The 57,671-nt window shown below is 37.1% G+C and carries 44 protein-coding genes and 1 tRNA gene (2 of these 45 only partly in view); 13 read left to right on the top strand and 32 right to left on the bottom strand.

Features of this window, described 5'->3' with window-relative positions; translation table 11 throughout:
* On the top strand, positions 1-114 hold the end of the coding sequence (locus tag V8G61_RS01830) for a DUF4407 domain-containing protein (protein WP_394873721.1). 987 nt of this gene lie to the left of the window's left edge; the window shows 114 of its 1,101 coding nt (coding positions 988-1,101); its start codon lies off the left edge, out of view; its stop codon occupies positions 112-114.
* A 4-nt stretch (positions 115-118) separates the two neighbouring features.
* On the opposite strand, the gene V8G61_RS01825 is transcribed toward V8G61_RS01830, so the two are convergent.
* A complete protein-coding gene (locus V8G61_RS01825; protein ID WP_394873720.1) occupies positions 119-397 on the bottom strand; it encodes a hypothetical protein in 279 nt (92 codons plus the stop codon).
* A 218-nt stretch (positions 398-615) separates the two neighbouring features.
* On the opposite strand from V8G61_RS01825, the gene V8G61_RS01820 reads away from it, so the two are divergent.
* The 3 genes from V8G61_RS01820 to V8G61_RS01810 are packed head-to-tail and all read left to right on the top strand — an operon-like array spanning position 616 to position 4,568.
* Positions 616-3,657 carry an aminotransferase class III-fold pyridoxal phosphate-dependent enzyme gene (locus V8G61_RS01820; RefSeq protein ID WP_394873719.1) on the top strand — a complete coding sequence of 1,014 codons (3,042 nt, stop codon included), beginning with the start codon at positions 616-618 and terminating at the stop codon, positions 3,655-3,657.
* A gap of 5 nt (positions 3,658-3,662) precedes the next feature.
* Positions 3,663-4,091 carry a YybH family protein gene (locus tag V8G61_RS01815; RefSeq protein WP_394873718.1) on the top strand — a complete coding sequence of 143 codons (429 nt, stop codon included), beginning with the start codon at positions 3,663-3,665 and terminating at the stop codon, positions 4,089-4,091.
* A gap of 3 nt (positions 4,092-4,094) precedes the next feature.
* Complete coding sequence (locus V8G61_RS01810) at positions 4,095-4,568, top strand: GNAT family N-acetyltransferase (RefSeq protein WP_394873717.1); 474 nt, start codon at positions 4,095-4,097, stop codon at positions 4,566-4,568.
* 1 nt (position 4,569) lies between these two features.
* Here V8G61_RS01810 and V8G61_RS01805 read toward each other — a convergent pair whose 3' ends face one another.
* The 10 genes from V8G61_RS01805 to V8G61_RS01760 all read right to left on the bottom strand — a co-directional run bounded on the left by V8G61_RS01805 (position 4,570) and on the right by V8G61_RS01760 (position 12,621).
* On the bottom strand, positions 4,570-5,796 hold the full coding sequence (locus V8G61_RS01805; RefSeq protein WP_394873716.1) for a M24 family metallopeptidase: 1,227 nt from the start codon (positions 5,794-5,796) through the stop codon (positions 4,570-4,572).
* Positions 5,797-5,806: 10 nt separating this feature from the next.
* Positions 5,807-7,054 carry an NAD(P)/FAD-dependent oxidoreductase gene (locus V8G61_RS01800; RefSeq protein WP_394873715.1) on the bottom strand — a complete coding sequence of 416 codons (1,248 nt, stop codon included), beginning with the start codon at positions 7,052-7,054 and terminating at the stop codon, positions 5,807-5,809.
* A gap of 5 nt (positions 7,055-7,059) precedes the next feature.
* Positions 7,060-8,070, bottom strand: coding sequence for a 4-hydroxyproline epimerase (locus V8G61_RS01795; RefSeq protein ID WP_394873714.1), 1,011 nt, complete (start codon positions 8,068-8,070; stop codon positions 7,060-7,062).
* 3 nt (positions 8,071-8,073) lie between these two features.
* On the bottom strand, positions 8,074-8,610 hold the full coding sequence (locus V8G61_RS01790; RefSeq protein WP_394873713.1) for a hypothetical protein: 537 nt from the start codon (positions 8,608-8,610) through the stop codon (positions 8,074-8,076).
* Positions 8,611-8,631: 21 nt separating this feature from the next.
* Positions 8,632-8,994, bottom strand: coding sequence for an MmcQ/YjbR family DNA-binding protein (locus V8G61_RS01785; RefSeq protein ID WP_394873712.1), 363 nt, complete (start codon positions 8,992-8,994; stop codon positions 8,632-8,634).
* A gap of 23 nt (positions 8,995-9,017) precedes the next feature.
* Positions 9,018-9,767 carry a cyclase family protein gene (locus tag V8G61_RS01780; protein ID WP_394873711.1) on the bottom strand — a complete coding sequence of 250 codons (750 nt, stop codon included), beginning with the start codon at positions 9,765-9,767 and terminating at the stop codon, positions 9,018-9,020.
* Positions 9,767-10,897, bottom strand: coding sequence for a radical SAM family heme chaperone HemW (gene hemW, locus V8G61_RS01775; protein ID WP_394873710.1), 1,131 nt, complete (start codon positions 10,895-10,897; stop codon positions 9,767-9,769). The genes V8G61_RS01780 and hemW overlap by 1 nt, the downstream gene beginning before the upstream one ends.
* A gap of 11 nt (positions 10,898-10,908) precedes the next feature.
* Entirely contained in the window at positions 10,909-11,460 is a 552-nt protein-coding gene (gene ruvC / locus V8G61_RS01770) for a crossover junction endodeoxyribonuclease RuvC (protein WP_394873709.1), read from the bottom strand.
* On the bottom strand, positions 11,457-12,095 hold the full coding sequence (locus tag V8G61_RS01765; RefSeq protein WP_394873708.1) for an outer membrane beta-barrel protein: 639 nt from the start codon (positions 12,093-12,095) through the stop codon (positions 11,457-11,459). The genes ruvC and V8G61_RS01765 overlap by 4 nt, the downstream gene beginning before the upstream one ends.
* 109 nt (positions 12,096-12,204) lie before the next feature.
* The gene (locus V8G61_RS01760; RefSeq protein WP_394873707.1) at positions 12,205-12,621 is read right to left on the bottom strand and encodes a hypothetical protein; all 417 of its coding nucleotides are present in this window, start codon (positions 12,619-12,621) and stop codon (positions 12,205-12,207) included.
* Between the two features lie 213 nt (positions 12,622-12,834).
* Here V8G61_RS01760 and V8G61_RS01755 point away from each other — a divergent pair, with 213 nt between their 5' ends.
* Entirely contained in the window at positions 12,835-13,338 is a 504-nt protein-coding gene (locus V8G61_RS01755; protein ID WP_394873706.1) for a DUF456 domain-containing protein, read from the top strand.
* A gap of 266 nt (positions 13,339-13,604) precedes the next feature.
* Here V8G61_RS01755 and V8G61_RS01750 read toward each other — a convergent pair whose 3' ends face one another.
* The 4 genes from V8G61_RS01750 to V8G61_RS01735 all read right to left on the bottom strand — a co-directional run bounded on the left by V8G61_RS01750 (position 13,605) and on the right by V8G61_RS01735 (position 17,755).
* Complete coding sequence (locus V8G61_RS01750) at positions 13,605-14,279, bottom strand: response regulator (protein ID WP_394873705.1); 675 nt, start codon at positions 14,277-14,279, stop codon at positions 13,605-13,607.
* 9 nt (positions 14,280-14,288) lie between these two features.
* Positions 14,289-16,124 carry a sensor histidine kinase gene (locus V8G61_RS01745; RefSeq protein WP_394873704.1) on the bottom strand — a complete coding sequence of 612 codons (1,836 nt, stop codon included), beginning with the start codon at positions 16,122-16,124 and terminating at the stop codon, positions 14,289-14,291.
* 113 nt (positions 16,125-16,237) lie between these two features.
* On the bottom strand, positions 16,238-16,384 hold the full coding sequence (locus V8G61_RS01740; protein ID WP_394873703.1) for a hypothetical protein: 147 nt from the start codon (positions 16,382-16,384) through the stop codon (positions 16,238-16,240).
* A gap of 336 nt (positions 16,385-16,720) precedes the next feature.
* Positions 16,721-17,755 (bottom strand): LacI family DNA-binding transcriptional regulator, encoded by a 1,035-nt coding sequence (locus V8G61_RS01735; RefSeq protein ID WP_394873702.1) that lies wholly within the window; start codon positions 17,753-17,755, stop codon positions 16,721-16,723.
* Between the two features lie 149 nt (positions 17,756-17,904).
* On the opposite strand from V8G61_RS01735, the gene V8G61_RS01730 reads away from it, so the two are divergent.
* From V8G61_RS01730 to V8G61_RS01715, 4 genes are all read left to right on the top strand, one after another.
* Positions 17,905-18,705, top strand: a complete 801-nt coding sequence (locus V8G61_RS01730) for an HAD family hydrolase (RefSeq protein WP_394873701.1) — start codon at positions 17,905-17,907, stop codon at positions 18,703-18,705.
* Between the two features lie 571 nt (positions 18,706-19,276).
* Positions 19,277-21,976 carry a PAS domain S-box protein gene (locus V8G61_RS01725; RefSeq protein WP_394873700.1) on the top strand — a complete coding sequence of 900 codons (2,700 nt, stop codon included), beginning with the start codon at positions 19,277-19,279 and terminating at the stop codon, positions 21,974-21,976.
* Positions 21,977-22,192: 216 nt separating this feature from the next.
* The gene (locus tag V8G61_RS01720) at positions 22,193-22,606 is read left to right on the top strand and encodes a response regulator (RefSeq protein ID WP_394873699.1); all 414 of its coding nucleotides are present in this window, start codon (positions 22,193-22,195) and stop codon (positions 22,604-22,606) included.
* A 459-nt stretch (positions 22,607-23,065) separates the two neighbouring features.
* Positions 23,066-23,455: a hypothetical protein gene (locus tag V8G61_RS01715; RefSeq protein ID WP_394873698.1), complete on the top strand. Its 390-nt coding sequence runs from the start codon at positions 23,066-23,068 to the stop codon at positions 23,453-23,455.
* A 147-nt stretch (positions 23,456-23,602) separates the two neighbouring features.
* Here the strand turns inward: V8G61_RS01715 and V8G61_RS01710 are convergent, their stop codons facing one another.
* The 6 genes from V8G61_RS01710 to V8G61_RS01685 are packed head-to-tail and all read right to left on the bottom strand — an operon-like array spanning position 23,603 to position 33,881.
* Entirely contained in the window at positions 23,603-24,985 is a 1,383-nt protein-coding gene (locus tag V8G61_RS01710; protein WP_394873697.1) for an Ig-like domain-containing protein, read from the bottom strand.
* 46 nt (positions 24,986-25,031) lie between these two features.
* Positions 25,032-26,810 carry an Ig-like domain-containing protein gene (locus tag V8G61_RS01705; protein ID WP_394873696.1) on the bottom strand — a complete coding sequence of 593 codons (1,779 nt, stop codon included), beginning with the start codon at positions 26,808-26,810 and terminating at the stop codon, positions 25,032-25,034.
* Between the two features lie 42 nt (positions 26,811-26,852).
* Positions 26,853-28,331: an SLC13 family permease gene (locus V8G61_RS01700; RefSeq protein ID WP_394873695.1), complete on the bottom strand. Its 1,479-nt coding sequence runs from the start codon at positions 28,329-28,331 to the stop codon at positions 26,853-26,855.
* A 4-nt stretch (positions 28,332-28,335) separates the two neighbouring features.
* Complete coding sequence (locus V8G61_RS01695; protein ID WP_394873694.1) at positions 28,336-29,103, bottom strand: DUF4886 domain-containing protein; 768 nt, start codon at positions 29,101-29,103, stop codon at positions 28,336-28,338.
* 22 nt (positions 29,104-29,125) lie between these two features.
* Entirely contained in the window at positions 29,126-30,613 is a 1,488-nt protein-coding gene (locus V8G61_RS01690; RefSeq protein ID WP_394873693.1) for a SusD/RagB family nutrient-binding outer membrane lipoprotein, read from the bottom strand.
* A gap of 19 nt (positions 30,614-30,632) precedes the next feature.
* Positions 30,633-33,881: a SusC/RagA family TonB-linked outer membrane protein gene (locus tag V8G61_RS01685; protein ID WP_394873692.1), complete on the bottom strand. Its 3,249-nt coding sequence runs from the start codon at positions 33,879-33,881 to the stop codon at positions 30,633-30,635.
* A gap of 202 nt (positions 33,882-34,083) precedes the next feature.
* Between V8G61_RS01685 and V8G61_RS01680 the strand changes: the two genes are divergently transcribed.
* Both V8G61_RS01680 and V8G61_RS01675 read left to right on the top strand, forming a co-directional pair.
* Positions 34,084-35,232, top strand: a complete 1,149-nt coding sequence (locus tag V8G61_RS01680) for a hypothetical protein (RefSeq protein ID WP_394873691.1) — start codon at positions 34,084-34,086, stop codon at positions 35,230-35,232.
* 146 nt (positions 35,233-35,378) lie between these two features.
* Positions 35,379-36,512: a transporter gene (locus V8G61_RS01675; RefSeq protein WP_394873690.1), complete on the top strand. Its 1,134-nt coding sequence runs from the start codon at positions 35,379-35,381 to the stop codon at positions 36,510-36,512.
* A gap of 22 nt (positions 36,513-36,534) precedes the next feature.
* Here V8G61_RS01675 and V8G61_RS01670 read toward each other — a convergent pair whose 3' ends face one another.
* Together V8G61_RS01670 and V8G61_RS01665 are read right to left on the bottom strand one after the other, a co-directional pair.
* Complete coding sequence (locus V8G61_RS01670; protein WP_394873689.1) at positions 36,535-37,350, bottom strand: hypothetical protein; 816 nt, start codon at positions 37,348-37,350, stop codon at positions 36,535-36,537.
* A 284-nt stretch (positions 37,351-37,634) separates the two neighbouring features.
* Positions 37,635-37,997, bottom strand: coding sequence for a YybH family protein (locus tag V8G61_RS01665; protein ID WP_394874479.1), 363 nt, complete (start codon positions 37,995-37,997; stop codon positions 37,635-37,637).
* A gap of 406 nt (positions 37,998-38,403) precedes the next feature.
* On the opposite strand from V8G61_RS01665, the gene V8G61_RS01660 reads away from it, so the two are divergent.
* Positions 38,404-40,326, top strand: coding sequence for a hypothetical protein (locus V8G61_RS01660; RefSeq protein ID WP_394873688.1), 1,923 nt, complete (start codon positions 38,404-38,406; stop codon positions 40,324-40,326).
* 289 nt (positions 40,327-40,615) lie between these two features.
* Here V8G61_RS01660 and V8G61_RS01655 read toward each other — a convergent pair whose 3' ends face one another.
* The 4 genes from V8G61_RS01655 to V8G61_RS01640 form a co-directional block, all read right to left on the bottom strand.
* On the bottom strand, positions 40,616-42,133 hold the full coding sequence (locus V8G61_RS01655; RefSeq protein ID WP_394873687.1) for a RagB/SusD family nutrient uptake outer membrane protein: 1,518 nt from the start codon (positions 42,131-42,133) through the stop codon (positions 40,616-40,618).
* Positions 42,134-42,150: 17 nt separating this feature from the next.
* Positions 42,151-45,150, bottom strand: coding sequence for a SusC/RagA family TonB-linked outer membrane protein (locus V8G61_RS01650; RefSeq protein WP_394873686.1), 3,000 nt, complete (start codon positions 45,148-45,150; stop codon positions 42,151-42,153).
* A 1,022-nt stretch (positions 45,151-46,172) separates the two neighbouring features.
* On the bottom strand, positions 46,173-46,442 hold the full coding sequence (locus V8G61_RS01645) for a hypothetical protein (RefSeq protein ID WP_394873685.1): 270 nt from the start codon (positions 46,440-46,442) through the stop codon (positions 46,173-46,175).
* 288 nt (positions 46,443-46,730) lie between these two features.
* Positions 46,731-50,168 carry a T9SS type B sorting domain-containing protein gene (locus V8G61_RS01640; protein WP_394873684.1) on the bottom strand — a complete coding sequence of 1,146 codons (3,438 nt, stop codon included), beginning with the start codon at positions 50,166-50,168 and terminating at the stop codon, positions 46,731-46,733.
* A gap of 480 nt (positions 50,169-50,648) precedes the next feature.
* On the opposite strand from V8G61_RS01640, the gene V8G61_RS01635 reads away from it, so the two are divergent.
* Positions 50,649-51,464, top strand: coding sequence for a YybH family protein (locus V8G61_RS01635; protein ID WP_394873683.1), 816 nt, complete (start codon positions 50,649-50,651; stop codon positions 51,462-51,464).
* 164 nt (positions 51,465-51,628) lie between these two features.
* Here the strand turns inward: V8G61_RS01635 and V8G61_RS01630 are convergent.
* From V8G61_RS01630 to dnaE, 5 genes are all read right to left on the bottom strand, one after another.
* Positions 51,629-51,702 (bottom strand) — tRNA-Asp (locus V8G61_RS01630).
* An 82-nt stretch (positions 51,703-51,784) separates the two neighbouring features.
* The gene (locus V8G61_RS01625; RefSeq protein WP_394873682.1) at positions 51,785-52,714 is read right to left on the bottom strand and encodes a DUF58 domain-containing protein; all 930 of its coding nucleotides are present in this window, start codon (positions 52,712-52,714) and stop codon (positions 51,785-51,787) included.
* Positions 52,715-52,775: 61 nt separating this feature from the next.
* Positions 52,776-53,315 carry a ClpP family protease gene (locus V8G61_RS01620; RefSeq protein WP_394873681.1) on the bottom strand — a complete coding sequence of 180 codons (540 nt, stop codon included), beginning with the start codon at positions 53,313-53,315 and terminating at the stop codon, positions 52,776-52,778.
* Between the two features lie 127 nt (positions 53,316-53,442).
* Positions 53,443-53,760, bottom strand: a complete 318-nt coding sequence (gene trxA / locus V8G61_RS01615; RefSeq protein ID WP_394873680.1) for a thioredoxin — start codon at positions 53,758-53,760, stop codon at positions 53,443-53,445.
* A 147-nt stretch (positions 53,761-53,907) separates the two neighbouring features.
* Positions 53,908-57,671, bottom strand: the 3' portion of a protein-coding gene (gene dnaE, locus V8G61_RS01610; protein ID WP_394873679.1) for a DNA polymerase III subunit alpha. The gene runs 625 nt beyond the window's last position; the window shows 3,764 of its 4,389 coding nt (coding positions 626-4,389); the start codon falls outside the window, past its right edge; it ends in the stop codon at positions 53,908-53,910.

The following is a 57,671-nucleotide window of genomic DNA, read 5'->3' as shown; positions in this document are numbered from 1 at the left end:
TATACAGACCTCGAATCGGATGTTGAAGTTTACGATTATAAGCATAAAAAGGCCAAGGAGATATTAAAACTCCAGGCTGATGCCTTTTATAATAAGCAAAAATCGGTATTTTAAAAATTTAAGCGGCTACCTCCGATTTAAAATGATCGTAAAGATCCTTACTGCCGAATCCAATGATCGACATAGATTTGTGCTGAGCAACAGCTTCGTTATGCAACGCTGCAATAGCTTCCACACCATAGCGATCCATAGCTTCAAGGTCTTCAATACTAATAGTGAAGGCATTGAAACGTTCCAGAACATGATCAAACTCAGCTTGAAAAACGGCTAGTGTTTCACGATTCAGATGGCCTTTAATTTTAAAGAAGTTGTTACAATTGGTAATTCTCAAATTCATTTTTTTTATTTTAATGGGTTAAAAAAATAAAATCTTAGGAAGGCTAATAATCTGATTCTGAACTAAAATTACCACAATTTGAACGATTTCTTAGATGTTTTCGATAAATCGAAACCTAAATTGGTTGAAAAAAATTTCGATGTCAATATTATCGATAAACAGCCTTTTTGAAATCACTTTTATTTATTTTTACCACAATCAATCTGTTCTAATTAGACATGCATATCCCAACCCAAGTTCAGTTTACACAAGAGGAAGTTAAAAACCTGCTTTTTAAATTTTATAACATACAAGCCACTTTATCCCCTCTGGTAAGTTACCAGGATATTAATTTTAAAGTAAGTACAGAAGATGGCGAACTTTACGTCCTTAAAATTGGAGGCACAACCGAATCTCAAACTACTTTAGAGTATCAAAATGCCGTATTACAGCATTTGGAAGGTCAACAAAAAGATTTTAAAATTCCAGAATGCATCCTGAATACCGAGGGTAAAGCCTTAAGTGTTTTTAAAGATGACGCTGGAAATGATCGCTACATGCGTTTATTAAGCTGGGTACCTGGTAGAATGTGGCATTCCATGAATCCGCAATCGAAAGACTTACGCTATGGATTGGGCCTTGCCGCAGGTCGCATTACTGAAATGCTTCAAACTTTTGAACACCCAAAAGCGCGTTACGAATTCGCATGGGATATTGCTCAAGCCTTATGGACCAAAGAATACCTTAATTTATTTTCCAAGGAAGAACAAGAGCTGATCATTCATTTTCAAAATTCTTTTGAGTTGCTTCAAAACGATTATTCAAAATTGCGGAAAAGTGTGGTACATAATGATCTGAACGACCATAATATCGTCGTGACCTCTAATCTTATTCAACCAAAGGTTAGCGGGATCATTGATTTTGGGGATACCATTTACTCGCAGATCATCAATGATGTCGCCATTACCTGTACTTATGCTATAATGGATCATCCGGATCCGCTTGAAGCTGCTCTACCAGTTATTAAAGGATATCACGAGGCTTTTCCTTTAAAAGATGAAGAATTACAACACTTGTATAATTGTATCGCCATGCGTTTGGTGGTTTCGGTAACTAATTCGGCTATAGCCAAAGAAAAAGATCCTGAAAATGATTATTTGCTTGTCAGTGAATCTGACGCCTGGAACCTTCTAAAAATTTGGAGATCGGTTATTCCGGATTTTGCTTATTACAGTTTTCGTGCAGCGTGTGGTATCCATCCACATCCGCAAGAAACAGCCTTCAAAACCTGGGCTGAAACACAAAAATTCGATCTAGAGCAACTCTTTCCAGAAACCCCAAATTCGGGCGCCTGTCTTCTCGATTTGAGTGTATCGAGCACCTGGGTCGGTCACGAATCCAATTTCAACGATCTGGACTTTTTTCAATATAAAATAGACACACTTCAAAAAGAAAACCCTGAAAAAATCATCGTAGGTGGCTACTTAGAACCACGTCCGCTTTACACGTCAACTTCCTATGATAAAATAGGTAATTACGGTCGTGAAAGTCGCACCATCCACCTGGGTATCGATTATTGGCTCCCCGAGCAAACGCCGGTTAATGCCTTATTTGATGGCGTTGTAGTCATCGCCAAAAACGATGCAGGATACAAGGAATATGGCGGATTGATCGTTTTGAAACACATAGAGAAAGGTTTCGAATTCTATACATTATATGGTCATTTATCTATAGCCAGCGTTGAAAATTTGAATATTGGTGATACGATCAAAGCAGGTTCAAAAATTGGTGCCTTGGGAAATCCTGAGGAGAACGGCTGTTGGGCGCCTCATTTGCATTTTCAGATCATGTTATCCCTACTGGAATACACCATTGATTTTCCGGGTGTAGCCTATGCTAATCAAATCAACATTTGGAAAAGTATTTGTCCGGATCCTAATTTACTTTTTAAAGACAAAGCCCTTCAACCTAAATCGGTTCCTTCTGATGATGACCTCATGGCGTTCAGAAAAAAGCATTTAGGTAAAAGCTTAAGCCTGTCTTACCGTAAGCCGCTAAAGATCGTTCGTGGCTCCGGAGCATTTTTAATGGACCCTTCAGGCCGAAAATATTTAGATACCATAAATAATGTCGCTCATGTAGGGCACGAGCATCCTGCCGTAGTTAAAGCAGGGCAGCAACAAATGGCTGTTCTTAATACTAACACCCGTTATTTACACGATATTATAAATCAATATGCTGAAGCACTTTTAGAAACTTTGCCGCCAGAACTCAGTGTGATCCATTTTGTGAATTCCGGTAGTGAAGCTAATGAACTCGCTATTCGCATGGCAAAAGCTTTTACCAACCAAAAAGATGTTATTGCCTCAGAAGTGGGGTATCACGGCAATACCAATTTATGTGTGGATATTAGCTCCTATAAATTTGATGGTAAAGGTGGACACGGGAAACCCGAACATACTCATATTTTTCCTTTACCGGATTCCTTTAGAGGAAAATATAGGGATACGAATGCCGGAAAATCTTATGTCAGCGAGGTGAAAAAATGCCTAGAGACCATTAAAGAAAAAGGCCGTAAGCCCGCAGCCTTTATTGTTGAACCCATTATTAGCTGTGGGGGGCAAATTGAACTTCCGGAAGGGTTTTTAAATATAACATATCAAGAGATTCGAAATGCAGGTGCTTTATGTATTTCAGACGAAGTCCAAACCGGTTGTGGAAGAATGGGAAGTACCTTTTGGGGTTTCGAGTTATATGATGTTGTTCCTGATATTGTAACCATGGGGAAACCACTGGGTAACGGTCACCCGGTAGGCGCTGTAGCCTGCACGCAAAAGGTAGCTGAAGCATTCGCTAATGGCATGGAATATTTTAACACATTCGGTGGAAACCCGGTTTCCGGCGCCATTGGATTAGAGGTATTAAAAACTATAAAACGTGAAAATCTGCAGGTAAATGCTTTGCAGATAGGTTCATTCCTAAAAGGAGAACTTATGAAGTTAGCGAAGGACTTTCCTATTATCGGAGATGTGCGTGGGCAAGGCTTGTTCCTCGGAATCGAGTTAACAAACGACCGGTTAAACCCACTACCGGAACACACAGATTACCTTATCAATCGTATGAAAGATTTCGGTATTTTAATGAGTTCAGACGGTCCCGATCACAATGTTTTAAAGATCAAACCACCTCTGGTTTTCAATCAAAACAATGCGGAGGAACTCATTTTTTATCTACGAAAAATACTGAATGAAGATTTTATGTTATCTTTCCAAACAAAATAATTTAAATGAAAAAACTTATTATTATCCTTTGCCTCATGATAGCTTTTGGAAGCTCCGCCCAAAATGAGGAGGCTGATAAAAAAGCCATTCAAAAAGTATTGAAAGAACAGCGATTAGCCTGGTCTAAAAATAATATCGAAGAATTTATGGAAGGGTACTGGAAAAGCGACTCTTTAAAATTCTATGGTGCCAATGGGGTAACCACAGGTTGGAATGCTACTCTGGAACGTTATAAAAAAGCCTATCCCACTGAAGATCACACAGGCACCCTAAGTTTCAGGATCAATGATATTTCGAAGATCTCAGTCGACGCTTATTTTGTTTTAGGCGAATATCATTTGAAACGGGAAGTCGGTAACGCCGATGGTATTTTTATGCTGGTCTTCAAAAAAATCGATGGCGATTGGAAAATTATCGCTGACACTTCCAGTTAAGGTATGACACTACAAATTCGACAAGCGACCTTAGAGGATATCCCCACGCTGTTGGACTTTGAGCAAGGTGTTATTAAAGCCGAGCGTCCTTTCAATCCAACCATTCAGGAAGGTGATATTCATTACTACAATTTAAAAAGCCTGATTACCGATGACAATTCCGTGCTTTTGGTAGGTGAATTGAATGGCGAACTAGTGGCTTCAGGTTACGCCAGAATTCTACCCGACCGACATTATTTAAAACATCAATACCAAGGTTATTTAGGTTTTATGTTCGTTCCCGAAGAACATCGTGGGCAAGGCTTCAACAAGACTATTATTGACGCCTTAATTGCGTGGTGTAAGGAACGTGAGGTTTATGAAATTCGGCTGGATGTCTATCCGGAAAATATTCCTGCAATAAATGCTTACGTAAAGGCTGGTTTTAAAAAGTATATGCTGGCTATGCGTTTAGATAGCCGCGAGTTGAACAACTAGTTTATTTCAAACTCAATCTAAAGGGATCTTCGATACTGTGGGCTGGTTTGGTGAACCATTTCGGTCCTTGTTCGGTCATGTAAATATGATCCTCCAGACGAATACCGAATTTATCCGCAACACAAATCATTGGTTCGTTGCTTATACACATCCCGGGTTCTAATTTAGTCTTTTCACTTTTTACTAAATACGGCCATTCGTGTATATCCAAACCAATACCATGACCTGTACGATGCGGAAGACCTGGTAATTTATAGTCAGGACCTAATCCCTGAGATTCAAGGTATTTTCTAACTGCAATGTCAATACTACCGCATTCGGCACCTAAAGTCGCCGCTTGAAAAGCCACTTGTTGTGCTTCTTTTTCAATGTTCCAAATCCGTTTTTGAAGCTCGTTAGCCTGACCGTAAACATAAGTCCTGGTAATATCTGAAATATAATCGTGGATCTGACAACCGGTATCGACTAGGACTACCTCATTCTCCTCGAGTGCTTTTGGTTTTTTCACGCCATGCGGAAAAGAGAAATCAACGCCAAAAAGGACGATACAAAAATAAGAGCCCTCCTCTTTGGCACCATAGCGTTTATGAGCCTCATGAATGAACTGCGTTACTGTTTCACTTGTAATCCCGGGTTGCATAATGCGAGCCGCTGCTTGTTGTACTTCTAGCGTAATATCCATAGCCAATTGCATTATAGCCAGCTCTGCTTCAGATTTATTCATCCTGCATCCCGCTGTAATAGGTTTAGCATCAATAAACTTTAGACCGTTATTCAATTCTAAAATGCCATTCGAAATAAAGAACGGTGTGGCTTCATCCATATAGATTTTGCCTCCTTCAATACCCCGCGCATTTAAAACTTTAGAAAATAAAGCATACGGACTTTCGTGTTCTTCCCAGCCATGAACAGGTCCCTCTACTAACATGAAATCCAGAACAGTACCAATTTCGAAATAAGGCGCTATATATTCCACGGACCCATCCTCAAAAAGTAATGCACCTACCATGCGCTCAGAAGTCTTCCAGCGCGTACCTGTGAAATAATACAAATTGGTACCGGCATGCAAATACATAGCGGGAACTTTATTATCCCGTAACAGTTTAGCCGCTTTTTGGATACGCGATTGAAATTCTGATTTCTGAATAGGCTCTACAAGGTGGGCTTTAGGCTGAATAGCTCCCAATTCAGCTTCGGGTGTAGAACCACCAATGCCGTACGTTTTCATATTGTGTATTTTAAAAAGTTCTGTCCGGATGGAACGGAGACAAATCTAAGGATGATTTTTTGTTTGCTATAATTTCTGAAACCAATTTCCCAGTAGCCGGACCTAAACTCCACCCCATCATAGCATGACCCGTAGCGATTATCATATTATCGCAAACCTTGCTTTTTCCAATATAAGGCAAACCATCGGGAGATAGCGGTCGCAATCCACAAGCAGCCTGAGCCTTTTCTTCAGCGGTTATTTTAAGGTCCGGGAAATAATTTTCTGCTGCCATAGCTATCGCATTTACCCTTACAGGATTGAGATTTTGATTAATCCCTCCTATTTCCATAGTGCCGGCAAAACGAGTAAAACCTTCCATAGGCGTTACAGCAACCTTAGCTTCACAGAGTACAGACGGAATACTAATGCCGGTCTGGCGCTCCACATTGATCCGATAGCCTTTTCCAGCTTCAACTTTCAGACTAAGTCCTAGTTTTTTAGAAAGCATGGGGCTCCAAGTACCAGCCGCCAACACCACACTATCCGCAGTGAGTTCACGTGTATTTGTTTTCACTTTCTTGATGGTCTTATTAGAGACTTCAAGGTCCGTCACTGTCTCATTAGCCAGAATGGTCACATTGTTTGCTTTTAAATAGTGAACCATTTGGGGCATAAAATTGGTTGGTGTGGTATGGGCATCGTCATAATAATACACCGCACCTTTAACGTCCAATGTTACATGGGGTTCAATAGCTTTCAAGGCTTCGCCCGAAAGATGTTCCACCTGCAAACCTTCGTCAATACCGCGCTGTCCCACCTGCCATTCCTTTTCACCCGCTTTATCAGTTTTATAATACATTAGAAGCCCTTTACATTCGTAATGAAAACTAAAATCACCCGAAGCTTTCATGGCCTCATACAGTTCACGACTTAACAGATTGATGTCTTTTAAAGGCACAATGCCTTTTTCAACATTTTTTTTGGTGGCCGAATTCTTGAAGGCCCAAACCCATTTTAAAAAATCAGCATTCAGGCGTGGTTTCATATAAAACGGACTTGCCGGATTCATCATCCATTTCAACCCTTTACTCATAATACCCGGTGATGCCAAAGGGATAAAATGACTCGGTGTTATATATCCTGCGTTTACATAAGACGCTCCGGAACTAAAATTGGATTTGTCGACCACCGTAACCTGATGCCCTTCTTTTTGAAGAAAGTAAGCCGTGCTTAAACCAATGATACCTCCGCCTATTATTACAATGTTTTTTTCCATAAAAACTAAATTACCTGAAAGCCGTGTGCATATGGATCGTCCTCAGAATCTATAATTATGGTGTTATAACCATAGATTTTTGCCCAACCCTGAATACTCGGAATGATAGCAGGTTTGCCACCGAATTCCGTCTCCGCCTCAATACACCCTATAAATTTACTACCTATAAAGCTTTCGTGTATAAAAGGCTCCCCTTTTTTTAAGGTTCCCTTGGCATGACGCTGCGCCATGACTGCGGAGGTTCCCGTACCACACGGACTACGGTCTATTGCTTTATCTCCGTAGAACACTGCATTACGCCCGGACGACGTCGGGTCTATAGGCATTCCTGTCCAAAGCAAATGCGTCACATTTCTGATCGTAGGATCCTCCGGATGAATAAAATAATCCGGGTATTTCTCATTAATCCGCTGTCTAACGACCTGAGAATATTGAATAATTGTTCCGGCTGAGAAGTTGTGAACTCCCGAAAAATTCTTTTGAGGATCAACAATGGCATAAAAATTTCCGCCGTAGGCGACATCAAAATAGAGTTCCCCTAACTCGGGACAGTCTATGGTTAAATTTTCAGCAGCGAGATAACTTTTTACATTGGTAAGTTTTACCCAATCTACTTTTTTACCGGTTTGTTGATAGGTTATATGTACCAAACCGGCAGGAGTTTCCATTTTTATTTTTCCAGGAATTTTAGGTGTAACAAGACCTTCTTCAATAGCAATGGTGATGGTACCGATCGTCCCGTGACCGCACATGGGTAAACAACCCGAGGTTTCAATAAACAATATCGAAAAGTCATTTTCAGGATCGTGTGGCGGATATAAAATGCTTCCGCTCATCATATCATGCCCGCGAGGTTCGAACATCAACCCTTTTCGGATCCAGTCGAATTCTTTTAAAAAATGTTGCCGCTTTTCGCTCATGGAGTTTCCCATAAGCTTCGGACCACCACTTTTTATAACCCGAACAGGATTGCCACAGGTATGGGCATCAATACAAACAAAAGTGTTTCTGCTCATGTATTACGCATTTGTTTTAAGTGTCTCAGGCAATAATTCCTGAGGAAATGACTGATAGCTCACCGGGCGCACCCAACGCTTGATCGCATTGGTACCAACAGCCGTAAATCTGGAATCGGTAGACGCCGGATACGGTCCACCATGCTGCATCGAAGGGCTAACCTCAACCCCTGTAGGGACGCCATTCTCCTGACCTTCACCTATGGCTTTAGCAAAACTTAACAGGTTATCTTCTAAATACATCATATCTAGAAGGTCTTGGGACCAACCTTCTTTTTTGAGTCGGGAAAGCATCCGCCAGGCCACTACTTTAACAGCCCCATATTCACTCCACATACTGTCATTTAAACAACCCCAATGGTGTGGATCTGTTTTTTCAGGATCATTAATCTGATCGATACAGGTTTGGCAAGCCAACAAACTACCATCAACGCCTCCCGTAGATACAGGAGGAACCTGATATATTTCTAACTTATTTTGGGCTCCGCAAAGCTCACAACTATTATTACTTATTTCTTTTAATGCTTCTAATAAACTCATTTTAATATTTTAAAGCTGTTATTACAGTACTTTTTGTTGTTGCTTTTTAGGAAGACTTTTTACCACCATGTCATAAGAATGATCGATAAGTGACCTTATAAAATCAGCAGATAATTCTCCCTGATGTATATAAACACTGTTCCACTGCTGCTTATTCATATGCCAACCCGGTTTAATGCTCTCATAGCGTTCACGAAGTTCGACAGCATACTCAGGATCGCACTTTAAATTAATAAAACCGGTGCCGGCTTCCCATTCTTTTAAAGAAGCCAATGCAAACATTTTATTAAGGACTTTAAAAACTAGTGTATCATTATCAAAAGGAAAGTGTTCGGTAACCTCCTTTTTACCCAGGCAATAATTGCGATAATCTTCGATATTCATACTTATTCAAAAAAGCCTACTGTTTAGGATTCAATTTTATACAACACGGGTTTACTTGGAGTGGCATCATTTTCAAACGGCGCAATTTGAAGATTCAAAAAATAGGTGCCGTCCTTTACGGTATTCGGTACAAAAATCATTTCAGTTATGGTGGCATCCATACGCAATTTCCCGGAGGTGTTCCAAAAGGCATTATGGCCCACCAATTCACCACCATCTTCTTCACGATCTATGCTAGGTAAATCAACCAGTAAATGCTTAACGCCCTTTTTTACGAGATAATCAATGGTGTCTTTCAAGAAATAAGGCCAGTTGGTGTGCGAATATTGTCGCGATAATTTATCATTCGTATTTGGAATGGTTCTGATAATAACAGCATCGCGCTTTTTATTGCCCAGGGCTAATTTTAATTGTTTCGGCGAAATGGCACGGTCTTTCATATACTTTTCTGGTGCCACAGTGATGACTTCCGCCAAAAAAAAGAACTGTTTTAAATTTTGATTGATAGAGTGAACTTCATCAACAATATGTCCGACACATTCGGTATGGGTGCCATGTCCGTGTGGGTTAAAATGGATATCATTAAAATTCACGCTCGCACCTTCAGAAACCTTCGCTACCCATTCACCATCAACCACAGCTTCAATACGCGGGGGATCAATATACCACGCATTAACATTGGTTTTTGAAGCCCGTAATGGTATAGAAATATCCAAGGGCTTTGCCAGGTCGATGGTATATTGTTTTGAATTGTACTGTATTTTAGCTTGCATTATAAATTGAGTTTAAACAGATCTGCAGCGATGCCGTCGGTTAAAAATTTTCCTTCATTAGTGGCCAGTAACGTATCTTCTTTTACATATATCAAACCCTGATCTATGTATTTTTCTGCCTGGTTTAAAAGATACGTTTTATACATGGGTCCAAAATCAGTAAGTACTTTTTCCAAAGAGACTCCCCAAATGGTGCGTAGGCCCGTCATAATATACTCATTATAGGTATCTGTTTTTGTTAAGGTTTCCACCTCCATCGGCAAAACGCCTTCCTCTAAACTGTTTATATATTTCGAATTATTCCGAACATTCCAGGTACGTTGATTATCGTAAAAAGAATGCGCCGAAGGTCCAATTCCTAAAAAAGACTTTCCTTGCCAATAGGCGGTGTTATTCCGACTAAAAAAATTCGGTTTACCAAAGTTTGAGGTTTCATAATGCACAAAACCGGCTGACTCTAATAGTGCTATTAAGATATGAAATTGTTCCTGACTTTGGGCATCATCCACATTTTTTATAAGGCCTTTTTTAATGAAGGAAGCCAATGCCGTATTTGGTTCCACCGTTAATGCATAGCTGGAAATATGAGGAATATTGAAAGCCAAAGCCGTTTCAATGTTTTGTTCCCATTGCGCATTGGAAGCATCAGGAATACCATAGATGAGATCTAATGAAATATTCTCGAAATACTTAGTAGCTTCTTCTAAACATTGCTTCGCCTCTGTAGTATTGTGCGCGCGATTCATAAGCTTTAGATCGTGCTCAAAAAAGGATTGTACACCAATGCTCAAACGATTCACAGGACTTTTAGAAAGATCTTTTAATTTTGAAGTAGTAAGATCGTCCGGGTTGGCTTCCAGCGTTATTTCCGGGTTGATTGAAACCTGATAGTTTTGGTAAACGGTATTGATAAGATGTTCTATTTCCCTTTGCGATAATAAAGAAGGAGTTCCTCCACCAAAATAAATGGTCTCTATCGGAACGTTTTCGAAAATATCACGTCGTAATTCTAATTCTTTCACCAAGGCCCCGAGCAAGGCCTCTTTCTTCTTTAATGAGGTTGAGAAGTGAAAATCACAATAAAAGCAAGCTTGCTTACAGAACGGAATATGAATATAAATGCCGGCCATACGCGATCAGGTTATCCTATTTTTTTAGGATTTTGCTTCACAAAAGCATCCCAGCCGGAATAACTTTTTCCAATTTCAGGCTTTCCGGCATTGTAAAAATGACACACTGCAGCTGCTAAACCATCAGTGGCATCCAGGTTCTTGGGTAAGGTTTTTAAGTTCAATAAACTTTGTAGCATTTTAGCTACCTGCTCCTTACTGGCATTACCATTCCCGGTAATTGCCATTTTTATTTTTTTTGGTAAATATTCGGTAATGGGTACTTCCCTGCTTAATCCGGCAGCCATAGCCACTCCTTGCGCCCTTCCTAACTTGAGCATACTTTGTACGTTTTTACCAAAAAATGGTGCTTCGATGGCAATTTCATCGGGGTTGAAAGTATCGATGAGTTCCACAGTACGCTCGAAAATAAGTTTTAATTTGAGATAATGATCCTTATATTTTCTGAGGTCGAGTTCATTTAATTGAAGAAATGTCATGGATTTATTTTCCACCTTGATCAGGCCAAAACCCATAATAGTCGTCCCGGGATCGATCCCTAATATGATCTTTTCTTTACTCATCGTTGTTCACAAAAATAACAGCCACTTAATGAAAATGACAGTCCGATAGAAACCGTAGTTAAATTACCATTGAACGACCCATATCCTGAAGTGATGGGATCGAAATCCTTAGCAAATCCCGCGATGTAGGACGCGTCTAAAAACACAGACATGGTATCTGACAAGCCATAATGAAACTCCGCACCTCCTATGATATTAAAATAGGATGTTTTATTCTCCGGGAAATTTCCCAAGGGTTTAATCATAGTGATTCCCGGTCCGGCATGCAAGAACAGCCCAAATCGATTTTGGTTAAACACCTGTGAGGCGTCGTAAACCAGTTGTAAATTGAGGCGTGTGGCATTCACTTTAAAATCACGAGTATTCTCTTTATTAGAAAAGCGGTTATAACCCAGATCGAATTTAGCGCCCAACATCGAACTGAACTGATATTGCAAGCCTAAATTTATGGTTGGAAAATTTACGGGTTTCGCCTCAAAACCAGAAACAAATCCTGAGACCGATGGCTGGTTCAGTCCAACAGCAATTTGCGCTTTCAAGGTACTTTTATCAGTTTGCGCTTCCGGGGAAGCGAAAAAAATTATAGTAAACAATATAAAAGCAGGAATTCGAATATCAAAAATTTTAAATGTCATAATCGTTTAAGATTTGCAGGTATATTGGGGTTTAGGTTCTAACAAAACTAAGCAATTCTTTTTGGTTTGTCAGGCTATGCTTGTTAGCATAAACTATTTGAAATCGCATTTATTCTACATGGATAACCAAAGGCAGCTCAAACTTTGTTTTTACCTGCTGGCCTTGTTTGGTAGCCGGATATATTTTGGGTAAAGCCCCAATACTCTTTTGGATCAGGGATTTGATCTCTGGAATTTCTTGAGCCGTGACAGAATCAACATCAAAATCTGAGAGGACTATTTCACCTGTATCTGATATTTGAAAATTCAGAGCGATGGTATCATTAACATCTCTGGTAACCACTAATTTCTCGTTCTCTAAAAAGTTCAAAATATTTTTAGTGATATAATTTTCAAAACAGCTTTTAACGGCTTGTTTTTCAATTAAAGAATCGCAAAATGAAAAGGACGGATATTCATCGACATCATTCCAGTTAAAAGTTTCTAATTTTTCTTTTAAAATGGCTTCTGAAGATGTTTTTTTCACATCGAAATATTTACACGATGTTAGGGATAAAACTAAAATACCTAAGTAAAGTTGCTTCATAAAACGTTCCAATACCGAAAAGTACAATTTTTTTAGTTTCTATACGGCCATAAAAAATAAAACCGAACTTAAAATTTAATATTTAAACGGATTATAAGTTTGTATTGATAATTGATTTATTTTAGTCTTATAAGTAACTTTAAACCCTTACCTGTGGATATCTTCCTTGTTTGTATTGCCGCCTTATTTATGATATTAGGTTTAATTGGCAGTTTGGCACCTATTTTACCGGGGCCTCCGTTAAGTTGGATCGGTCTGTTAATATTGCACTTAACAAAAGCTGTTCCCATGAACCTAACGTTTATCATCATCACCTTCATCATTGCTATAGCGATTTTCATTCTGGATTATATCATCCCAGCCGTGGGTTCTAAACGGTTTGGCGGCACGCGTGCAGGTATGATTGCTACATCCATTGGCCTAGTTATTGGCCTTCTGGCTCCAATTCCCGGAGGCATTATAATAGGGCCTTTTATTGGCGCCTTCGTCGGGGAAATGATGCACGCTCCGAACTCCAGGATCGCCTTTAAATCGGCCGTGGGTTCCTTAATAGGATTTCTGGCTTCTACCTTTATAAAATTAGTAGTTGCGGTTATTTATTTAGGCTTGTTCCTAAGTAAAATCTGGGATTATAAAGACACTTTATTTTCGGTATAAAAAGAAGAAATCCCGGGGTTCTCTCACCTCCCCGGGATTTTATGTAAATTGCTATTATCAACAAAAAAAATTGAGGGATTAATTAATTTTGAAGTGTTGATACATCAAATATAAACATTACCTATCTTTTTGAACTGTGGAAAAACCGCAACAGTATTACGGTTAAGCTGTAGAACTCTACTATAATGGGAGCTCCGCACTCATAAAAAAATGTATTTTATCCATTTTTTAACATAAACCCCCACTTCTCGGTAAAAATCTTAATATTATACAAACCCTTTTTTACGAGCTTCTTCAAGTAGCGTTTCGTCTTGGCCATCCTGAATATCGAAGAGTTCTTTAAGTTGTTTTTTTCGTTTTTCAACGGCACTTAAAGAAATATCCAAATGCGAGGCCAGGTTTTTAGTTTTAATACCCTGCGATAAGAGGTAAAGTATTTTTCTATTCTTGTCATCAATGACAACATCGCTTACGATGGTTTTACGAATATGGCTATTCACCGTTCCACTGTAAAAAGGAGGATTATGCAATACGGCCTGAAACGCACTGGCGAGTTCATTTGAAGTAAGATCACTCTTAATCAGAAACCCTTCGGGGTCGATATTTTTAATGATATTATGAATTCGAAACGATTCACTAAACATAGTAAGAATAATAATTTTTGCCTTTGGTAAATACTGACGTGCATACTCTGCAAGATCTTCCCCTGAGCTCATAGACCCATCACTTGACGGGGGCAAGCTTATATCTACAAAAAGCATGTCATAAGGATAGTCTAAATCAACAGATTTATTCATAAACCTAATAGCCTCATCACAATTATTAGCAATATCAATTTTTAATTCTTGATGGGCTTTTTTTGTGTATAGTAAGGTATTTTGATACCCTTCAATAATCATGGGATGATCATCGATCATCAGAATTTTTATGGTTTCTGTCATGTACTAATCTTAGTTTTTTGGAGCTTCAATAGTTACTGAGGTTCCTTCACCCAACTGAGACGCTAAGGTTATGGATCCCTCTATTTCCTTTATTCTGGATTTCATATTTTTCAGACCAATGCCTGATTTCGCTTTATTCACATCAAAACCGTCACCATTATCGCTTAAAATTAGTAAAATTTTATCACTCTCACGGGTTATTTGGAGTTTCACCTCAGTGGCATTGGCATGCTTATAAATATTTTGAAGGGATTCCTGAATGATCCGGTAAAAATGTATTTTCGTTTTATTTGGAACACCATCCCAATCAATGTCATCATCGTGCACAAAGGAATATTTTAAACCATATGCGAGACATTGAGTTTCTAACAGTGTTTTAATAATATCTTTAAACCCTCCGCCGGATACAAAATCGGCATTCAACTCGTGCGATACTTTCCGGATATCTTGTTCGATTGTTTTTAGCGATTCAATATATTGCCCCCGTGTTTTTATAGCTTCCGGTGAGTTGTTCATATTTAGGCTATCCAGACTCAGCCGCGCACCAAACAAACGGCCCAAAACCCCATCGTGCAATTCTTCTGATATACGTTTCTTTTCCATAACACGAGCCTCTTCAATATTATCACTTTGGTTAAGCATGAGGTTGTAGATCTCTTCATTGGCCTCTTGTTGTTCCTGAATGAATTTGAGTTCTTTATTTTTATTGCGTTGTGTGATCACAATATAAATTAAAATAGAGGTCAGCATCACCCCGATCGAAATAAAGATTAACCATCTTCGTTCTTTAGAAACCTCGGCCAATTGCTGTTCCTTTTCTTTAGTTTCATAACGTATTCGTGCGGTTTTATTTCGTACAAGACGTTCAGTTTTTTGTATACTGTCATTTAATTTAACATATTGCTGCAAATAATAAAAGGCTCTATCTCCAGATTCAATTTCAGATAAAAGACGTAAAGATGTTAAAACCTCATCTGCATGAAATTTTTCAGCAATCATTTTTGCCTGAAGTGCATAATGAATCGTGGAGTCCTTTTTTCCCTTTTTTTGATAGTACTCTGCAATATGCTGATTGACTATAATTGCCTTATAGCCACCAGTAGGGTTAATACTATCACTTATCGACAAAGCTTTAAAAAATAGTTCAGGAATCTCTGTTGTATCTCCAGACAAAAATTTGGTATAAGCATAGTTGTCTAGTAAAGTTACATATTGCAGGTTATCTTTTCCGACAACGTCAGAATTCAAAATATCCGTAAATATTTTTAAAGCTTCCTGATAATCCCCTGCTTTTTGATAGGTTAAACCTAAATTATTTTGGGTTATTGCAACACTTTTTGGATCGTAACCATCAATAGAACGCTCCAATGCTATTGATTTTTCGAAGTATGTAATGGCTTGACTGTATTGCTCAAGGAATTGAAAAACCTGACCCAAACTATTATAAGTATTGGACTTTAACTGAATAACCTCATTTGTTTCCTTTAGGCCATCAAGAATTTTTAAAGTCTCTACGCTTGATAACTCACTCGCTGTAAAATCATTTTCATTTTTTTGAAGAACGGCATACGCATAGAGAACCTCAGCTAAGTTAAATTGGGCATTTCTATTTCGGTAAATCTTTTCGGCTTTTTTATAGTGATAATATGCACTGTCTCCCATTTGAATAGACCGATACAGGTATCCTATTGTAGTTTGAGCGTTAGCATAATAAACTGAATCTATACTTTTTTCTAGAAGAATATTTTTTTTAATGGAATCTATGAGCCGTAGGTTTTGGTCAATCTGAGCCGACAAATTATTTGTAACAAATAAAAGTACCAGAAAGTATAACAGCTTTTTCAAGAGGGAATAACAATTTGTTTGCCTCTCAAATGTATTTATAATTTTTTAAATAGAATAAAAAAACTCCCTACATTATGATAAGGAGTTTAAATCGTTATTTTAATAAAACAAGATTACTTGTCACCATTGCCACCTGTATCAAATACAGTAATAGTTTGGTTATCTTGTAAAATATCATTCTCATTAAGATCTTGTTTGGTACATGAGCTAAATAAAGCAGCTATAACAAGTGCAGATAAGGTAATTTTTAAGGCTTTCATAATCGGTTCAATTTTAAGGTTATTATAAATTTTCTAGTTTGTTAAACGTCTGGCCTCAGGTTCTTTCGAACCGAGGCATGAGGGAAAATGGATAATTAACTTTAAAATCGAATACACGACTAAGTGTACAGATTTCTTTTAAAATTTGTATTGAGGGAGTTGACCTTTTTAGGGTCTAAAATTGAATGGATTAATTTTCCTAAATGAGCTGAGGGGAATTTGCGCCCATTAGGATTAGCTAATGTAGCTTACAATTGAGACAAAGATATAAAAACTCGTTGAAATACACAAATCGACGATGAAATGCATAATATTATTAACAATTTGTTGAAAACTTTACTTTTTAACAGATTTTGTTTGAACCAAACTTGTTTTAACAATTTTCGTTTTAACGTCCTCATCAGGTGCCATTTGCATACGATGGATTAATAACTGTGCAGCACTAGCTCCAATCTCTTTGGCATGCTGCCGTATGGTCGTTAACTTTGGAATCGAATGATTAGCTACTGATTTACTTGAAAAACCAATGACTGATATATCCTTTGGAACCTTTAAACCTAGGTTAATAGCCATATTAATAGCTATAACTCCGGAAGAACTATCTGCGGAGATAACGCCATCAATACCTTTATACTTTTTGTAAAACTGTTTTATCTTTTTTTGCTGGTCGTCCTTTTTCTTTAAGTTCAATACCAAAGGTTCTTGCACACCAACTTCTTCTAAAGCTTTGCGATAGCCTCGTTCACGAAGTTTTCCAACACTAAGATCATCAATATCACTAAAAAAGGCTATATGCTTTCGTTTTTCATTGATCAAGCGTTTTGTAGCATTATAGGTCGCTTCAAAATCATCAACAATAACCTTGTCACAAAGCACATCGTGCGCCACTCTATCGAACATTACAATAGGCAAACCACTACTTAAGGTCTTTTTAAAATGTTCAACTTCGTTCTTAACTTGGGTTTCTTTGGCTACCGATAAAATAAACCCATCAACACTACCATTTGCAAGGAGCTGCAAACTTTCCTTTTCTTTATCTAAGGATTCGTTTGAAATACAAGTTATAATATTATACCCATGCTTTGTAGCCTCACGTTCGATACTGAAAAGCACCTTTGACAAAAAATGATTTAGAATATCAGGAATGATAACCCCAATGGTTTTGGTTTTGTTCTGTTTTAAACTTAGTGCAATCTTATTGGGTTTATAATTGTACAAGGCCGCCAATTCTTTGACGCGCTTCACTGTTTCTTCCCCAATTTCTTCGCTGTTATTTAAAGCTTTAGAAACCGTTGATATTGAAACATTTAACTCTTTTGCCAGTTGTTTTAAAGTCACCATACCGTTCAATTCATGATACACTGAGAACATTATATATTCTTACCAAGTACCTTTGTGCTAAAATAAGATATTTTAATTCAACAAAACAATAACTAAATGAAGTTGCTCTATTATTTCTGATAAAATTTGTCTGTACCTATTTTTAATTAGCATCTTTGCAATTCAAATATAAGATGATAATGAATTTCTCGAATATTAAGCTTATTGTATCGGATATGGATGGAACCTTACTGAATGATAATCATGAAGTAAGCAACCGCTTTTTTAATCAATTTGAAAGATTGAAACAGCAAAATATTCATTTTATTGCGGCAAGTGGCCGTCAGATGCAAAGCATTCAAACGAAACTCCACCCTATTCTAAAAGATATTTCAATAATTGCCGAAAACGGCAGTATTATTACGCACCAAAACAAAACTGAAGTATTATTGGAACTCACCCAAAATGATATGGTTAAGGCTATTCGTTCCCTGCGTCAAGTAGACAACTGTTATCCGGTATTGTGTGGAAAAACCACGGCTTATGTTGAAAATGATGAGCCTGAGTTTATTTCAAAAATATCAGAATATTATACGGAATTTACTATTGTAGACGACCTATCAGCCGTTTCTCAGGATGCCTTTTTAAAAATTGCCGCCTACCATTTTGAATCATCAGAAAAATACATTTATCCCAAGGTAGAACATTTGAACGACCACCTACAAGTTGTTGTTTCCGGCGCGAATTGGGTAGATATTTCCCATCCTGAAGCAAATAAAGGCTACGCTTTAAAAAGGCTACAAGAAAATTTAGGTGTTACTAAAGCACAAACCCTTGTTTTTGGAGATTACAATAATGATCTTGATATGCTAAAATTGGCAGACTATAGTTTCGCCATGGGTAATGCTCATCCTAAAGTTAAGGCCACAGCAAACTACATGACGAAAACCAATACAGAACAGGGTGTGGAACACATTCTGGAACAGATCATTTCAAGTTAAAAAAAACGCACACAAGATTCCCTGAGTGCGTCAAATTGCTATTAACTTAAATTCTTAATGAGAATTTTGAATGGTGCATAGATACCTCTTATAAAATAACTTTAATGTAACTTATGTTACATAAGGTACTCAAATCCAAAAACTTTAAGTTTTATTTATAATATCCTAAACTACAATAATTTACTTGAGGCATTCGAAATGAAGAATGCTACCGTAATGGACTAATTCGTAAAGGAAAAAGAACCATCCCTCATTCATTTTAGAAAGACTAGGAATTCACAAAAAGTATGGTCATTTTAAAATTAATACCGCAAACTCTAATATGTTGATTTACCCAAAATATTATCAGTATCGTCTTGTAACCAAAAATGTAACTCCTTGCTAATAAATTTTTTAAAGCAACTTAAGTTACATAACGATTATTACAGTTCTTATATTTTTGGTCGGGTTTTGATTTTAAATATTTACTTCTTATTCGGATGTCTAATTTATTTTCAGACTAAAAGGTATCCGATATTAAAATATTTAATACCTTACAGATACCTAATAGCATAACACCCTCTCCCTCTCCATGACAGATCTAGCACCCACCATCACAGATACTTTAAATATCCTAAAGTCTGTTTTAAACGTACCAAAAAATACTGTTTTTTATAAGGGATACGCCGATACGAATTCACTTGACCCTAAAGCATGTGATAATCAGCCTCTCTTAAACAAATTATTAACCACAGTTGAAAAAAACAAAAAACTCATCCTTCGGAACGATTTGGGTCAGGACAAAGACTTCCAGAAAGTTTACACACAAAAAGACTCCTTAAAGGCCTTTATTGGCATGCCTCTTTTAGGTTTAAAGGAAAGCCTAGTAGGGGTTTTTTATATTTACTTTGATTCTGTTCAGAACTATTCAAAGCGAACTGAAACGCTTTTAAAAGCTGTTTTAAAGCAAGCCGGTGTGAGTTACACTAATGAACTTCGAATTGAAAAATTAAAGCGCGAAAAGAAACATATATTTAATGAAAACCTGAAACGCAAAAAAATAATAGAATCTACTCAGGCTGCTAGCTGGTTTTGGAACATAGAACATGAGGCATTAGAGATCTCACCCCAATGGGCTGCCATGGTTGGTTATACTATAAAAGAACTAGAACCCATAAATTACGATATGTGGGCAAACCTCGTGCACCCCGATGACATAAAGCTCGCGGAAAATGCTATTCAGGAATGTTTTTCACAAATAAAAGAGTTTTACAACATCAACTTCAGAATGTTTCATAAAGCCGGTCATTATGTATGGATCAACTCTTCAGGGTTTATTACCGAGTGGTCGTTAGATGACAAGCCCTTATTCATGGTAGGGGCGCATATTGATATTTCATCTCAGAAAAAAACTGAAGAAATATTAAAACGCAATAAGTGGCACTTGGAAGAAGTGCAACGCATCTCTAATATTGGCAGTTGGAGTTATGATGTCCTTGCAAAGGAATTTTTATTTTCTAAAGGATTTTCTGATCTTTTAAAAAAACCAACACATCAGTCCTTTGAAGAGGTGATGGAAAATGTTTTTGAGGAGGATAAAGCGATGGTTCGAAAAGCAAAAAGTGAATGTGTTAAATTAGGTAAACCTTTTGAAATTAATTACCGGACTCTAAACCCCGAAGGTAACACCGTACATATTGAGGAACACGGATTCGCTATAAAAAATGAAGAAAATAAGATAATAAACATTTACGGTACATTGCACGATGTCACTGAAAAGAAGAAAGAGCAGCAACACCTTAAACTTTTAGAAAGTGTTATCACAAATACCAAGGACGCGGTTCTAATTACAGAGGCCGAACCATTCGAAGACCCCGGTCCGAAAATAATTTATGTCAATGAAGCCTTTACAACGATGACCGGGTATACCCCGGAAGATGTGATAGGAAAATCCCCAAGAATTCTTCAAGGTCCGAAATCAGACTTTAAAGCTTTATCAAAACTTGGTGAAGCTTTACGCAAATGGGAGTCTCACGAAGTTACTACGATAAACTACAAAAAAAATGGTGAAGAATTCTGGTGTAATTTTACTGTTGTACCTGTACCTGACGAAACCGGTTGGTATACCCATTGGATCGCTATTGAACGTGATATAACTGAACAGGTGAATAAATTAAATGCACAAAAACTTTTTAACGAGATCGGTTCTTTTTTTACTGAATATGAAATACTTGGAAAAGCTTTGGACGCTTCTTTGAGTAGTATCCTTGGGATGACGGAATTTTCATGCGGAGAAATTTGGATAACTAATGATAGTCGCAAAAATTTTGAGCTAATATCCAGTGCTTTTCTGGATCAGAAAGGGGAAAATTTCGCACTACAAAATTCAATTTTTGAAATTGAACTCCATAAGACTTTTCAAGGGGAGATTTTAAAGAAAAAAAAACCATATTATTTGAACGATATTCAAAATAACCCTTTGTTCGTAAGAAAGGAAATTGCAAAACAAACCAAGCTTCAAGATGCCTTGGGGATCCCACTGATGGCCAACGATGAAATACAGGGTGTCTTATTACTCCTTTCGGATAAAAAACTTCAGCCATCAAAGTATAAAAGACCTCTTTTTAAAGACCTTATAGATTTTTTGGGGAAAGAAATTAAGCGTAAAAATTTGGAGATCGAATTTAATGATGCTTTTAATATAACTCCGAACATGCTCACCATTAGTGATGGAAGAAATTACTTCAAACGAGTAAATCCCGCAACCATTAAAATCTTAGGCTACTCAGAAGAGGAATTGCTGTCGCAGAGTTTTATGAATTTTATACATCCAGAGGACCGAAATTCTACGATGGATCAAGCCGGAATATTAAGTTCCGGACATCCCGTTTACAATTTTGAAAACCGTTACATTACTAAATCGGGTGATATTGTTTGGTTAAGCTGGGCTGCTACACCGTCATTCAGTAATGGATTAACCTATTCGGTAGCAAAAGATGTTACAGAAAGGAAAAAAACCCAGGCCAAACTAAACGAGTTAAACCTGAATTTAAAAAAGCACGCTTACGAATTGGAACAAAAGAATAAAATGCTACAAAATATTGCCTGGACACAATCTCATAAAATAAGAGCTCCTCTTGCTCGCATTCTAGGTATTCTTGAATCTATAGACCTCCTTACAAATGGAAGAGAATTAACTGAAGATGAGGTGACACTATTTAATGGTTTAAAAGAGTCTGGGTTAGAACTTGATACCATGATTAAAAAGGTGGTCAAAAAAACTGATTTCTAGAACACCTGTGGGATTCGAAATAAATTATTTTAATCTAATTTCTACTTTTAAATTCAAAAATATATTAAATTTACAAAAAAAATTCTTGCTGAAATCCTGCAACCTACACTTCATATTCATGTAAGAAAATATAAAACTAATAGGGTTATTGTGTTTTAGAAATCCACTAGAATTTTATAAACTCTCAGCCTCTATTTTTTAATAGTAAAAGAGTACATGAAGATTGAAAATAAAAACAGGGGTATCCTTCTGGTTGATGATGATGCCATTTGCAACATTATTTGCAAGAAACTTATTGAGGAGCTCGGCTTTAAAAACCCTGTAGAGATCGCTACAAATGGCAGATCGGCTTTACATTATCTTGAATTGGCTGTTAATGAAAAATCTAAACCATTACCGGGCCTGATCCTCTTGGATATAAATATGCCTGTTATGAATGGCTGGGAATTCCTTGAGACTTTAGAAGAATTATCGGAAAATTTACTTCCTGATATAAAAGTCGTTATGGTAACCTCAAGTATTAGTCCTTTCGATATTAAAAAAGCTAAGAACACGAAAATGATATCCGAATTTATTACAAAGCCTGTTAATCTAAAAACTATGGCCGAAGTATTAGAAAGGTATATTTAAAAACTCCTTTTTTTTACCTTTCTCCGAGAAAAATTTCAATAACATCATTTGCCCATTTTTATCGGTTATTACATTATTTATCAGAAATCCAACATAGATATAAACCACCACGAATCGGCCTAATATTGAAATTAGAAATAGTACCTATAATAACGATTTTACCCAAGTCTTCTTCCTGAGAAATTGCACTAAAATGAATAGAAAGAATAAAAATTTTAGCCCATAAAATAAACTTTGGACTAAATTGATAATTAAACATCGCTTCTTTTTGAACTTAAATATTAGAAAAGTTAATATTTACATAATTCCTATGATCCACCGCAATACATGAGAATAGAATTAGGGCTGTAGTGAAATTTTAACTTAATAATTGAAGGCGTCCAAATTCATCTAATTTCCGTAAATACCAAGAAATGTTTATATTTTGACCCCGTTAATAACGATTAAAACCCCAAATCTATGAAACTCCAAAAAACCATTACAACTCTCAGTTTATTTCTGATGCTTTTATTTTTACTTCCTCTGGAATCGGTTGCTCAAAAAAAGCAAGGCCCGCCATCCTGGGCACCGGCACATGGCTATCGAGCTAAAGTGCATCAAATCTATTTTCCGGATCATAACATGTACTACGACCTTCAAAAGGGTGTGTATATCTATTTAAATAGAGATAACTGGCAAATTAGTGTAAATCTTCCCAGTATTTTTGGACGTATTGATCTAAATAACTCCCCTAAAGTGGAACTAGAATTGGATACCGATAGTCCACAGCGCTATAATGCACAGCATATTTTAAAATATAAAGGTAGAGGAAATAGCAAGGCTAAAGCTAAGGGACCAAAAAATAAATAGGTACGCTTATATTTTTTGCCTGGATAAAACCCGATCCATTCATAAACAGGTGAGACACCTTTAAAAGGTAAAATGTGATATTAATTACGTTTTACAATTCCAATGATAATAACTTCTATTTTGTAGAAGATACCTAATCCCTTTTGCTTATTTGTGGTCTTCTAAAAACTGTTTAAACTCCAGAGATTGATACATTGCCTGGCCGTCATGCCCTACATTATTGACTATTATTTTACTATGGTTATTCGTGTTGGCATGATACGTTTGCATGTATAATAACATATGCTCTCCGCGCTTCACTCTGTTCGACCCTAATAATGTGGCCTGACAATCTGTAGTATTCAAAGTTCCTGTGGTAGAGGTATCGTTGCTTCCAATTAAATACGTTGTATTTCTGGTAACCTGTTGCTCTGTGATCGCAGATTGTGCCATGCCGTCAAGATAAGGGACAGCAAAATCAAAACCATAAGGCCAATACGTATATCCTGAGCAATCTGTTGGTGTTTCAAATTGCTGGGTGCTTTCATTGTAACGCAAACCATCAGGATAATAAAAATATTGATTATTCGCCACAATATATTCAAAAGAGAGGTCGGTGTATGTATTTTCAGAGGTATTGGCTAAAGCATAGTGTTGTGTAAATGCACCTCCAGAGGAATGTCCCGTTACAAATACCTTTGATAGGTTTGAGAATTGACCGGATGCCTTAACGGATTCTATAAGTTTATCTATTACGGTAAAAGAACTTACCGCGCTATTGGTGTTTCCTGAATCTGCACCCTCACGCCAGCGAGCATCCCAAAATAAATCATTATTGGTTGCTACACTATTTTCCTTAAAGTTCGGGGCTATCAGCAAGGTACTTTCTTCCAGACCTGCGCTTTGTAATGCCGTTGACAAATAGGTAAAATAATCATCGGCATTTCGATTAGCACCATGAACAACAACAATGAGCCGTTCGATATTTTCAAAGTTAAATTCTGAATCGTCAATAAAATCATAATTACTGTACATGTCAAATTGAAATGTAGCTCCGGAACCTGCAGTGATATCCATGGTTTGAACACAAGATGCTGAACCGGTTAAACAAGGTGTTTTTCCTAAAGCAGTAACGAATCCTAACGTCAACCCACTATTATAAACAGCGCCATTTGCGCCTAATTCACCAGCCGATATCGATAACTCGTAAGGTGTATCGGATTCTAATAGATTCGGCGCAACAATCGCTTTGGAGGCGGCATTAGTATAGGTTACCGAATAGGACACCGGAGTACCTCCCTGAGAAATTCTTGTTAAACTTTCAAACTTTGAAGGTATAATTTCTGAAGAAAAAGTTATTTCGATGGTCGCGTCTATTGGAATATTCGTTGCACCGTCTTGAAGAGGTGATCCATTGGCTGTAACCGATAGGACTGAAATAGCCAATATTTCAGCCGGATCACCATTTTTTCCACAAGACCCTAATAATATTAGGATTAGAATCGCTATTAATACATTGCTCTTACTTTGAGTGTTTATCATTCCTGTCATTAAGTCTACCTTTCCTTCTTTTTATTTAATCTAAAATTTATATCTATTAATTACATGCAGGATAAACGCAAGGAGAACTTTGTGTGCTCGTTGAGCCAGCGGCACAATCTACACCACCGGTAACCCAGTTTCCATCCAGCTTATAGGCCCAGGAACCAGAATATTCCCAAGCTTGTCCTGTTCCATCTACATTAGCATCGCCATAGGTTTCAATTACGGTGGTACCTTCGAATAATTCTATGGCATCATCACCATTTTGGTTCATGGCACCAGACTCAATAACGTGTTCAAAACTATTTATACAAGCACCGAAATAGCTCGAAATTGTAGCTGGTTCACGCGCAATTAAGATATCGTCTCCTTCTGACACTGAAATTGCGGGCAAAGTAAATTCAACACCATCTGTACCGCCACCATTATTAGCAACGCCTAGACCATAAACACTTAAGTCTGGTATATCCTTTTGTACTTTCAAGTGCACAGCTTTACCACCATTAGTTCCTGAACCATCCCAAAGTAACGCTAAAGCTCCTTTTAAGGACAGGGCATTTGAGCAAATAGGATATGGACAGCTAGAGCTCTGAGTCGTTGTGGTTCCAACGGAACACCCTACACCACCGTAAGTCCAAAAACCATCAAATTTGTAAGCCCAGGACCCTGTGTATTCCCATGCCATTCCTGTACCATCAACATTGGCGTCCCCATAGGTTTCTATAACACTGGTTCCTTTATAGAGTTCGATAGCATCATCGCCATTCTGACTCACGGACGTATTCGATTGTAAAATATATTCAAATTCGCTGGCACAATCTCCAAAATATGCTGAGATCAATGCCGGTTCTCTGGCTACCAAAATATCATCTCCTGCAGACACCGACTGTGCTGGGAAATTATACTCCAAACCATCTGTTCCGCCACCGTTATTAGCAATTCCTAATCCGTAAATACTTAAATCCGGAATATCCTGATTGGCAACAACGTGGATAGCTTTACCGTCATTAGTCCCAGACCCATCCCAGGTAAGTGCTGTTACCCCTTTTAAAGACAAGGGTGGTAATTGATCGTTGATCAGAATCGTAAGATCTTCACCACTTATACCATTTACAATATCCGCAAGAGAAAGAATAATGGTCTCTGGTCCTTCGCTATTATCACTATCCAAAGCAGTCGTTAATGTGATAGATGCAGAAGTACTACCGGCAGGAATATTAATATTAACATCTCCCGTAACGGTATAATCCTCACCCTCAGTTGCCATTCCACCAAATACAATAGTTGCGGTAATTGGATCTTCTGAAACCTTATCTAATTCGGCTGTTATAGTTGCAGTAACATTATCTTCATCTAACTCTAACATATCACTAGATAAACTCAAAACTGGAGGTACATAAGCCGCCGTGGTAAAATTCAAGGACAATGGAGCTTCCAAAGATTCTCCCTTAACCCCATAATCACCGACAGGCACTTCCAACATGTAGTTTGTTTCATAAGCAAAACGTGTTATTGGTGTTATCGTTATGGTAGAATTTGTATTGGAAAATTCTAGATTATAATCTACCGAACCTGCGCTCGAACTAAATGACAATGCCGATAAAAATTGTTCCGTATTTAATGTGTGCGAAAATATAATGGTAATGCTTGCAAAAACACTAACATTATTAGCACCACTTTCAAATTTCGAACCATTGATGGTTTTTTGCATGGCGGTCAAGGTATTATCTTGTATAATAACATCATCATCTTTACCGCAAGCTACGAATATGGTTGCCATTAAAATACTCATTGCCATCACAGAGTAAAAGGCTATTTTCTTAAAGTTTTTCATGATATGTTTCGTTTTTACTTTTATTAGTTTTTTAGTTTAGTTTTATTTTTTAAGCTCTAGAAATGTTGCAAAATTATTTGCATCAAAATCCCAAATCACAGGTAATAGGTAATATACCATTACGGTTAAAAATAGAATGGAAATTATATTCATCCAGATACCACTTTTTATCATATCGGGAATTCTTAGATATCCTGAGCCAAAAACCACCGCGTTTGGAGGGGTAGCTACCGGCATCATAAAGGCACACGAAGCTGCAATGGTACAGGCAACCATAAGAATATAAGGGTTTACTTCTAAAGAAATGGCTATAGGTGCCAAAATGGGTAAAAGCATTGCGGTGGTCGCCAAATTCGATGTGAACTCCGTAAATAAATTTACGGAAGCAATGATTACGAGTACGAGGGTTATTAATGATAAGCTTTGTAACAAGCCCATTTGCGCTCCCATCCATTCGGCTAAACCGGTAATTTGGAATCCTGCCGCCAAGGCCATACCGCCACCAAACAACAGAATGATACCCCAAGGTAAATTCACACAATCCTCCCAGGTAATGATACGGTTCTTGTAATCTTTAGTTGGTACCATAAACAAAGCTACGCCGGCTGCCATGGCTATAATGGTATCATCAATAGCCGGGAAAAATTGTTGTAAAACAAAGGATCTGCTTATCCAACAAATGGCTGTTACAACAAAAATAACACTAACCATTTTTTCCTCTCGCTTCATCGGACCAATACTGGCCAATAAACGATTAATCTCTTCCTTCCCTCCGGGGAATTCTTTTTGTTTAAAGTTAAAAGCAAATTTGGTCAGGTAAATCCAAGCTAAGATTAAAAGCGGAATAGCGATAGGCAAACCAAATTTCAACCATTGTAAAAAGGTGATTTCTATCCCATAAACTTCCTCGACATATCCAGCTAGAACAAGATTTGGAGGAGTACCAATTAGTGTTGCTATACCTCCTATTGAGGCACTGTAAGCAATACTAAGCATGAGCACCTTACCAAATAGAAGATTTTCATTTTCTTCCGTTTCAGGATTATCTTGTAGTTGTTTTACTATCGACATTCCAATGGGCAACATCATTACAGAAGTAGCTGTATTCGATATCCACATGGATAAAAAAGCGGTCGCTACCATAAACCCAAGTATAATTCGAGATACATTTGTCCCTATGAATTTTATAATATGAAGGGCGATTCGTTTGTGTAAATTCCACTTTTCGATCGCTATGGCCAACATGAATCCTCCCAAATAAAGGAAGATATATTTGTGTCCGTAAGATGCTGTGGTAGTCTCTAAATCAACAGCACCTGTCATTGGGAATAATACAATAGGTAATAATGCCGTGACTGCAATGGGAACAGATTCTGTGACCCACCACAAGGCCATCCATAAGGTTATACCCAGCAATTCAAAAGCACTATCGGGCATTCCTTCGGGTGGCTCCAGTCCTTGTAGAATTAGAAACAGTAAAGGTCCTGAAATTAAGAAAATCGTTCTTCTAACTGAAATCATCTGCTTACTTCGTTAATTGTTCAAAATCTGTTTCTTCTACTAATTGTCTGAAAAATTCGGCCCGTTTCGGTAACACGAATGACATATATATTTTTTCACCATCTTTATCTGTAGTCGTAACCCGGTGTGGAATTTCAGATACGGATTGCCCTGTTAAGGCTTTATAAATTATTAAACCAATCAAATAAGAACCGTCTGAAGACGGATGTTTATCATCAAAATAGAGATCAATATCCGGACGCAGTTGGCGTGCCTTCATAAAAATTGGTCCCACAGGAATCACTTTTGCTTTCAGTTTCTCTCCCAAATCAAGGTATCCCTCAGTTATTTTAGATTGCATTAAAGGATTAGATTTATAGGCCCAAGTCAAATAGAATATAGGTTCAGCCCCGACAGATCTAATAAGCTCTGAAAACTTTTTACTATAGGTCTCAAATCTTTCCGGCGCATCAATGGTACTTAGACTATGGTCTCCAAGGATCACATAATCCCACTGGCCTTCTTTGATAAGCGCTTTGGTGTTCGTGTCTTTCTGACCTTTCCAATGGTGTTTTAAATTGCTCCCACTGGCCGTAGATTGTCGTACCACCAACGGCACCTTTTGGTCTTCACCCATGGCCTGCACCAATTGAGGCATATTCCAAAAAAAGGTGAAACTATTGCCTACAAACAATATTTTTAGGGGTTCCTTTGCTTCCTGTGCTCGCGCCTGAAATGACGATAAGCAAGTCGAAAGAAGGAAAAGTAAAAATCCTGTTTTAAAAAATTTCATAAGTATGCTCATTTGTTTTCTCCTACTGATTTACTGGTGTTTTATCAAAAAAGTTCGGGATCGGATTGGGCGTATTGCTATTTCTATCTATTTCACTTTGTGGATAAATGAAACGTTGTGGTAATTCACTACCGGTATTCGGTGTAATTGGAACCCTCACAACCGTCTCATTTTCAGTTCTTCGAGTATCATTGAATACCTCCACCTGACCAAATAAAGTCACATAACGCTCTTGTAAAATTTCTCGTAATAAGGCATCATCCGGGTTAATTCCATCAGGATTCTCTATACCTCCGGTATCAAAATCTGCGCTGTTATAAGCTTCATAAAGCACATTGGCCGCATCGATATTTCTTAAATAACCACCTGTGGACATGAATGCTCTAAAATCATTAAGATGACTCAAACCACTACTAAATCCATTAACACGGAATCCTGCTTCGGCTAAAATCAAAAGGTTCTCTTCGTATGTAATTAATGACGACGGCGCATCAGGTGCTGCAAGACCATCGTTTGTGTTTGGCTGAACGCCTACACTGTTGGTATTGAAATAAAAATTATTTCGAGCGGTTTCGTTCGTTTTGGCATTACCGCGGTAGTTCGGACTCCCCGGGTCCATCATTCCAGCCATAAAATCAGACACAATTAAATCGTTCTGACGTACTTCAACTGCAAAAAACTGATAGTTCAAATTACGATCTTCGGCTGCGGTCCCGTGAGGTCCGTACATGGCTCGATCTATAGAACTTATACCATTTTGAGCAGCGATATAGGCCTTTCCATAATCTTTTACATGCATATAGAACCGCGCTTTTAGTGTGTAAGCACATTCTACCCACGCCTGTGGATTACCATCAAAATAAACGTCAGATCCTGTGGCAGGACGGCCACTACCTTGTTGTAAATTGGAAATAGCCCGATCTAATAAAGATTGAACTTTCGCATAGACACTTCGTTGTTCTTCGTACATCGGATCCTGAAAAGCCACATCTACGGCCTGATCATAAGGAATGTCACCATAAAGGGATGCCAAAGTACCAAAGGCCTGAGCCTGTAATACCTGAGAAATCCCTATAGTTACCGGACCTGCATTATCATTAATTGCAGCGTCTTCAGTAACTTTGGCGTTTCGCAAGGCATCAATGTAACCATCATTCCAAAGGGCATTAAAATCACTAGTAGTCACAGAATATTGACTAAAGCCTAAATGCTGGCGATCTATACCTGTATATTGGCCTGCAAAAATAGCAGCCCGACGCGCGTTTTCACCCGATTGAAATAAGATATTACCGACCTCAGCACCCGTTAATATTAACGGATAAGAGCTTTTTGTTAGGTTGTTCGGGTCTGTATTAATTCCACCAACCAAATCACTACAGGATTGAAGGAATATGGCCATAATGACCAATAATATATATCGTTTCATATTAAAAAGATTATGATATGATTTATGTTTAGTCGCCTGATCTTCATTTGTTTTTGCGACAGAAGTATATTTTGACGATCTCATAATAGTCATGTTTTCTTGATTATAAATTTAAAGCTATACTGAACAAGAACGATTTTGTTCCAGGGTTGTTGAAGTAATCAATCCCTCGTGCCGGACTCACTCCGGAAAGGTTCGTATCGGGGTCGTTACCCTTGAATTTGGTCCATAAGAATAAATTTCTTCCCGTTGCTGTAAACTCTACGGATTTCAGGCTTGTGGTGTTTTTCAACCAATCGGAAGCCCACAAATAAGACAATCTAAGTTCTCTAAGCCGTGTCCATGAACCATCTTCTATATAAAGCTCATCATTACCACCACTAAAGAATCCTCCGTCGCCATTATACCAAGGTTCAGTTAAGGCCACAGGACCCGCTCCAAAATCAGTTATATTTCCTCTGAAGGTTTCTCCGATATTAATAATATTTCCATTCGCTTCGAAGTAATTTCTAGTAGCCGTAACCTCGTTACCGGTACCATACCAGGTTCCTAAATCACTCATTACCGATTTTGTTCCGGCAAAAATATCAGCACCTTGGTAGGTTTCGAATAATACCGATAGCCTAAAATTCTTGTACTTAAAGGTACTCGTAAGTCCACCTTGCCAGTCTGGATTGGGATCTCCAATAACCCCTTCAACCTGATCTTGTTCGGGAAAACCAAATTCATCATAAACAATTGATCCGTCATCATTACGTAATATTCTAGAACCCCAAAGCACGCCCAAAGGGTAGCCCTCAACAGCTCTGGAACTTACCGCAGCTAAACCTCCAAGGTTTACAGATTCAGCACCTGCTAAATCAGTAACTTCATTCTTAACAGAGGTAAAATTGGCATTTAAAGACCATGAGAAATTATTTGTGTTCAAAATTTTATAACTCAGGTCAATCTCTAGACCTTTATTTTCTATCTCAGCTCCATTGGTGTAAATACTGGCATAACCTGTTGAGTTGGCCACCGGGAAATTCAAGAGAACATCTTCGGTAACATTTTGGAAATAAGTAACACCAAGAGATAATCTGTTTTTTAAAAACCTCAGATCAGTACCCAATTCAAATTCTCTCTTTCGTTCCGGTTTTAGAGACGCGTTTCCTCTATTAATACTAGGAACAAAAGCTCCGTTCCCAAACAATCCGGTATTTAAACCGCCCCCTAAAGCATCGCGGTAGGTAGGTGATACAAATACACTAGAAGTATTATACCTCGCAGGTTGCACCCCTACTTCTGCGTATGACGCTCTTAATTTACCGAAAGATAAAAAGTCGCCGTCAGCAAAAGGCTCTAATTCTGTAAATTGCCAAGCCAAGGAAGTGGATGGAAATAGGAAAGGTTTATCTGAATTTTCCCCGAAGGTCGAGGCGTTTTCAATACGCATGGTGCTTTCAATAAAAAGCATATCATACATAGAAAATGAAAGTGAGGAATATACCGCAGCCGTTCGCTCGCGTCCAAAAGAACTTTGTACCGCTGTGTTTTGGATTAAGGTATTATCGATATCACGAATTCCGCTGTCCACATCTAAAAATTGAATAAATCCGGTACCTTCTGCACCGTTAACTGTTCTTGATTTACTATTGTAATTAAAACCTAACAAAAAGGTTCCATCTACAACATCCTCCACATTAAAAGCCGCTTTGGAAATAAAATCAGTGTTAAATATCGTGTTTGATGCTGTCGATTGTTCAAAATATCCCGATCTGAAGGCTCCTGCGGCCGAACCCGGAGTCATAAACTCTGAACGCTTTTCGGAGTAATGATCTACACCTGCTCGAGCGATCAGCGTTAACCAACTGTTAGGGGTATTCGTTAATTGAAAATTAGTTATAAAACGATCTACATCGGCTTTATTTTCTTGTTCATTAATGGTCCATAATGGATTGTTATAGGTCGCTGTGGCGTCAGCACCCAATGGCTCTCTATAGGATCGGTGTCTATTAGGAATTGGTGAACTATCACTGGATGGATAATAATCTCCGCGATATCCGGAAATATCAAAATCAGCCGGGTTTCGCAATAAACCTAAATATAAACCAGATGAGTTAGCTCCTAATCGAATTCGATTTGAACTGGTTCTGGCATAGGTTGAACTAACCTTTAAATTTGTTGCATCTGTAAAATCTGTCTTCGCATTGAATCGAACTGTAGACCGTCTGTAATCTGAATTATTTTTGATTATACCTTCTTGATTCAAATCACTTAAACTAAAGAACATGGTACTTTTTGCCGTACCACCTGAGATGCTCAAATTGTTTTCCAGAAAGTGCCCATTCCCAAACACCTGATCGAAATTGGAATCATCAAAAATTTGTCTGGAATTTTTTTGAAGTATTGGGTAATATACTCGGCCATTCTGATCGACATAAAATTCTCCTGTCGTGTCAAAAACATCATCTTCACCGGAGCGTGCCGAAATCAGGTCACCCCACGAGTCTCTGGACCGTTGATTATAAACGCCATTATCTCCCTGACCAAATTTTGTCTGGGTTGGATATTTAACATTTATCTGATCTAAAGAATACGTTGATTTTAAGCTCACCGACATTTTACTGTTATATTTTCCAGATTTCGTGGTGATATTGATCACACCACCAAGAGCCTGCGTACCCCATAATGCTGCCGCCGAGGCACCTTTAAGAATCGTAACCGATTCAATATCGTTAGGGTTTATATCGTTTAGACGAGATTGTTGACTCACCCCTCCTCGATCACTATTTCCTCGTACATCATTACTTATTGGAATTCCATCGACAATGATTAAAGGCTGACTGTTTCTTTCAATTGAGGAAAGTCCACGAATTTGGATGTAAGAACCAGCGCCGGGATCACCGGAATTTCTAGTAATTCTAACACCTGAAGATTTACCCGATAAGCCATTTAGAACCGTTGATTCACCTGATTTCGCTACGGCGTCACCTTCAACCGTTGAACTGGCATATCCAAGATCGTCCTTTTTCTTTGTGAAACCAATGGCGTTTACAATCACAGCATCCAAATCCTCAAGGTCCTCTTCAAGAACCACATTAATTTCCTGCTGAGAATTTACCGGAATAGTTACGGATTTAAATCCGAGGTAACTAAAGGTCAAACTTGGGTTTTGCGTTTTGAGTTCTAATGTGTACTTACCGTCAAAATCGGTAACCGCTCCATTATTTGCATCTTTTTCTAATACGCTTACGCCTGCTAAGGGCAGGCCTTGCTCATCGGTAACGGTTCCTTGCACCTCCGTTTGAGCCAGCACGAATTGAAATGAGCAGAGAAATAAAAAAAATAGCGTTTTAGTTAAACATTTCATTTTAAAATTAGTTTTAATAGTTTAGTTTTACTGAATTAGACTCCTAAATTAGAATCAAACTATATTGGTAAAGTCTTAAGATTTAGGGTTATTTTTTGTCAATTATATAATTTTTTAATCGGAATTTTAGGGTTTTAGCAAATTTTATCAAATTTTATCGAAATTTATTACATTAACCATCGCGATTGCCGTCATTATTTAAATGGAAAACCACAAAAACACAGATGATCTTCACCATAGTTTTATAGCCAAACTCTCTAAACGTTATGGGACTTATGATGTGGCGCGAAATAAATTTGAATCGACCAGTAATTCTACCATAGCACGAGATTTGTTCTATAGTGATTCGCAGTTTTCGCGATTGATAAACAATACCGCTTCAGAAGGTGAATTCAAGCGGGCTGTTAGAAATATAGATCGTTTATTAGAGTTAGATCACATTAAAAAATCTAACCCAAATCAAACCAATACCATTTCGATGGTTCGGCCAAAACGCAAAGTTTATTTCATAGTTATTCTTTTTCTTGTATCCATTATAGCCTGGTTATCATACAGTATTTATAATTCTGTAGAAAAAACCAAGGTGGTTACCAACTCTTCCCGATACGATATGTTGAAATGGGGCTTTGATAATAATTACATACAGCCTTACACTAAATTAAAAGAGCTCCCTGCCGACTGTTATTATCCTTGTTATAAATATCAAGGGAACTGGACTTTGAAGAATGAATATAAAATTCCTTTTTATCGTGAACAAAATGGCTTTCATTATGTTGCTAAAGAAGCCATAATGTATGCAAGATGTATGGATGAGCGTGATGACTTGGGAGAGTCATTTGAAGGTTACGAATATCAAAAACATGAAATATGGTACGATAAGCGGGAGTATCCTATAGACTCCTTCTTAACAAAAGGGTCGAATACCAAAATTAGAAATTCATATAATACCTCAGACCTCAACAAAGACGAAAATTTTGTCAAGATCGCTTTTGTACATACCTTTTTCAGAACCGAATTTGAAATTGATAGTAGTTTAATTCAACGTACCGGAAAGGCTTTAGGTCGCGATATTGAATTTGTAGATGATAAGGTTTTAGAAAAACAGTTGGATAACGAGAGACAGATACAAACCATCAAAGATGAAATAAAAGCTATTTCATTAAATCGTTTAGAAGACTATTCAAAACCCATATCCTGCGATCCCTCCTTGGCGCCAAATGTTGATTTTAATCTTATAACAGAAGGTGACGAAATGAGTTTTAATTGTCATTTTAATATCGGTCGTTTCACAGTCGATTATAACAAGATCTACATTTTTAATGATCAGTATATCCAAAATGACTGCAGGTAAATTGGTACTCAGACCTTAAGTATTCTATAATCAATTAATCTTTCATTAGTTAAATTAATCTTTCATTAAGGTTTTTAACTTTTACTTACAACGTCGAGTATATGAATACATCTACTTTAGCCGGATATAAAAATCCTAATAAATAGATGAAAAAAATATTACAAATATTCTTAGTGCTTTTCTTAACCATAATTATTAATCATTCTTTGATGGCCCAAGGTTGTGTGGCCATACGCGGTTTTTCATCCTGTAATGCCAACCAAATGGAAATGGGATCTTCCCTAAACAAAGGAGACTTTTCAGTTGGTACAAATGTTCGTTATTTCAAATCGTTTCGTCATTTCAGAGGTACTACTGAAGAAACCAATCGCATAACAGAAGGCACCAACGTTATAAATCACTCTTATTTTGTTGATGTTGCTGTTAACTACTATCTCAGTGATCGGTTGTATGCCAATTTACTGATCCCTTTTGTTTCACACGAAAGATCTTCCATGTATGAACATGGCGGAAACAGTCTTGGTGACCGTAATATAACACGATCAAGCGGTTTGGCCGATTTACGAATTGGAGCCGGATATTGGTTATTTGAACCCAATTCGCGGTCTTACAATTATGGTATTGGGGCCGGTATTAAGCTCCCAACCGGGGATTTTTCATATACGGACACCTTCTACAATCAGGGCCCCAATAGGGACCAAACAATAGATGCTGTGGTCGATCAATCCATTCAACCCGGTGATGGTGGTTTTGGATTTAACTTAAATGTTGAAGGGTTTCATAGTTTATCACACAAATTTATGCTTACCACCACCTTATATTATTTATTTAACGCAAGGGAAACCAATGGTGTATTAACACGAAATGGAAGAAGTGAATTTTCAGTTCCCGACCAATATGCCGCTCAATTAGGAGCCATCTATTTTACAAATCTTCAGGGATTTAGCCTGTATTTAGGAGGAAGATTGGAAGGCATTCCTTCCTCCGATCTTATTGGAGGAAGCGCCGGATATCGCAGACCTGGATATGTTGTGTCTGTGGATCCCGGGATCTATTATAACTCCAATAAATTGAGTATCGGTTTAAATGTTCCTGTAGCACTTATCCGGAACAGAACTCAGAGTTACGAGGATAAGCAACGAACAGCAGAAACCGGAGTTTTTAGGCAGGGAGACGCTGCATTTGCCGATTACCTGATTAATTGTAATCTCACGTATCGATTTAAGAAAAAAGAGAAGACTATGGACCACGGGATAGATTTCAATAAGACCCAATCTTAAAAAGAAATTGGGTTAACGATCACTATAGGGACAGTCCTAACCCACAAATGATCATAGAAAAATCCTGAGTTCCTATTTTTAGGTGTTCATAACCCCCCAAGATCTTATATCTCCCTTTGTGATAATTCAATAAAAAATTCAATTTATTAACCGTTTCCGTATTGATAAACGTTTGATTAAAATTTGCTTCAACACTGAGGGGTCTGGCAAAAAACAACTCGGCTCCTAAGCCATAGGTGAAACCAAATTCATTAATACTACCTGCAACATAGGTAGTTCCCAGACCCCACCACAGATCGAATTTTTGACTTGGAATCCGATGATACTTTGCCACGAAGCTATATATGGCCAAGGCATCTGATCCGAAGTTCGGACTTTTTTCCCATAATTGAGTGTAGTCTGCTTCAAAACCTATCCGCTTAAGGAACCTTAGATCTCCCGTTAAATGCATTCCATTAAGTGTGTTATTTTCGAAAATATAACGGCTTGACAGGTCAGCTCGAAACCTACTTACATTTTCGTCGAAATCATAATTAAAATTTCCCTTGTCTGAATTGTAATAGGGATATTTGCTGATTTTACTATTGGAAAATTCGTTGGGACCTCCAATGAAAGAATAATAGGTTACATATAAAAATCCCTGAACAAATACTTCCGTCAGAGCTTGCACAAAAAAGTTATCGCTGTTATCACCATCACTCCTATTATCATTAGCGGTATTACCATACGATGTGTGCTCCTTTTTTAGACTATTTTCAGCTCTGTTAATTTTAGACTGAGCAAATCCAAAATGTGTGGTGAATCCGAATACAACCAAACAAATAATGATCCGTTTCATATTTTAAAATTTTAAATAAGGCATCAATTTTAATACCAGAAGTATTAATTAATACTAAAATTAATCCGATCAATAATAGTTACTATCCAGAATAATCCATGAAGCACCAATCCGGACCATTTTTTATTAAAAAAGGAGCTAATCAGAGTTTTAGAGCTAAATGATTCTGAGTTGTTTCTTCTTTATTATAAACAATAATATACCAATAGTCGGTTGCAGGCAAAGGCACATTATTAAGTTTAACCTCCGCAACTCATTACAGATTTCCTTAACAATTTTCCCTGTTAATTCTTTATTAAAGACCAGTTGGCATGAACCACCTTCCATTCTCCATTTATTAATTTATAGATGGAGGTCGATTTCCATGGCGGACCTGGCTGGTTATCCATGGTGGAGGCATTATACCGCAAGGTAAGTATAGCCACATTATCAAATACCTGAACTTTTGGATCAACAAGCTCATAGTTATGCGTTGGAATCTTACCCTCCAAAGATTTAAAATAAGCTGTTAATGCAGCATTCCCGTTTACTCTATTTTGGGCGCCGATATCATCAAAATAGGTAGCATTTTCAGCAAAGTTCTCAGCGTAGCCCAAGGGGTCTCCCATGGCCCAACTATCAAGGGCCTTTTTTTCAAGATCTAGAATAACCTATTTTATATCTTCCGAATTTTTACTGGCATCAGAACAGGCCCAAAATAATGCCAAGGTCAGGACTAGTAGTTTAATTTTCATCACTAAAATTTTTGGTTTGTTAGTTTTAAATTTAGTCATTATTTCAATGTAATAATTTGATAGACAGTCATTTTTATAGGAGATTAAATAAAAAGTTTATCTCCTTAATAAGGAAAATGAAAAAATCCTTCTTTTTAAATAAAAATAGTCGCTTTAAAACTCTAATTCAATTTCATTTTATAAAAATATCCTTTCCTCACAAACCATAGAATGTTGAGTTATGCGTGAATATTATTTTTCATTTCAAGTCAGATTTATACTATATATATCATTAAAAAGTGTATCTTTGTTTAAGAATAAATAAAAAAGATTAAACAAAATGAAAAAATTACCACAAACATTCAAATCGGTTTTAGTTTTGTTATTGAGTTTGTCATTAACTAATTGTAGTGATGACAGCCCGGTAATAGACAATCCCCAAGAGCCTCAGCCCACCGGGATGTCGAAAGTATACGCTCTAAACTCCGTTGCAAACCCCTCTATTTCGGGAACGGCGACAGTTTTAGAATTAGATGACAATTCAATACGAGTTGATCTAGACTTACAAAACACACCTTCCGGCGGAAGCCATCCGGCTCACATTCATGTTAACACCGCCGCTGAAAGCGGAGGAATAGCTATTAGTTTAGAACCCGTTGATGGTAGTACCGGAAAAAGTACTACAGTTTTTACGGCACTAGATGATGGAACCGCTATTTCATATAACGGTCTTCTCGATTTCGATGGCTACATAAATGTACACCTGAGCGCTTCTGAATTGAGTACGCTGGTGGCTCAAGGAGATATTGGCCAAAATGAGCTAACAGGCACTAGTAAAGCTTATAGTTTAAGTTCTGTGGCTGTAGCCGAAATTGATGGTACGGCGACTTTTTATGAGCGTGTAAATGGTGAAGCCTTGGCTGTTCTTGAATTGCAAAATACACCTGCAGGCGGTGAACATCCGGCTCACATTCATCTAAATACAGCTGCAGAAGGTGGTGGCATTGCGTTCACCTTTAATTCAGTAAATGGTGATACAGGAATGAGTAAGACTAATGTCGCCCAATTAGATGACAATACTCCATTTGGGTATGCTGATATCATGGATTTTGATGGCTATATTAATGTGCACCTAAGCGCTTCTGAATTGGGGACTATTGTTGCTCAAGGTGATATTGGACAAAATGAACTAACAGGGAATAATAAAGCTTATTCACTAAATGCTGTAGCTGTAGCTGAAATTGATGGTACTGCGACTTTTTATGAGCGTGTTAATGGTGAAGCCTTGGCTGTTCTTGCATTGCAAAATACACCTGCAGGCGGTGAACATCCGGCTCACATTCATCTAAATACAGCTGCTGAAGGCGGAGGCATCGCTTTCACTTTTAATTCTGTAAATGGTGATACAGGTATGAGTAAAACGAATGTGGCCCAATTAAATGACAATACTGCATTTGGATATAGCGATGTTTTAGGTTATAATGGTTATATCAATGTGCACCTGAGTGCTGCCGAATTGGGAACTATTGTTGCTCAAGGCGATATCGGACAAAATGAACTCACAGGTAATAGTAAATCCTATGCTCTGAATACTGCTGATGTTGCAGGGATAAGTGGTACTGCAACCTTTGAAGAACGTGTTAATGGAACAACTTTAATAACCCTAGCTTTAGAAGGAACGCCTGAAGGAGGTTCTCACCCCGCACACATTCATGAAAATGATGCTGCTACCGGAGGAGGAATAATCGCAACTTTGAACTCTGTTGACGGAACTACCGGCATGAGCAAAACACAAATATCCGCCTTAAATAATGGTACACAAGTTAGTTATACGGATCTTCTGAGCATTAATGGATATATAAACGTACACTTAAGCGATTCAGACTTAGCAACCATTGTAGCGCAAGGCAACATAGGAGCGAATGATGGAAGCGCGACACAAGCAACAAATTATAATGTTACAAACAGTGGTTCTACGGCTTACATCTTTAATGACAGTGGATTTAATAACGCAAGTAATCCAGCACTAACCTTAGAACGTGGAAAAACCTACACATTTACAGTGAATGCCACCGGACACCCGTTTTATATCAAATCTGCTCAGGGAACAGGAACTGCAAATGCCTATAATACAGGAGTTACCAACAACGGAACTGATTCAGGAACAATAACATTTACAGTTCCTGCTGAGGCACCTGCCACACTGTATTACAACTGTGAATTTCATGCTCCTCAGACTGGCGTCATAACCATTATTGATTAAAGAAAACCATAAATGTTGTTTTTTTTTTGAATAACACCATTCTGATTATAAGTGACTATTCATAGGATTTTAAGCAATGCTACATTAATAGTCAAGAAATTGGATAAATAAAAACGATTATCGCATTGGATATAATGATATTACCAATGCGGGAATCGTTTTTTTATGACTGAAAGATTCTAAATTTTAGTTGAATAATTTTGGTATTACCAAGACCCTATCTTAATAAATTAAAAAATGGCGAAGGAAATAGAGAGAAAACCTTCGCCATTTAATAAACTAAAACAAATTACTGAATTTTAAAACCTTCTGGGTTTTGCACCAATTCACTTAGCGAAATTGAAGTAAATGGAATTGGAGCTATATATTGCGCAGAGGTTGGTGTTCTTACTAGAGTCACAGGTTCCGATGGATCTCGTTTTGCAGCCATTTCAGCAACGCGCTCTGTTCTAACCAGGTCAAACCATCTTTTATTTTCCGCAGCCAACTCCCAGCCTTTTTCATCAACAATCTCATTTGGTGAAGCTGTAGCAACATCTACTGTTCCGTTTGGAACATCATATGGTAGTCCTGCAGCTCTTCTTTTTACTTGATTTAAAGCTTCTATAGAATTGGCATTTTCTCCTGCACCTCTGGCCTGAGCTTCTGCATAGATCAATAAAATTTCAGCATATCTATAAATATCGACTGATCTGAAGTTTACAGGTCTGGAACCAAATGTCAGGTCTTCAGAAAACACATATTTTCTATACATGGGGTGCGCTCTATCAGAATCCGGCCAAAAAATCGTTGGAGGATCTCTAGGTGTAATGACATTATCTGGTGCATTTCTGTTTGGAATATCCAATAAGAATGTATAATCTTTTCGTGGTCCTTCAGGAAAATCATAGAAAAATTGTAATTCAGGAAAACAATCCGAAAATCCTCTACCTTGATGAAAGGTAAATGCTGTCCCTATCTGATTACCAAAACTTTGATCGTCAGGAAACCTAAATGAAAATATAGTCTCACGGCCCTCTGCTCCGGCTAAGGTCCATAATTGATCTATCGGAATAAGTTCAAAGTAACCATAATCTATAATTCCCTTAGCCTTTGCAGCTGCCAAGGGATATTTACTAACATCCTTTACAGGCCACCCTGCCCAGGTTAGATACAAATCAGAAAGTACTGACTTTGCTAAAGCTGCTGATGCCCGACCTTCATCCTCGGTTCCGGGCAAAGGCAAAGAAATTTCGGCAATAAGTAGATCGCTTTCTATTTGTTGATAATTTTCTAGAACAGTCGCTCGTTGTTCTTTACCCGTAGGTAAAACACCATCCAGAATCAAAGGCATATTACCATAGATCTTTACTAAATTTAAATAACTTAAGGCTCTGAATACGCGTGCTTCGGCATCGGCTTGTTTAACAATTAGTTCTGGTGCTGTTGCTGTTTTCAACCCCTCAATTAAGGTATTACAATAGTATATCGTTTGCCAATAATTATCCCATGCATGGGGCAGCCAAATTATATCCGAGTTTTCTCCACTACCATAATCAAATCTATCAAAAACTCTTAAAGGTGCTTTGTTACCTGCAATCCAAGTTGTAATATCATCACCTCCATAAGTAGCGGTTCTTAAATAATGAGGGTCTCTGTGCATATTAAGCTGCCTTCTGTAAATGGGAGCAACGTTATTAGCAACATCAGCTTCAGTATCTATTTTACCAACAGATAATAAACTGCCTGTATCTTCCTCCAGTGTTGAACATGAATGAACTGAAATTAGAGCCATTCCAACCAAAAATATTTTATATATATATTTCATCGTATTTATTTTTATGATTAAAAAGTAACATTAAGACCAAATGTTACCGATCGGTTAATAGGGTAAGAATTATAATCAATTCCTACATCGGCATCCTCATTGCTTACAAATGCTGTGGCTTCTGGATCAAACCCTGAATAATTCGTGATTGTAAACAAATTTTCCGCACTTACAAAGATTCTGGTATTTACGAAGCCTATCTTCTCTAGGAATGCACTATCAAAATCATATCCTAAAGCAATGTTCTTCATCGTTACAAAAGAGCCATCTTCTATGAACTGAGACGACAAAATTTCTGTTCCATCTCGTCCGGAAGGTATATTGCTTGGATTCGTTGGTGTCCATCTATTTCTATAATCGCCATGAACGGCATGAAATTGCTGAGCTCCAAGGGCCATTAATCTTGCACGTTGCAAATTATAAATATCATTCCCTTGAGATCCCGTAAGCAGGAAGTTAAGACTCCAATTCTTATAACTAACATCCCAGTTCCAACCCCAGGTGTAATCAGCATTTCCATCACCTACCGTTGTTATATCATCTGTTGTAATTAAACCATCACCATTTATATCTCTATACTTGGCATCGCCGGGTGCTTTATTAAATAAAGCTGCCTCTGCTTCTTCACCTATTTGATATACGCCTTCAAAAACATAACCTCTGAACGTACTAATAGGTAATCCTACCTCAACCCGTGTTGGGTTTACAGGAAATGTGTTTTCACGAATAGCATCTCCAATAACAATGAACTCAACATCATCATTTAAGGACAATACTTTGTTCTTATTACTTGAAACACTTAAAGTAGAGTTGATTCGCCAATCCTCATTATTCAATATTCTAGTTCCTAAGGTAATCTCGAACCCTTTGTTTTCAACCTCACCAGCGTTAACAAATTTTCGGGTTGGTCCAACAAACTCCGGTAGTTGTGTATCTAATAATAGATCTGTGGTATTCTTTTTATAATAATCTACTGAAAGCGTAATGGCCGAATTTAATAAGCCAACATCAATACCGGCATTTATTTGCTCAGTAGTCTCCCAAGTTAAATCAGGGTTAGCTACTCTATTAGAAGGCGCTATTCCTATAGTAAAGTTTCCATCAAAAGGATAATTAACCCCTAAGCCTAATACTGCTCTATCTCTAGTTCCAAAAGGACTTATACCTTGGTTTCCAACCTGTCCATAACTTAATCGAACTTTCAGATTATTAATGGTTTCAATATTTTTAATGAAGTTTTCTTCTGAAACTTTCCATGCCACAGATGCTGATGGGAAATAACCCCATTTGTCTTTTTGAAACACGCTGGTGCCATCCGCTCTAAATGAAGCTGTAAATAAATATTTATCAAATAAAGAATAGTTTATACGACCTAAAAAAGACTCGAGATCTCTATTACTCTCTGAATTATTTACTGTTTGCACACTAGCTACAGATAAGTCTCTAAAACTTACAACGTCAGTAAAAAAATCACTAGCATTAATATCTACACGATTTCTTTGATCCAATACTAATTCGTGTATCGCATCAACCTTAATACTATTGTTCTCATCGATATCCCACGAATACGTAAGCCTATTGGTGTTAAATACATTCGTAGAATAAATATTATCAACATTGGCAATGCCATTATTACTCGAAATTAAAGGTTGATAACTATTATTATGAATTTCAGTTTTTACAATTCCAAAAGAAGAATTAAACACTAAATTCTTTACAATATCCCAGTTAATATTACCATTAACACTTATGCGATCAATGGTATTCTCTCGGATATCATTTTCAGCAGATACCAACGGATTGGTTTGTGAGGTTGCAAGGTTCTTTATAGAGTTGAAATTATAATCTCCATTTTCATCAAAAGCAGGCGTCGTTGGATCAAAGGAAAGTCCAACGCCAAGATCAGCTCTCACCCCGGTTCTTTCTTCCTGGCCAAGATTAAAATTAAGCCCGATTTTCACCTTATCAGACAACTTTGCATTTAAATTGGTTCTTAAGTTCAAACGTTTAAAATTCTGGCGTTTTACCACAGTTCCTCCAGCATCGTAATAGTTACCGGAGATGTAATAATCCACCACGTCGCTACCACCACTTGCGGAAATTTGAGCATTATTAAAATAGGCCGTTTGAAATAATAGTTCCTGCCAATCTTCCCCACCAGATAACCGTAAGTCTTCGATTTCCTGTGCAGTAAATACTTCTGCACCTTCTGAAAAATTAACGCCTTCGGCAAATTCAACAGCATTCATGAGGTCCAATTTCTGAGTTACATTGGAGATACCGGTAAAGAGATTCACATTAATTCTAGCTTTACCTGGTCGTCCCTTTTTTGTTGTGATCAAAACAACACCGTTGGCACCCCTTGTTCCATAAATAGCCGTTGCAGAAGCATCTTTAAGAACTTCCATAGATTGAATGTCATTAACGTTAACGGTAGAAATATCAACAAACTGACCGTCCACTACATATAAAGGTTCATTACTTCCCGTGATGGAGTTTGCGCCACGGATTCGTATTTTAAAACTACCTCCGGGAACACCACTTGTTTGAGTTACTTGTACCCCTGCAGCTCTACCTTGTAAAGCCTGACTCACCTGGTTCAGAGGTTGATCTTCGAAATCTTTTGCTGTTACTGAGGTCAAAGCTCCGGTTAAATCACTTCGCTTTGCAGTACCGTAACCAACGACTACCACCTCGTCTAATTTTGCGGCATCTTCTTCTAAAGACACATTTAACACTTCTTGATTACCTACGGTAAATTCCTGGGTAAGATACCCTAAGAAGCTAAAGACTAGAATATCGTTTGATAACGCGTCGATCTTAAAATTTCCATCAAAATCGGTTGCCGTACCCCTTGCAGTTCCCTTTATAATAACATTTACTCCGGGAATTGGTTGGCCGTCTGATGCTGAAGTAACTGTACCGCTTACTTCCGTCTGACCGAAGGTAGTAAAGCTTACTAGCATAAACACAAGGCTAAAAAAAATAAGCCTTATAAAAAGTTGATTTTGTTTCATAATTTTTAGTTTAGTTGGTTGATTGTTTAATTAGTTAATTGGTTTGTTAATCACGTTTAATTAAATTTATTTAAAGTATTTAAGACTGTGCGCTCGTTTTGTAACAAGGATAATTCTATTCGTAACAAGCTCATTTCTTTCCGTCACAATGATATTTCGTTTTGTATCATGGCTGTTTTTTTTATCTAATCCTTAATTAGGACCTTGAAATTCAAACAACAAAGCGTCATTCAAAAATTGAATTTATTGAAGATTACTTTTTGTTAAATACAATCAGAACCTGCAGAAATATTAAAAAAAATGTTTTCAGGTTATTGGTATAACTTTTGAAGAAATTGAGGGTTTTTTCATATCATTTAAAATGAGTTAAGTTGGTTATCCTAAATTAGTCAAAAAACGAATTCGAAAAAGGGGTGAATAAGGTTATTTTGAGGGTAGAATAAGATTTTTAATATCGTGAATACAAAACCGATTTAGAAATTTCAAAAGACTGAATTTTTACTCAAAACTTTAAACCCCAAACTCCACTGAGGAAGGTTTTGTTAATCAAATATTAACAGAGAAAACAACAATAACTCACCTTAAGAAAGGAGAACCTGAAAGCATTGCGAAATATGACAATATCAAATCTTAAAAGCTTGTAATTCTTAGCTTTAAGGAAGATTGATACCACATAAAAAAATGTCTATGAAAAGGTAATTCTAAAAGAACCAAAGGAGGAAAAAAACAATATTAAGACTAGTGAACCCTTCTTTTGCAGAAGGGCTCTAGCTATTAATCACATATAAGGAGAATAATTACTTAACACTTATATGTTCCATAATGAGCAATGAAATTATGGATTAAATACTAAAAATTCAAAAATCTGGATTAATAAAGTTTTAACCAATTCAAAATCTTGCATTTCATCGATGTTCTAAGGAGGATCACTATAATCCCAATACCAACGCTCTTCTGATAGCAAAAAACCCCTCCTATAAGGCATAAGGATCGAACGAGTAAAGCACGATATAAATTGAAATTCAGGATTTATTTCTTTTAATAATAGCTAGAATCGCCGCAATCGTTAGAAGTAAAAATATAATTCCAATAACACATAACAAAGTCACTATAATCACGCCAAGTATAGCTTCCTCTTTAGGAATATCAGGACTTGTTCCATTAATGTTCTGCTTAATTCCTTCAATAATGTGTGCTATTCCCATCAACAAGGTAAACCAACTGATGAAACCTGAAATTATAAGAATAACAACATTTAATAAAACCGGATTTTTTAACAATGGATTTTTCATAACCAACTGCAAACAAAACAATTACAAGTTACAAAAAAGATATTGAGAATAATAAGAAATCCCCAAAAACAAAAAAGTCTCTCCTGTAAGGAATAAGGGTCGAACGAGTCTCTACTAAATATATTAGGTCAACCACGAGCCACAATTAAGTGGCCAACACAACTTTGTCATCCTGAACTTGATTCAGGATCTTTACGGTCTGGACGGGACTCATGAACCATTAAATATATAGTTAAATATCAGACAGTTAATTTCAAAACAACTTCGATTGTATCCAAATCATCTTTTTTACCTTTTTAAAGTAAAGTGCCCTTTAAATGTTCTACCATCTTCTAGACTTACACTAAACCAATAATCGTCTGAAGGTAACATTGAACCATTAAATGTACCATCCCAACCAATGGAACTGGGACTTAGTTGTTTTAAAAGTTTTCCATAGCGGTCATAGATAAAAATATCACTCCGAGCTTGAAACTGATCACTTAAACCTGCTATAAACCAAGTATCATTAATACCATCTCCATTAGGGGTAAAATATTTAGGATAATCTACTATAATAACTTGAGTTGAATCTTCTCCACATCCAAATTTATCTCTAACCCTAACCGTGTAAACCCCTCCCTGTAAATTATCAAAAGAGTTATTATCCTGATAATTTATGCCATCTAGCGAATATTCAAAATCACCATCACCAGCAGCAATAATTCTTATAAAATTACTATCCGATAACTCCTGATATTCTATATCATTGATTGAAGGCAAAATTGATCTTATTAATTCAAAATTAAATCTGTTTTCGCACATTATGCCATTTTGAAATCTCCCTACGGTAAGTGAATAACCCCCTTCACTTATTAGAATAGCCTCATTATTATTTGAAATTACACTACCATCTTGGTACGTCCATAGGAAAGTATCATATTTATTCTCAATTACCAAATTGTAGCTTTGCTCTAGATCACATAAAAAATAAGAATCATCTAATTGAACTTGAGGCAAAGTATTTACTATTAAATCAAAACTAGTTTCTGAATAACAAAGATTATTCAATGAATTTTCCGCTCTTACAAATATTGTTTGATTCCAAGGCTCTTGATTGGTATAGTTACTATTAATCAGGTTTGAAATATCATTTCCTGCTGAATCAAAATAATGGAGGGTTATGTCTGTTTGATTGCCAATAATTTCATTTTTTATATTTTCTAAATTAAAATCAGAAAAACCATCACCTTTATCACAGGAATATTTATCTACTGGAGTAGATATTTGAGGTTTAGCCGATGTTTTTAAAATTAAAGGTGTGTCAACATAACAGGAAGTTTGAACATTTGTTACTCTTGCTATTAAAGTTTCCTGAAAAGGATTTGAATTGGTATAAGGGTTATCCAATGGTTTGGAAATTAAATTACCAGAAACATCATAATAACTAACTTCCATCCCAGTTTGCCCACCTAAAATTGTGCTTTCAACATTGGATGTATCAAAGTATTCAGATATTCCATCATTATTATCATCACAGCCTATTATCCCCTCAATTGGATAAACTTGTGGTAAAGGGTTTACAACAAGTCTAAAAGTAGTTTCAGAAAAACAACTTGTATTTGGGTTTATTATTCTAGCCGTAATTGTTTCCTGATTTACAAGTTTATTGGAAATTGTATTTGGCAATGGCACAGGTAATTGCTCACCATCTTCATAAAAGAACTGAATTAATATATCCTCCTGTCCTGATTTTAATTCTGTTTCTAAATGGCTTACATCAAAAAAACCAATTCCATCGTTATCATCATCACATGAATATAAATCATTAATAACTTTAGTAACTGGTAAAGAATTAACTATTAAATCAAAAGTTGACTCTGCATAACATCCTAGGTTGCCTTCCCTGGATACTCTAACGGTAATTGTTTCAATGTCTCGAACTGAATTGGCCATAGGATTAGGTAAAGGAGAAGGCAACGGATTACCTTCCAAATCAAAATAACTCACTGTTAAATTACTTTGACTACCCACAAGTTTTTCCTCAATAAAAGAAACATCAAAAGTATTTGATATTCCAGTATTAAAGGTATCTTCACATGAATATAATGGCTCTACATAATAAATTACTGGCGGCTCAGAAATCATAACTTCTATTTCAATTTCTTGTGAATCTTCACCACAAATAATATTCGCTTTAACCAAATATTGACCAGGATTAGTAAACACGTGTATTGGGCTTATTTCATTAGATAGATTATTAGATGCAGATAATATATCTCCAAAATTCCATTCTACAGAATCAAAGTCTCCGTCTATAAAAAATTCTGTTCCCTCACCAAAACAAGTTCTATTAAAACCTATAGAATACTGATTGTCTTCCAATAAACTATATTTATAAAATAAAACATCACTATCATTATTGCCACTATTATTAGGAATAGTAGTATTGTCAATAGAAATTGGTGAACTTTCAAAAAATGAAGTTACATAAATATTGTTATTATGAATTAAAATAGGACCTGGTCCATCTTGATATGTAGCGTCAGGGTTATCAAAATAACTTTCCCCAGTAGTCTTTAATATAAATTCGCTACTAAAATCATCCAATTTTACTTTAAATAACACCAAATCCTCATGATAATAATTTCCACCAAATGCGGACATTATTGTTACATTATCAAGAGTAAAGCTGTCTTGGAAACTAGTCAAGACAATTAATTCATTGTTACTGTGGAACATCCGTCCCGTATTTATATTGTTTGTTAACCAATTACCTCCTATTGAAGGCATGGGTAGTGTTGATTTATTTTCAAACAACTTTATTCTTTCAATATTACCAGTTTCAGCAGATAATTCAATTAGCATATTAGTCCTGAAAAAATTATCATATCCAATTAGCTCTTGACCTCCAATTTTTATTGAACCATTAAAGCTACCCCATAAATAAAGTCTATTGTTAGTCTTATTGTAATATAAATTTGAAGGATTCAAGATATTAATACTAGATGAATCATTTGAAATTTCAGTGACCCAAATAAAATTTAATTCAGGATCTATTTTGGTAATATGAGAGTATACATAAGTTGATCTTGATCTACCCGTTATATAAATATTCCCGTTATGATCCATTTCAGAATCTATTAGAACATCATCTAACGTTTCTCCAAACCTTCTAGCATCTAGAAAGTTTCCGTTAGGGTTAAAGACAGCTATGTAATAATCTTCAGCTTGAGAGTTTAAAATAAATTCATTATTAATATTTATTGTTGATTCAAAATGTCCAACCACATAGATTTTATCATTCCAAATGTGAAGATTTATTCCCATCATCCAACTTCCAATTGGTCTAACCCATAACAATCCCCCATTAGAGCTTATTTTAACTAAACTTAGGCCTTCACTAATTTCAATTCCACCAACATTTGTAGTACCTTGACTGTTATCTATTATTGCATAAATATTATCATTTGCATCAACTGCTGTCTTTGTTATTTGAATAAAATCATATTCGTTTTCAAAATTATATGTCCATACCAGATTACAATTGAAATCATACTTGTGTATCTCTCCATTACCGTAGTAAGCAGTTGTCAAGAGCACCCCATCAGACAAAAGATCCAAATCTTGAGGTCTATCATCTGTATGATTCCCAATATTAAATCCGCAATTAAAACACTGTGAATAAATGAAAGTACTTTGAGATAAAACAGAGATTAAAAAGAATAAATTTCTAAAAAACTTCAAACTAATATTTTACAAAAACCTTAGCCAATTTATAAATAATATTTAAGTTTTTTACTACAATTCTTAATTTTAGATGAATAGTAATTATAATTACCTCTTATTTTATTCCTGCTTTATTTGAATTTGAGCTTACATTATGAAATAATATTATTACCTGTAAAGCTAGAACCTACATTATAAAGGGCAATACATAGATCAGAAAAGCGACATTCAAAACTATTTAGTTTGGGCGGGAGTTATTAAAAATCTTAGAAGAACATTTAAAACCTATGAAAAATAAAACTCATTCAAGGTAATTTAAAGGTCTACCTCAGTGATTTGACGTGTACCTCCTTGTATCCTTTTTTAACACACCCCAAAAACAAAAAAGCCACTCCTTTATTCTAATATGTTTCACTGTTTAAAGTTACTTAAAATTATATTTTATATATTTAAATATTTGTATTTCAATAACTTAAAACACATTTAATTTTACCTTTTATGATTAAGAATGACATTATTTTAAAAACCATAACATTTACAATATTTGCTTTTACCACTTGCTGCATACAACAATCTACAGATAATTTTGATGAAATTTCAAATGTTAATAAAGTATTCACCGAAGCTTTCAATGGCGGAAACATAACAAAAGCTAGTCTGGTTTATATGGATTCCGCCAAACTATTTATTCCTAATTCAGATGTTATTTCAGGAAGAAAGAGCATAGCATCTTTCTGGCGGAAGACCGTGGAAAGCGGTGTGGAAAAAATGGAACTTAAAATAGTAACTATGGAAGGCCAGGGTGATTTGGTTGCTGAGGAGGGTCGGTATAAACTTTTCGTCCGCAATAATCTCATTTTAGATGAAGGAAAATATATTAAAATCTGGAAGAAAGTTGATGATAGTTGGTTAATTAATCGCTTCATGTGCTCCAGCAACTTGCCATTTTCAGTAGATCTTAGGATACCAAAGGGATATGTTCTTGGTATACACCAATTAGAAGTTACTCCGAAGGAAAATACCACATATTCAGATTTTGAAAAATTTTATAAAGAGTACTATATTCCTGCCAATGAGAAAAGTTATTCTGGGCTTCAGCTGTATTTATTAAAGGCTGAACGTGGAGAAAACTCTGAAAAATATGGTGAACTTTATTTTATTCGGTCAGAGGAAGAACGGGATCACTTTGAACCCGATGCTGGCATTTTAAGCGATAAAGGACAGGAAGCCTATGAATTGCTAAAACCAACGCAAGATAAACTTGACAGCTTAGTCAAAATAGATCGTGTTTTCACAGATTGGGTTGTACAATAATAAGCGTATTGCCTCCTTTTTTCAATAACTACTAAAAACAAAAAAGCCTCTCCTATAAGGAAAAGCTTCTCACGAGTCTCACCTAAAATGAATTAGGTCAACTACGAGCCACAATTAAGTGGCCAACACAACTTTGTCATCCTGAACTTGATTCAGGATCTTTGCGGTCTGGACGGGACTCGAACCCGCGACCTTCGCCGTGACAGGGCGACATTCTAACCAACTGAACTACCAGACCGTTGCTTTATTGCGGTTGCAAATATACACGTGTTTTTTTATATGTCAAACGTTTTTTTATGTTTTTTCTATAAATTTATTATTTAAGCAAACTTTTGGCGCTCCACCATATAGGTCATTAAAATGGTATCAAAATTCTTGTGAATATCTGCCTCAACATACTTGATCTTATACTGCGCACATTTTAATTTTAAGTCCGTAAGATATTGTTTTACAGACTCCTTATAACTTTCCTTGATGTTATCGGCATAAAGATCGATGCGGTCTCCGGTTTCCACATCTATGAAACGCTTTGGGGTGTTATCAAAATCAAAATCCACTTCTTTGGCCTTATCTATCACATGAAACAAGATCACCTCGTGTTTATTATATTTTAGATGACGTAAGGCTTCAAAAAGTTTATCTTCAGATTCCGCGGTTTGAAACATATCGGTAAATAAAAATATCATAGAACGCCTGTGGATTTTCTCAGCGATCAAATGCAGATATTTATAGGTTTCGGTCGTTCGGTTTACAGGTTTTGAGACCACAACATCATTCAAAGCATTTAATAGCATTTGGTGATGCCGTTCACTGCCTTTTTCAGGCGCATAAAAATCATAGGAATCACTGTAAATACTCATCCCTACTGCATCTCGTTGCCGTTTTAAAATACTCATTAAAACGGCAGAAGCCAATGTAGAAAAGGCTATTTTATTGAGAGTATCCAAACTAAACGCCTTCATTTTTGGATAATGCATCGAACTACTATTGTCAATGATCAAATGGCACCGCAGATTGGTTTCATCATCATAGCGCTTGGTATAAAGCTTATCTGTTTTAGCAAATAATTTCCAGTCGATATGACGGGTGCTTTCGCCCTGATTGTAAATTTTATGTTCTGCGAATTCCGCTGAAAAACCGTGAAATGGACTTTTATGCATTCCTGAAATAAAGCCTTCAACGACCTGCTTAGCCAGAAGCTCTAGATTTTTAAATCCGCCTACTTTATTAAGTTCCTGCTGTAAATCCATCACCTGTGTTTCTAGATTTAAAAAGAAAATCTCTTAACTATTATCTCTTCTCTATTCTCTTCTATAAAACCTTATCTACAATACCATAGGCCACAGATTCTTCAGCACCCAACCAATGATCACGATTGAAATCTTTCATAATCTTCTCTACTTTCTGTCCGCAGTTATCCGCTAATATTTTAGCACTGATCTCCTTCGTTTTTAAAATTTCTTTAGCCGTAATTTCGATATCACTGGCAGGCCCTCTAGCACCACCACTAGGCTGATGAATCATTACCCTGGCATGAGGCTGAATAAAACGCTTTCCTTTTTTACCTGCAGATAAAATAATCGATCCCATCGATGCCGCAAACCCCGTACATATCGTAGAGACATCACTTTTTAAAGATGTCATACAGTCGTAAATAGCAAACCCGGAGGTAACATATCCACCCGGACTGTTAATATAAAGGTGAATGTCTTTGACTGCTAAAGCATCTAAATACATTAATCGGTCTATAACATGTTTGGCCGAATCATCATCCACTTGTCCCCATAAAAATACTTTTCGCTCTTCAATAAGCTTGGCATCTATGGCATTTTGAATTTTATTTTCACTCATAATAATTTGTGTTTTTTCCAAAGAATTTTAAAACTATGAAATTAAATGAATTTCACGTACTAAAGCTCTAAAATAAAAAAAGGTTTGCCATTTCTGACAAACCTTTTCATTTTTCTTTTTCTTAGGTCTATAATAGTGAATCGATAGCATCAGTATAAGCGTTTTTAGGCGCTACACCTACTTGACGACCAACTACTTCTCCGTTTTGAAATACCAAAACGGTTGGAATGTTACGTACACCATATTTAGCAGCAAATTCCTGATTTGCATCTACATCTACTTTCCCTACAACGGCTTTTCCTTCATACTCGTTACTGATTTCTTCAATAACGGGTCCTACCATTCTACATGGTCCACACCAAGCCGCCCAGAAATCTACTAAAACAGGCTTGTCACTATTTAATACAGTTTCTTCGAACGTTGCATCTGTTATTTCTAATGCCATAATATTTTTATTTTAAAGATTGTCTTTATTTCTATTTATGCTACAAAATTAGTCAAAAATTTCCCGAAAGCTTACACCTCTTTTATTTGTTTTACTTATAGCTTTATCAATCGGTGCTATTGCATGACAAAACTGAGTCTCAAAGGCTTAATTTAATTTATAACGCAGGTCTCGTTCCTCAAGTTCATCCAGCAATTCCTGACTTACTTTTACCTTTTGTTTTCGGCTAGGCATGGTTAATTTTATTTCATCCTTGGCATCGTAAATAATGAAATTAAGGCCTTGATTGCCAGGATGCATTTTTAGAAGATCCTTCAACGCTAAAATATGATCTTCCTGAAGTTGATTGATATCCACCTGGATCGACAATTTCTTCGCATAGGCCTCCATAACATCATGAAGCAATTGAAAATTATTGAACTGCAAACGAGGTTCACCGCGCTCACCAGTGTTCTTATTGATCCATCCCTCACGAATAAAACAGCGTACGAATACAAAATTATTTTTCATTAAAAAATGACGAAATTTCAGGTATTCTTCACCAAAAATGCGAAATTCAAAACTATCGGTATAATCTTCAATCGTAAATAAAGCCCAGCCTTTTCCTTGTTTACTCACCCGATGTTGTACATCAGTTACCACACCGCCAAATACCAGTTCCCTATTGATGTATGCTTCCAAGCTTGAAAACATGCCAACTGTACTATTGCAAAAAGTGCGCATTTCAGTTTTAAAATCATCCAACGGATGCCCTGAAATATAAATACCAACAACTTCACGTTCTTTGCTCAGTTTTTCCATAGTACCCCACTCTTCACATGGTGGCACTTGAGGCTCTGCAATCTGAACATTACTGGCGTCGCCAAATAAACTTACCTGCGCTGAATTTTCATTTTCCTGATGTTTCGCCCCGTATTTTATAGCTTTTTCCAGAAACGTGATCCCATCGCCATCGTCGTGGAAATATTGCGCACGGTGTGTTTTATTAAAACAATCCAATCCACCGGCAAGTGCGAGATTTTCAAAGGCTTTTTTATTAGCAGCACGCAGATCGATCCGTTTTGTTAGGTCGAAAATAGAACTATAAGGTCCGTCATCTTTTCTGTTCTCCACAATGGTTTTTACTGCTCCATGACCCACACCCTTTATGGCTCCCATACCAAAACGCACAGCACCTTCTTTGTTTACCGAAAATTTGTAATACGATTCATTAACGTCCGGGCCAAGTACCGGTAATTTCATGCGCTTACATTCCTCCATAAAAAAGGTCACCTGCTTGATGTCGTTCATGTTATTGGATAATACAGCTGCCATGTATTCCGCAGGATAGTGGGCCTTTAAATAGGCTGTTTGGTAAGCAATCCAGGCATAACACGTAGAGTGCGATTTATTGAAAGCATAACTCGCGAAGGCTTCCCAATCTTTCCATACTTTTTCAAGAATTTTAGGGTCATGCCCATTCCCACTGGCCTGCTCGATAAATTTAGGTTTCATTTTATCGAGTACCGCAATTTGCTTTTTACCCATGGCTTTACGAAGCACGTCGGCTTCACCTTTGGTAAAGTTGGCTAGCTTTTGCGATAGGAGCATCACCTGCTCCTGATACACCGTGATTCCATAAGTTTCCTGGAGATACTCTTCCATAGCCGGAAGATCGTATTCAATAGCCTCATCACCGTGTTTTCGGCGTACGAAACTCGGAATGTATTCCATAGGTCCCGGACGATATAAGGCATTCATGGCAATAAGATCTTCAAACACTGTAGGTTTTAAATCCTTTAAGTGTTTTTGCATCCCTGGCGATTCGTACTGAAATACCCCTACGGTTTCACCGCGTTGGAACAACTTATATGTTTTTTCATCATCTAGTGGAAAATTATCCGGGTCTAGAACTATACCATGCTTTGCCTTTACGATCTTAACCGTGTCTTTTATTAAGGTCAGAGTTTTTAATCCCAGGAAATCCATTTTCAGCAAGCCCGCCGATTCTACGACCGAGTTGTCAAACTGGGTGACATACAACTCTGAATCTTTCGCCGTGGCCACCGGTACAAATTTGGTAATATCATCCGGCGTAATGATCACACCACAGGCATGAATCCCCGTATTTCGCACAGAACCTTCAAGAGTTCGAGCCGTATTCACCGTTTCGGCCTCCAAGTCTGAACCCTCAGAAATATTTAAAAGTTGGTTTACTTTTTCAAGATCATCCGAGCGGAACTTTTGGCTTAGTTCCTTTGCATCCAGTCCAAAGATCTTGTTCAACTTCGACATGTTTGGAATCAGCTTAGCAATTCTATCAGCATCAAACAGTGGCAGATCCAGCACACGTGCCGTATCTCGAATAGAGGACTTGGCAGCCATGGTACCATAAGTAATGATCTGAGCAACCTGATTGGCGCCGTATTTTTTGATCACATAATCCATAACCCGACTTCGACCTTCATCATCAAAATCAATATCAATATCGGGCATACTGATACGATCCGGATTCAGGAAACGCTCAAAAAGTAGATCGTACTTTAGCGGATCGATATTGGTGATCCATAAGCAATAGGCTACCACCGAACCTGCTGCAGACCCTCGACCGGGCCCCACAGACACGTCCATATTTCGCGCTTCGCGAATGAAGTCTTCTACAATTAAAAAGTACCCCGGATAACCCGTATTTTCTATGACACTCAGTTCAAAATCTATACGTTCTTTGATCTCTTCAGACAGTAAATCCCCATAGCGTTTTTTAGCCCCTTCATAGGTTAAGTGACGTAAATAAGCATTTTCACCACGCTTCCCACCATCTTCCTTATCGGTCTCATTCTTGAATTTATCTGGAATATCAAAAGCAGGTAATAGCACATCGCGAGCTAATTGGTAGGGCTCAATTTTATCTAAAACCTCCTGAATGTTACTAATAGCTTCGGGAACATCCTTGAACAAAGCTTTCATTTCGTCTGCCGACTTAAAATAGTAATTTTGATTCGGGAGTCCGTAGCGATAACCACGACCGCGACCAATCGGCGTAGCCTGTTTTTCACCATCTTTAACACACAATAAAATATCGTGCGCATTGGCATCCTCCTGGTTTTGATAATAAGTGTTATTTGTGGCAACAACCTTTATGTTATGCTTTTTGGAAAACTGAATAAGTACGGGGTTCACACGGTTCTCATCCTCTTGGTCATGACGCATCAATTCAATATACAGGTCGTCACCAAATTGTTCTTTCCACCATAATAAAGCATCTTCCGCCTGATTTTCGCCAACGTTAAGGACCTTACTTGGCACCTCCCCATATAGATTGCCCGTTAGCACGATCAAATCTTCCTTATAGGTTTCAATGAGTTGTTTATCTATTCTAGGTACGTAATAAAACCCATCAACAAAAGCATGCGATGATAATTTTGCCAGATTGTGGTATCCATTTTTATTTTTAGCTAAAAACACCACTTGGTAACCATTATCTTTTCGGGTTTTATCTTTATGGTCTTCACACACAAAAAACTCACAACCAAGAACAGGTTTTATTTCTTTTTCCGCTATGGTCTCACCATTGGCCTCGGCTTCCGCTAACTTAGATTTTATAGACCCATTATAGCGGTTCACCGCATTGATAAAATGAAAAGCCCCCATCATATTGGCATGATCGGTCAAGGCTACAGCAGGCATGTGATCTTTGGCGGCGGCGTCTACCAGATCGGCAACACTCATAGTAGATTGTAGCACCGAAAACTGGGAGTGGTTATGTAAATGCGCAAAGGAGACCTCCTGAAGTTCAGAAACATTCTGTTGGATATCCTCCTTTGTTATATCAGGCTCAGATTGTTTTTTAAGGCGCTCCCTGATCTTCGCACTTTCCCGCTTTAAATTAATATGCTTTAAGCCAATGAGCGCGATCTCTTTCGGATTTTCCT

It is taken from the genome of Gaetbulibacter sp. M240 (assembly GCF_043876815.1).
Lineage (GTDB): Bacteria > Bacteroidota > Bacteroidia > Flavobacteriales > Flavobacteriaceae > Gaetbulibacter_A.
The sequence above is the reverse complement of the archived record's forward strand: the minus strand, read 5'-3'. Positions and strand labels throughout refer to the sequence as shown.

What these genes read in the sequence shown, in the direction of transcription:
- hemW (WP_394873710.1), bottom strand. Translation starts at nt 10,897, where the DNA reads ATGGCCGGCATTTATATTCATATTCCGTTCTGTAAGCAAGCTTGCTTT.
- V8G61_RS01675 (WP_394873690.1), top strand. Translation starts at nt 35,379, where the DNA reads ATGAAAAAAATATTACAAATATTCTTAGTGCTTTTCTTAACCATAATT.
- V8G61_RS01785 (WP_394873712.1), bottom strand. Translation starts at nt 8,994, where the DNA reads ATGAATATCGAAGATTATCGCAATTATTGCCTGGGTAAAAAGGAGGTT.
- V8G61_RS01690 (WP_394873693.1), bottom strand. Translation starts at nt 30,613, where the DNA reads ATGAGATCGTCAAAATATACTTCTGTCGCAAAAACAAATGAAGATCAG.
- V8G61_RS01825 (WP_394873720.1), bottom strand. Translation starts at nt 397, where the DNA reads ATGAATTTGAGAATTACCAATTGTAACAACTTCTTTAAAATTAAAGGC.
- V8G61_RS01695 (WP_394873694.1), bottom strand. Translation starts at nt 29,103, where the DNA reads ATGAAATTTTTTAAAACAGGATTTTTACTTTTCCTTCTTTCGACTTGC.
- V8G61_RS01720 (WP_394873699.1), top strand. Translation starts at nt 22,193, where the DNA reads ATGAAGATTGAAAATAAAAACAGGGGTATCCTTCTGGTTGATGATGAT.
- V8G61_RS01710 (WP_394873697.1), bottom strand. Translation starts at nt 24,985, where the DNA reads ATGACAGGAATGATAAACACTCAAAGTAAGAGCAATGTATTAATAGCG.
- V8G61_RS01730 (WP_394873701.1), top strand. Translation starts at nt 17,905, where the DNA reads ATGAATTTCTCGAATATTAAGCTTATTGTATCGGATATGGATGGAACC.
- V8G61_RS01820 (WP_394873719.1), top strand. Translation starts at nt 616, where the DNA reads ATGCATATCCCAACCCAAGTTCAGTTTACACAAGAGGAAGTTAAAAAC.
- V8G61_RS01780 (WP_394873711.1), bottom strand. Translation starts at nt 9,767, where the DNA reads ATGCAAGCTAAAATACAGTACAATTCAAAACAATATACCATCGACCTG.
- V8G61_RS01650 (WP_394873686.1), bottom strand. Translation starts at nt 45,150, where the DNA reads ATGAAACAAAATCAACTTTTTATAAGGCTTATTTTTTTTAGCCTTGTG.
- V8G61_RS01680 (WP_394873691.1), top strand. Translation starts at nt 34,084, where the DNA reads ATGGAAAACCACAAAAACACAGATGATCTTCACCATAGTTTTATAGCC.
- V8G61_RS01655 (WP_394873687.1), bottom strand. Translation starts at nt 42,133, where the DNA reads ATGAAATATATATATAAAATATTTTTGGTTGGAATGGCTCTAATTTCA.
- trxA (WP_394873680.1), bottom strand. Translation starts at nt 53,760, where the DNA reads ATGGCATTAGAAATAACAGATGCAACGTTCGAAGAAACTGTATTAAAT.
- V8G61_RS01625 (WP_394873682.1), bottom strand. Translation starts at nt 52,714, where the DNA reads ATGGATTTACAGCAGGAACTTAATAAAGTAGGCGGATTTAAAAATCTA.
- V8G61_RS01765 (WP_394873708.1), bottom strand. Translation starts at nt 12,095, where the DNA reads ATGACATTTAAAATTTTTGATATTCGAATTCCTGCTTTTATATTGTTT.
- V8G61_RS01815 (WP_394873718.1), top strand. Translation starts at nt 3,663, where the DNA reads ATGAAAAAACTTATTATTATCCTTTGCCTCATGATAGCTTTTGGAAGC.
- V8G61_RS01800 (WP_394873715.1), bottom strand. Translation starts at nt 7,054, where the DNA reads ATGGAAAAAAACATTGTAATAATAGGCGGAGGTATCATTGGTTTAAGC.
- V8G61_RS01660 (WP_394873688.1), top strand. Translation starts at nt 38,404, where the DNA reads ATGAAAAAATTACCACAAACATTCAAATCGGTTTTAGTTTTGTTATTG.
- V8G61_RS01790 (WP_394873713.1), bottom strand. Translation starts at nt 8,610, where the DNA reads ATGAGTTTATTAGAAGCATTAAAAGAAATAAGTAATAATAGTTGTGAG.
- V8G61_RS01725 (WP_394873700.1), top strand. Translation starts at nt 19,277, where the DNA reads ATGACAGATCTAGCACCCACCATCACAGATACTTTAAATATCCTAAAG.
- ruvC (WP_394873709.1), bottom strand. Translation starts at nt 11,460, where the DNA reads ATGAGTAAAGAAAAGATCATATTAGGGATCGATCCCGGGACGACTATT.
- V8G61_RS01670 (WP_394873689.1), bottom strand. Translation starts at nt 37,350, where the DNA reads ATGAAACGGATCATTATTTGTTTGGTTGTATTCGGATTCACCACACAT.
- V8G61_RS01810 (WP_394873717.1), top strand. Translation starts at nt 4,095, where the DNA reads ATGACACTACAAATTCGACAAGCGACCTTAGAGGATATCCCCACGCTG.
- V8G61_RS01645 (WP_394873685.1), bottom strand. Translation starts at nt 46,442, where the DNA reads ATGAAAAATCCATTGTTAAAAAATCCGGTTTTATTAAATGTTGTTATT.
- V8G61_RS01740 (WP_394873703.1), bottom strand. Translation starts at nt 16,384, where the DNA reads ATGAAAGCCTTAAAAATTACCTTATCTGCACTTGTTATAGCTGCTTTA.
- V8G61_RS01620 (WP_394873681.1), bottom strand. Translation starts at nt 53,315, where the DNA reads ATGAGTGAAAATAAAATTCAAAATGCCATAGATGCCAAGCTTATTGAA.
- V8G61_RS01805 (WP_394873716.1), bottom strand. Translation starts at nt 5,796, where the DNA reads ATGAAAACGTACGGCATTGGTGGTTCTACACCCGAAGCTGAATTGGGA.
- V8G61_RS01700 (WP_394873695.1), bottom strand. Translation starts at nt 28,331, where the DNA reads ATGATTTCAGTTAGAAGAACGATTTTCTTAATTTCAGGACCTTTACTG.
- V8G61_RS01735 (WP_394873702.1), bottom strand. Translation starts at nt 17,755, where the DNA reads ATGTTCTCAGTGTATCATGAATTGAACGGTATGGTGACTTTAAAACAA.
- V8G61_RS01715 (WP_394873698.1), top strand. Translation starts at nt 23,066, where the DNA reads ATGAAACTCCAAAAAACCATTACAACTCTCAGTTTATTTCTGATGCTT.
- V8G61_RS01795 (WP_394873714.1), bottom strand. Translation starts at nt 8,070, where the DNA reads ATGAGCAGAAACACTTTTGTTTGTATTGATGCCCATACCTGTGGCAAT.
- V8G61_RS01705 (WP_394873696.1), bottom strand. Translation starts at nt 26,810, where the DNA reads ATGAAAAACTTTAAGAAAATAGCCTTTTACTCTGTGATGGCAATGAGT.
- V8G61_RS01635 (WP_394873683.1), top strand. Translation starts at nt 50,649, where the DNA reads ATGATTAAGAATGACATTATTTTAAAAACCATAACATTTACAATATTT.
- V8G61_RS01685 (WP_394873692.1), bottom strand. Translation starts at nt 33,881, where the DNA reads ATGAAATGTTTAACTAAAACGCTATTTTTTTTATTTCTCTGCTCATTT.
- V8G61_RS01750 (WP_394873705.1), bottom strand. Translation starts at nt 14,279, where the DNA reads ATGACAGAAACCATAAAAATTCTGATGATCGATGATCATCCCATGATT.